This window comes from Thalassotalea sp. PLHSN55 (assembly GCF_052030545.1).
Lineage (GTDB): Bacteria > Pseudomonadota > Gammaproteobacteria > Enterobacterales > Alteromonadaceae > CANMXU01.
This window is the reverse complement of the sequence record NZ_JBPDIH010000003.1, coordinates 514,649-570,609: the sequence shown is the minus strand read 5'-3', so window position 1 is coordinate 570,609 and position 55,961 is coordinate 514,649. Positions and strand designations below refer to the sequence as shown.

62 protein-coding genes and 1 riboswitch (1 of these 63 cut by a window edge) are annotated in these 55,961 nt (G+C 41.6%); of the genes, 42 read left to right on the top strand and 20 right to left on the bottom strand.

Annotation, left to right across the window (positions count from 1 at the left end; translation table 11 throughout):
• The 5 genes in view from fliR to ACRRSQ_RS08260 are tightly spaced (at most 9 nt apart) and all read right to left on the bottom strand, a layout consistent with a single transcriptional unit that may run on beyond the window.
• A protein-coding gene (gene fliR, locus ACRRSQ_RS08280) for a flagellar biosynthetic protein FliR (protein ID WP_440875246.1) crosses the window boundary here: on the bottom strand, window positions 1-663 show its 5' portion. It extends 108 nt beyond the left edge of the window; the window shows 663 of its 771 coding nt (coding positions 1-663); the start codon lies at window positions 661-663; its stop codon lies beyond the left edge, outside the window.
• 2 nt (window positions 664-665) lie between these two features.
• Entirely contained in the window at window positions 666-935 is a 270-nt protein-coding gene (fliQ, locus tag ACRRSQ_RS08275; protein ID WP_440875245.1) for a flagellar biosynthesis protein FliQ, read from the bottom strand.
• Window positions 935-1,672, bottom strand: a complete 738-nt coding sequence (gene fliP / locus ACRRSQ_RS08270) for a flagellar type III secretion system pore protein FliP (RefSeq protein ID WP_440875244.1) — start codon at window positions 1,670-1,672, stop codon at window positions 935-937. Before fliP ends, fliQ begins: the two co-directional genes overlap by 1 nt.
• Window positions 1,669-2,025, bottom strand: coding sequence for a flagellar motor switch protein FliN (gene fliN, locus ACRRSQ_RS08265; protein WP_440875243.1), 357 nt, complete (start codon window positions 2,023-2,025; stop codon window positions 1,669-1,671). Before fliN ends, fliP begins: the two co-directional genes overlap by 4 nt.
• 9 nt (window positions 2,026-2,034) lie before the next feature.
• Entirely contained in the window at window positions 2,035-2,970 is a 936-nt protein-coding gene (locus tag ACRRSQ_RS08260; protein WP_440875242.1) for a FliM/FliN family flagellar motor C-terminal domain-containing protein, read from the bottom strand.
• Window positions 2,971-3,487: 517 nt separating this feature from the next.
• A riboswitch (cyclic di-GMP riboswitch) is annotated at window positions 3,488-3,564 on the top strand.
• 305 nt (window positions 3,565-3,869) lie between these two features.
• Between ACRRSQ_RS08260 and ACRRSQ_RS08255 the strand changes: the two genes are divergently transcribed.
• From ACRRSQ_RS08255 to ACRRSQ_RS08220, 8 genes are read left to right on the top strand one after another with little or no spacing between them, the layout of a single operon-like run.
• Window positions 3,870-4,730, top strand: coding sequence for an OmpA family protein (locus tag ACRRSQ_RS08255; protein WP_440875241.1), 861 nt, complete (start codon window positions 3,870-3,872; stop codon window positions 4,728-4,730).
• Window positions 4,731-4,732: 2 nt separating this feature from the next.
• Window positions 4,733-6,118 carry a sigma-54-dependent transcriptional regulator gene (locus ACRRSQ_RS08250; protein WP_440875240.1) on the top strand — a complete coding sequence of 462 codons (1,386 nt, stop codon included), beginning with the start codon at window positions 4,733-4,735 and terminating at the stop codon, window positions 6,116-6,118.
• Between the two features lie 18 nt (window positions 6,119-6,136).
• Window positions 6,137-6,466: a flagellar hook-basal body complex protein FliE gene (locus ACRRSQ_RS08245; protein WP_440875239.1), complete on the top strand. Its 330-nt coding sequence runs from the start codon at window positions 6,137-6,139 to the stop codon at window positions 6,464-6,466.
• Window positions 6,467-6,476: 10 nt separating this feature from the next.
• Complete coding sequence (fliF, locus tag ACRRSQ_RS08240; protein WP_440875238.1) at window positions 6,477-8,231, top strand: flagellar basal-body MS-ring/collar protein FliF; 1,755 nt, start codon at window positions 6,477-6,479, stop codon at window positions 8,229-8,231.
• Window positions 8,228-9,271: a FliG C-terminal domain-containing protein gene (locus tag ACRRSQ_RS08235; RefSeq protein WP_440875237.1), complete on the top strand. Its 1,044-nt coding sequence runs from the start codon at window positions 8,228-8,230 to the stop codon at window positions 9,269-9,271. Before fliF ends, ACRRSQ_RS08235 begins: the two co-directional genes overlap by 4 nt.
• Window positions 9,271-10,089 carry a FliH/SctL family protein gene (locus tag ACRRSQ_RS08230; RefSeq protein ID WP_440875236.1) on the top strand — a complete coding sequence of 273 codons (819 nt, stop codon included), beginning with the start codon at window positions 9,271-9,273 and terminating at the stop codon, window positions 10,087-10,089. Before ACRRSQ_RS08235 ends, ACRRSQ_RS08230 begins: the two co-directional genes overlap by 1 nt.
• 9 nt (window positions 10,090-10,098) lie before the next feature.
• Complete coding sequence (locus tag ACRRSQ_RS08225) at window positions 10,099-11,475, top strand: FliI/YscN family ATPase (protein ID WP_440875235.1); 1,377 nt, start codon at window positions 10,099-10,101, stop codon at window positions 11,473-11,475.
• A 17-nt stretch (window positions 11,476-11,492) separates the two neighbouring features.
• A complete protein-coding gene (locus ACRRSQ_RS08220) occupies window positions 11,493-11,906 on the top strand; it encodes a flagellar FliJ family protein (protein WP_440875234.1) in 414 nt (137 codons plus the stop codon).
• A 106-nt stretch (window positions 11,907-12,012) separates the two neighbouring features.
• Here ACRRSQ_RS08220 and flgN read toward each other — a convergent pair whose 3' ends face one another.
• The 3 genes from flgN to flgA all read right to left on the bottom strand — a co-directional run bounded on the left by flgN (window position 12,013) and on the right by flgA (window position 13,521).
• Window positions 12,013-12,450, bottom strand: coding sequence for a flagellar export chaperone FlgN (flgN, locus tag ACRRSQ_RS08215; RefSeq protein WP_440875233.1), 438 nt, complete (start codon window positions 12,448-12,450; stop codon window positions 12,013-12,015).
• Complete coding sequence (gene flgM, locus ACRRSQ_RS08210) at window positions 12,447-12,713, bottom strand: flagellar biosynthesis anti-sigma factor FlgM (RefSeq protein WP_440875232.1); 267 nt, start codon at window positions 12,711-12,713, stop codon at window positions 12,447-12,449. The genes flgN and flgM overlap by 4 nt, the downstream gene beginning before the upstream one ends.
• Window positions 12,714-12,819: 106 nt before the next feature.
• Entirely contained in the window at window positions 12,820-13,521 is a 702-nt protein-coding gene (gene flgA, locus ACRRSQ_RS08205) for a flagellar basal body P-ring formation chaperone FlgA (protein ID WP_440875231.1), read from the bottom strand.
• A 155-nt stretch (window positions 13,522-13,676) separates the two neighbouring features.
• Between flgA and flgB the strand changes: the two genes are divergently transcribed.
• The 25 genes from flgB (at window position 13,677) to ACRRSQ_RS08080 (ending at window position 35,697) form a co-directional block, all read left to right on the top strand.
• Window positions 13,677-14,048, top strand: coding sequence for a flagellar basal body rod protein FlgB (gene flgB, locus ACRRSQ_RS08200; RefSeq protein WP_440875230.1), 372 nt, complete (start codon window positions 13,677-13,679; stop codon window positions 14,046-14,048).
• A 3-nt stretch (window positions 14,049-14,051) separates the two neighbouring features.
• Window positions 14,052-14,474, top strand: a complete 423-nt coding sequence (gene flgC, locus ACRRSQ_RS08195; RefSeq protein WP_440875229.1) for a flagellar basal body rod protein FlgC — start codon at window positions 14,052-14,054, stop codon at window positions 14,472-14,474.
• A 2-nt stretch (window positions 14,475-14,476) separates the two neighbouring features.
• Window positions 14,477-15,148 carry a flagellar hook assembly protein FlgD gene (locus ACRRSQ_RS08190; RefSeq protein ID WP_440875228.1) on the top strand — a complete coding sequence of 224 codons (672 nt, stop codon included), beginning with the start codon at window positions 14,477-14,479 and terminating at the stop codon, window positions 15,146-15,148.
• A gap of 9 nt (window positions 15,149-15,157) precedes the next feature.
• Window positions 15,158-16,354, top strand: coding sequence for a flagellar hook protein FlgE (gene flgE / locus ACRRSQ_RS08185; RefSeq protein WP_440875227.1), 1,197 nt, complete (start codon window positions 15,158-15,160; stop codon window positions 16,352-16,354).
• A gap of 63 nt (window positions 16,355-16,417) precedes the next feature.
• Window positions 16,418-17,146, top strand: a complete 729-nt coding sequence (flgF, locus tag ACRRSQ_RS08180; protein WP_440875226.1) for a flagellar basal-body rod protein FlgF — start codon at window positions 16,418-16,420, stop codon at window positions 17,144-17,146.
• A gap of 71 nt (window positions 17,147-17,217) precedes the next feature.
• Window positions 17,218-18,003 (top strand): flagellar basal-body rod protein FlgG, encoded by a 786-nt coding sequence (flgG, locus tag ACRRSQ_RS08175; RefSeq protein WP_440875225.1) that lies wholly within the window; start codon window positions 17,218-17,220, stop codon window positions 18,001-18,003.
• Between the two features lie 23 nt (window positions 18,004-18,026).
• Window positions 18,027-18,713 carry a flagellar basal body L-ring protein FlgH gene (gene flgH / locus ACRRSQ_RS08170; protein ID WP_440875224.1) on the top strand — a complete coding sequence of 229 codons (687 nt, stop codon included), beginning with the start codon at window positions 18,027-18,029 and terminating at the stop codon, window positions 18,711-18,713.
• Between the two features lie 20 nt (window positions 18,714-18,733).
• On the top strand, window positions 18,734-19,864 hold the full coding sequence (locus tag ACRRSQ_RS08165) for a flagellar basal body P-ring protein FlgI (RefSeq protein ID WP_440875223.1): 1,131 nt from the start codon (window positions 18,734-18,736) through the stop codon (window positions 19,862-19,864).
• 120 nt (window positions 19,865-19,984) lie between these two features.
• Complete coding sequence (locus ACRRSQ_RS08160; RefSeq protein WP_440875222.1) at window positions 19,985-20,527, top strand: rod-binding protein; 543 nt, start codon at window positions 19,985-19,987, stop codon at window positions 20,525-20,527.
• A 93-nt stretch (window positions 20,528-20,620) separates the two neighbouring features.
• Window positions 20,621-21,952, top strand: a complete 1,332-nt coding sequence (flgK, locus tag ACRRSQ_RS08155; protein ID WP_440875221.1) for a flagellar hook-associated protein FlgK — start codon at window positions 20,621-20,623, stop codon at window positions 21,950-21,952.
• 23 nt (window positions 21,953-21,975) lie between these two features.
• Entirely contained in the window at window positions 21,976-22,860 is an 885-nt protein-coding gene (flgL, locus tag ACRRSQ_RS08150; protein ID WP_440875220.1) for a flagellar hook-associated protein FlgL, read from the top strand.
• Between the two features lie 9 nt (window positions 22,861-22,869).
• Window positions 22,870-23,874, top strand: coding sequence for a hypothetical protein (locus ACRRSQ_RS08145; protein WP_440875219.1), 1,005 nt, complete (start codon window positions 22,870-22,872; stop codon window positions 23,872-23,874).
• A gap of 314 nt (window positions 23,875-24,188) precedes the next feature.
• Complete coding sequence (lafA, locus tag ACRRSQ_RS08140; protein ID WP_440875218.1) at window positions 24,189-25,028, top strand: lateral flagellin LafA; 840 nt, start codon at window positions 24,189-24,191, stop codon at window positions 25,026-25,028.
• 147 nt (window positions 25,029-25,175) lie between these two features.
• Window positions 25,176-26,477, top strand: a complete 1,302-nt coding sequence (fliD, locus tag ACRRSQ_RS08135) for a flagellar filament capping protein FliD (protein ID WP_440875217.1) — start codon at window positions 25,176-25,178, stop codon at window positions 26,475-26,477.
• A gap of 99 nt (window positions 26,478-26,576) precedes the next feature.
• Window positions 26,577-26,969: a flagellar export chaperone FliS gene (fliS, locus tag ACRRSQ_RS08130; protein WP_440875216.1), complete on the top strand. Its 393-nt coding sequence runs from the start codon at window positions 26,577-26,579 to the stop codon at window positions 26,967-26,969.
• Window positions 26,970-27,353: 384 nt separating this feature from the next.
• Window positions 27,354-27,680, top strand: a complete 327-nt coding sequence (locus tag ACRRSQ_RS08125) for a hypothetical protein (protein WP_440875215.1) — start codon at window positions 27,354-27,356, stop codon at window positions 27,678-27,680.
• On the top strand, window positions 27,680-28,816 hold the full coding sequence (locus ACRRSQ_RS08120; RefSeq protein WP_440875214.1) for a flagellar hook-length control protein FliK: 1,137 nt from the start codon (window positions 27,680-27,682) through the stop codon (window positions 28,814-28,816). Before ACRRSQ_RS08125 ends, ACRRSQ_RS08120 begins: the two co-directional genes overlap by 1 nt.
• Before the next feature lie 17 nt (window positions 28,817-28,833).
• Window positions 28,834-29,337: a flagellar basal body-associated FliL family protein gene (locus ACRRSQ_RS08115; protein ID WP_440875213.1), complete on the top strand. Its 504-nt coding sequence runs from the start codon at window positions 28,834-28,836 to the stop codon at window positions 29,335-29,337.
• Between the two features lie 9 nt (window positions 29,338-29,346).
• On the top strand, window positions 29,347-30,096 hold the full coding sequence (gene fliA, locus ACRRSQ_RS08110; RefSeq protein ID WP_440875212.1) for an RNA polymerase sigma factor FliA: 750 nt from the start codon (window positions 29,347-29,349) through the stop codon (window positions 30,094-30,096).
• Window positions 30,097-30,106: 10 nt separating this feature from the next.
• Complete coding sequence (motA, locus tag ACRRSQ_RS08105) at window positions 30,107-30,964, top strand: flagellar motor stator protein MotA (RefSeq protein WP_440875211.1); 858 nt, start codon at window positions 30,107-30,109, stop codon at window positions 30,962-30,964.
• The gene (locus ACRRSQ_RS08100; protein ID WP_440875210.1) at window positions 30,964-31,965 is read left to right on the top strand and encodes a flagellar motor protein MotB; all 1,002 of its coding nucleotides are present in this window, start codon (window positions 30,964-30,966) and stop codon (window positions 31,963-31,965) included. The genes motA and ACRRSQ_RS08100 overlap by 1 nt, the downstream gene beginning before the upstream one ends.
• A 1-nt stretch (window position 31,966) precedes the next feature.
• Window positions 31,967-32,380 (top strand): hypothetical protein, encoded by a 414-nt coding sequence (locus tag ACRRSQ_RS08095; RefSeq protein WP_440875209.1) that lies wholly within the window; start codon window positions 31,967-31,969, stop codon window positions 32,378-32,380.
• 189 nt (window positions 32,381-32,569) lie between these two features.
• Window positions 32,570-34,030, top strand: coding sequence for an aminoacyl-histidine dipeptidase (locus ACRRSQ_RS08090; protein ID WP_440875208.1), 1,461 nt, complete (start codon window positions 32,570-32,572; stop codon window positions 34,028-34,030).
• A 197-nt stretch (window positions 34,031-34,227) separates the two neighbouring features.
• The gene (locus tag ACRRSQ_RS08085; protein ID WP_440875317.1) at window positions 34,228-34,887 is read left to right on the top strand and encodes a response regulator; all 660 of its coding nucleotides are present in this window, start codon (window positions 34,228-34,230) and stop codon (window positions 34,885-34,887) included.
• 318 nt (window positions 34,888-35,205) lie between these two features.
• Entirely contained in the window at window positions 35,206-35,697 is a 492-nt protein-coding gene (locus tag ACRRSQ_RS08080) for a hypothetical protein (RefSeq protein ID WP_440875207.1), read from the top strand.
• Window positions 35,698-35,788: 91 nt separating this feature from the next.
• Here ACRRSQ_RS08080 and ACRRSQ_RS08075 read toward each other — a convergent pair whose 3' ends face one another.
• Together ACRRSQ_RS08075 and ACRRSQ_RS08070 are read right to left on the bottom strand one after the other, a co-directional pair.
• Window positions 35,789-36,079 (bottom strand): putative quinol monooxygenase, encoded by a 291-nt coding sequence (locus ACRRSQ_RS08075; RefSeq protein WP_440875206.1) that lies wholly within the window; start codon window positions 36,077-36,079, stop codon window positions 35,789-35,791.
• A gap of 83 nt (window positions 36,080-36,162) precedes the next feature.
• The gene (locus tag ACRRSQ_RS08070) at window positions 36,163-37,188 is read right to left on the bottom strand and encodes a zinc-binding alcohol dehydrogenase family protein (RefSeq protein ID WP_440875205.1); all 1,026 of its coding nucleotides are present in this window, start codon (window positions 37,186-37,188) and stop codon (window positions 36,163-36,165) included.
• A 128-nt stretch (window positions 37,189-37,316) separates the two neighbouring features.
• Here ACRRSQ_RS08070 and ACRRSQ_RS08065 point away from each other — a divergent pair, with 128 nt between their 5' ends.
• The gene (locus tag ACRRSQ_RS08065) at window positions 37,317-38,252 is read left to right on the top strand and encodes a LysR family transcriptional regulator (protein ID WP_440875204.1); all 936 of its coding nucleotides are present in this window, start codon (window positions 37,317-37,319) and stop codon (window positions 38,250-38,252) included.
• Window positions 38,253-38,406: 154 nt separating this feature from the next.
• Here ACRRSQ_RS08065 and ACRRSQ_RS08060 read toward each other — a convergent pair whose 3' ends face one another.
• Both ACRRSQ_RS08060 and ACRRSQ_RS08055 read right to left on the bottom strand, forming a co-directional pair.
• Window positions 38,407-39,516: an NADH:flavin oxidoreductase gene (locus tag ACRRSQ_RS08060; RefSeq protein ID WP_440875203.1), complete on the bottom strand. Its 1,110-nt coding sequence runs from the start codon at window positions 39,514-39,516 to the stop codon at window positions 38,407-38,409.
• Window positions 39,517-39,628: 112 nt separating this feature from the next.
• Window positions 39,629-40,210, bottom strand: a complete 582-nt coding sequence (locus ACRRSQ_RS08055; RefSeq protein WP_440875202.1) for a TetR/AcrR family transcriptional regulator — start codon at window positions 40,208-40,210, stop codon at window positions 39,629-39,631.
• A 314-nt stretch (window positions 40,211-40,524) separates the two neighbouring features.
• On the opposite strand from ACRRSQ_RS08055, the gene ACRRSQ_RS08050 reads away from it, so the two are divergent.
• Window positions 40,525-41,019, top strand: coding sequence for a protein disulfide oxidoreductase (locus ACRRSQ_RS08050; RefSeq protein ID WP_440875201.1), 495 nt, complete (start codon window positions 40,525-40,527; stop codon window positions 41,017-41,019).
• 65 nt (window positions 41,020-41,084) lie between these two features.
• Window positions 41,085-41,483 (top strand): rhodanese-like domain-containing protein, encoded by a 399-nt coding sequence (locus ACRRSQ_RS08045; protein WP_440875200.1) that lies wholly within the window; start codon window positions 41,085-41,087, stop codon window positions 41,481-41,483.
• An 86-nt stretch (window positions 41,484-41,569) separates the two neighbouring features.
• On the opposite strand, the gene ACRRSQ_RS08040 is transcribed toward ACRRSQ_RS08045, so the two are convergent.
• From ACRRSQ_RS08040 to ACRRSQ_RS08025, 4 genes are all read right to left on the bottom strand, one after another.
• Window positions 41,570-42,199, bottom strand: coding sequence for a PEP-CTERM sorting domain-containing protein (locus ACRRSQ_RS08040; RefSeq protein ID WP_440875199.1), 630 nt, complete (start codon window positions 42,197-42,199; stop codon window positions 41,570-41,572).
• A 210-nt stretch (window positions 42,200-42,409) separates the two neighbouring features.
• Window positions 42,410-43,681 carry a diguanylate cyclase domain-containing protein gene (locus ACRRSQ_RS08035; RefSeq protein ID WP_440875198.1) on the bottom strand — a complete coding sequence of 424 codons (1,272 nt, stop codon included), beginning with the start codon at window positions 43,679-43,681 and terminating at the stop codon, window positions 42,410-42,412.
• A gap of 318 nt (window positions 43,682-43,999) precedes the next feature.
• Window positions 44,000-44,344: a hypothetical protein gene (locus ACRRSQ_RS08030; protein WP_440875197.1), complete on the bottom strand. Its 345-nt coding sequence runs from the start codon at window positions 44,342-44,344 to the stop codon at window positions 44,000-44,002.
• Window positions 44,345-44,479: 135 nt separating this feature from the next.
• Window positions 44,480-44,770, bottom strand: coding sequence for a hypothetical protein (locus tag ACRRSQ_RS08025; RefSeq protein WP_440875196.1), 291 nt, complete (start codon window positions 44,768-44,770; stop codon window positions 44,480-44,482).
• Window positions 44,771-45,411: 641 nt separating this feature from the next.
• On the opposite strand from ACRRSQ_RS08025, the gene ACRRSQ_RS08020 reads away from it, so the two are divergent.
• The 5 genes from ACRRSQ_RS08020 (at window position 45,412) to ACRRSQ_RS08000 (ending at window position 49,392) form a co-directional block, all read left to right on the top strand.
• Complete coding sequence (locus tag ACRRSQ_RS08020; protein WP_440875195.1) at window positions 45,412-46,899, top strand: sensor histidine kinase; 1,488 nt, start codon at window positions 45,412-45,414, stop codon at window positions 46,897-46,899.
• Window positions 46,896-47,435, top strand: coding sequence for a hypothetical protein (locus ACRRSQ_RS08015; protein ID WP_440875194.1), 540 nt, complete (start codon window positions 46,896-46,898; stop codon window positions 47,433-47,435). Before ACRRSQ_RS08020 ends, ACRRSQ_RS08015 begins: the two co-directional genes overlap by 4 nt.
• Before the next feature lie 3 nt (window positions 47,436-47,438).
• On the top strand, window positions 47,439-48,797 hold the full coding sequence (locus ACRRSQ_RS08010; protein WP_440875193.1) for a sigma 54-interacting transcriptional regulator: 1,359 nt from the start codon (window positions 47,439-47,441) through the stop codon (window positions 48,795-48,797).
• 157 nt (window positions 48,798-48,954) lie between these two features.
• A complete protein-coding gene (locus ACRRSQ_RS08005; protein ID WP_440875192.1) occupies window positions 48,955-49,122 on the top strand; it encodes a hypothetical protein in 168 nt (55 codons plus the stop codon).
• 24 nt (window positions 49,123-49,146) lie between these two features.
• On the top strand, window positions 49,147-49,392 hold the full coding sequence (locus ACRRSQ_RS08000) for a DUF6868 family protein (protein WP_440875191.1): 246 nt from the start codon (window positions 49,147-49,149) through the stop codon (window positions 49,390-49,392).
• Between the two features lie 56 nt (window positions 49,393-49,448).
• Here ACRRSQ_RS08000 and ACRRSQ_RS07995 read toward each other — a convergent pair whose 3' ends face one another.
• The 4 genes from ACRRSQ_RS07995 to yihA form a co-directional block, all read right to left on the bottom strand.
• Complete coding sequence (locus tag ACRRSQ_RS07995) at window positions 49,449-50,015, bottom strand: peroxiredoxin family protein (RefSeq protein ID WP_440875190.1); 567 nt, start codon at window positions 50,013-50,015, stop codon at window positions 49,449-49,451.
• Between the two features lie 228 nt (window positions 50,016-50,243).
• Complete coding sequence (locus ACRRSQ_RS07990) at window positions 50,244-52,232, bottom strand: methyl-accepting chemotaxis protein (RefSeq protein ID WP_440875189.1); 1,989 nt, start codon at window positions 52,230-52,232, stop codon at window positions 50,244-50,246.
• A 335-nt stretch (window positions 52,233-52,567) separates the two neighbouring features.
• Entirely contained in the window at window positions 52,568-53,272 is a 705-nt protein-coding gene (locus ACRRSQ_RS07985) for a PEP-CTERM sorting domain-containing protein (protein ID WP_440875188.1), read from the bottom strand.
• A 486-nt stretch (window positions 53,273-53,758) separates the two neighbouring features.
• The gene (gene yihA, locus ACRRSQ_RS07980) at window positions 53,759-54,400 is read right to left on the bottom strand and encodes a ribosome biogenesis GTP-binding protein YihA/YsxC (protein WP_440875187.1); all 642 of its coding nucleotides are present in this window, start codon (window positions 54,398-54,400) and stop codon (window positions 53,759-53,761) included.
• 280 nt (window positions 54,401-54,680) lie between these two features.
• Between yihA and ACRRSQ_RS07975 the strand changes: the two genes are divergently transcribed.
• A complete protein-coding gene (locus ACRRSQ_RS07975) occupies window positions 54,681-55,586 on the top strand; it encodes a c-type cytochrome (RefSeq protein ID WP_440875186.1) in 906 nt (301 codons plus the stop codon).
• The last annotated feature ends 375 nt before the right edge of the window (window positions 55,587-55,961 follow it).

The following is a 55,961-nucleotide window of genomic DNA, read 5'->3' as shown; positions in this document are numbered from 1 at the left end:
CATGCCCATTGGAAAGCCTAACGAAAAAACATTCAGCGATGGCGCACTGCGGTTCATAACACCAAAAGTAATATTAACGAGTAACATGGCAATAATGGCTGGCATCGACAACATTAACGCCGCGCCAAACATCCAACCATAAAGCATAATGGCTTTGTGTAAATCTAATTGAAAAACACTGCTGCCAACCGGCCAAGTGCGAAAGCTTTCAATAATAATATCGATGGCGATCAGATGACCGTTTAACGCCAAAAACAGCAAGGTGGCAAATATCATCATGATCTGAGAAATAATCGGTGCGCTTCCGCCATTGGCGGGGTCGTTCATAATCGCCATGGAAAGTCCCATTTGCATTGAAACAAATTGCCCCACCATGATCATCACAGTAAACAGCATGTTCAGGCTTAGCCCTAATACAACACCAAAGACAATTTGTTCAACCGCCAAGGTAACGCTCGCGAGTGAAAAGGGGTCCACTGCGGGCATCGCTGGCATGATTGGCGCAATAATAATGGCAATAATTAAGGCAAATAAAATACGTACGGTTGGCGTAATTCGCGGGTCGCCAAAAAAAGGCATTAACCAGAGTACGGCGGCAATGCGAATAAATGGCCACCATAGTTTGCCCATTATCATCATCAACTCAGGTGTGCTAATGGTCATCGCTAGCCAATGAGGTTAGGAATGTTATGAAAGAGCTCATTAAACAAATCTTGCAGTTGTTTCAACAGCCAATGCCCTGAGAAAATAAGCATAAATAAGGTGACAATTAAGCGCGGTAAAAAGCTTAACGTTTGCTCTTGAATTTGGGTGGCTGCTTGAAAAATACTGACAATTAAACCAACGATAAGGCCAGGAATAATAAGCACTGCCACCATAACGATAATGGTATTAATACCTTGGCTCATAATGGTGACAATTTGCTCTGGCGACATCAGACTCCTCCAAAACTGGCGGTTAGCGTGCCTACGGTCATTGCCCAGCCGTCTACCAACACAAACACCATCAGTTTAAACGGTAAGGAAATGATGAGCGGCGACAACATCATCATACCCATCGCCATTAACACGCTGGCAACGACAAGGTCGATCACTAAAAATGGAATAAATAACATAAAGCCAATTTGAAAGGCGGTTTTTAGCTCGCTTAAAACAAATGCCGGCATTAACACTACAAACGGAATTTCTTGACCGGGCGCTAGTGCAGGTTCGTTGGCAATTTTAAGCATTTGCTCAAGATCGGTTTCGCGTGTTTGTGCCAACATGAAATTTTGCAGAGGTACTTTTGCAATATTAACCGCTTGATTTAAGCTGATCTCTTCATTGTCGTATGGGATAAATGCATTTTGATGAATATCGGTCCACACCGGTTTCATGATCAAAATGGTTAAGGTTAACGCTATGCCAATAAGGACTTTATTTGGCGGTGTTTGTTGTAAACCTAAGGCTTGTCTTAATATGGCTAATACCACAATGATACGGGTAAAACTGGTGAGCATTAGCAGCATTGCTGGCAATAAACTGAGGGCAGTCATCATCAGCAATATTTGCAGCTTTACACTGTACTCTTGTTTTACCCCACCTTCGCTCATCGAGAACAAGGTTAAGTCTGCATAGGCAGGCGCGGTAAAACCAATCAGTAAAGTGACTAGCAACAATAACTTGCTTTTCATTGAGTAAAACCTGTTAGCACATCATCAACAATATCGATTAACTTAATACCGTATTTACCGTTAACCACAACAACTTCGGCGCTTGCTAACAGCTGGCCATTCACTTTTACATCTAGTGCTTCATCGGCGAGTTTGTCTAATTCAATCACTGCGCCTGAGGTTAGCTCCATTAAATCGCCGAGCACTAATTTAGTGCTAGCCACTTCCAAGGTAACATCGACAGGAATGTTGTGAAAAAAACTTAAATCTCTTTTGGGCGCTGGTTTTTCTTGTGGCTCGGTTACCTCGATATCGTCTAGGCCGTCGAGTTCATCAACATTTAAATCGAGGTTATCTACATTAAAATCGTTCATTTTTATTCCTTAGACATTAAGCGGTTGAACTTGGGTAACTTGCATCACTAAATTGCCGTTGCGATCGACAATTTTGCCTTGTGCAATGGCTTGTTCGCCAGCATAGGCGTCAACAATTTCGGGCAGCTCTATTGGTAATAAATCCCCTTCAATTAGCTCAGTTAACTGGGCGAGGGATACTTGGGTTTTGGCTAACACCACATTCAGCTTTGTTGGAATACATTGCGCAGCGGTGGCGAGTTTTTCAGAAAGATTGACGGGTTCGGCTAATTTTGCGGTAATTTTTGCGGGAATAGTGACCAGATCATGCGGTAACCAAAGTTGCCACAGCGCCTGAAATTCCGCGACGCTAAAGCAGGCGCAAGTACTCAGTTGCGCAGGCATTGCCTTTGGCGGGTCGATAATGCGTGTTTGCCATGCATTGGTCATGGTAAAGCAATTATCTAACGCGTTTAAGTGAATGAAAAGTATGCGTTCGAGCAAGCGTAATTCTGACTCGCTAATGTCACTCACTGGCGTGTGTTTAACGACATTGGATTGCTGACCGCCCAAATAGAGCTCGGTTAAACTGTACAGTGTGGAATAGCTAACCGCTAAAAAAACCTTTTGTTTTAATTGGTTACTCGCTTGAATCCAAATCAACTTATTGTTGTTAGTACTGTTTTGTTGTTCTGATTGTTCTTGAGTATCTGTTGATAGGTCGATGTCAGTGACCAGTTCTTGCTCGCTAAATTTACTGAGCTCAAGCTTACAATCGTGATCATTGAAAATACGAATGCACTCAAATGCGACGCCTTTTAAAATGGCTTTTTGCTGGCGGTTAAGGCTTGCTAAATGTTCAAGCTGTTGGCGCTTTTCACCAAACAAATCATAAGCTTGAATGTTTTTACTGGCGTCCGCACTATAAATCTTCGATTGACTAGGCGAACGTTTGAAGGTGGACATGACAACTTCTCCAAAAAATACGTTATTTGCGACATTAACTCACTAAGCTGTTGGCTTGCGTTGAGGCGTTGCGCAGATAAAAAATGCTAATAACAAATAAAGCGACCGATACAAATAGAAACTAAAATACTGAGGGAAATGACTAAGTATTTTGAGCTTTCTTGGCTCACTTTTGTATTTTTTGGGGGTAATTGCTTATTAGTTTAAACCTAGTAATCTTTCAAAAGCAACAAGTTTTATACGGGCTTACAAACATTCTTGGTGTAAATCGGCGCATTGATAAAGTTGCTTAAATGTTCAACAAAAAATAAGCATAGCTAAAAAGTAAAATGTTACAGATTTGTAATCTCTTTTTTTGATGTAGGAAAGTTTCAGCAAACACTTATCGCAGCGAATTATCCGCGATAAATGTCGTGAAGTTATCTTGAAGCGAAAGGGGAGTTTTTGTAATTAAACTACGGCACTGCCAAGTGAGAACTATTGTTATTTAATGTAATTTGATGTTAAATCCGCTGCAACAAGTTAAAGGCAAACTGATCGTGAGGTCAGGACGCAAAGCCACCAGTCTGAACGCCAGATAGTGGGGTTACCAAGGTTAATTGTGCTTGAGTTCACACTCACTGCACTTCACGGGGGTGATCTGCCCTGGTATCTCCTATCTCATTTTTTACTGCGCTTTTTTTCTTGTTTTATTTCATTTTTGTAACTTTTTGGTCGCTATTAGCTTTTTAAGCTGACGTTATGTCGCTGCGTCACTGGCTTAGTGAGTCTTTGTTGATCATGAAGTTGCAAAATGAATGCGTCACTTGCTGGTAATGGCTTATGGGTTTGAATGCCCATAAGCCTTATATCTCGCGGGTTTTAGTAGATGTTGGTAATCACCAATGAGAGGACTGCTTTTGAAAACTGCTTTTTTCAACATCAGGAAATTAACGACGACTACGTTAGTATTTTTTTCAGTATTTAGTCAGGCAATGCCATTAATGACGCCACTAGACCAAGTCACGTGGCAGCAACAGGGCAGTTCATTTTCTTGTAAATTAACGACAAATGTTAGTGATTTTGGTGAAGTTAGTTTAATTAAAAATGCCGGTTATGCTATGGAAATAGTATTTGATTCAGTGCTTTATAGCCAAGCTATTGACCAAGTGGCTGTTGGGTTTTCTCCGGCGCCGTGGAGCCAAAAGCAACTTCCTCAACCAACTTGGTATTCTGTCTCACAACAAAATAATGTCGAGCAGTTATTGCAGCAACTACAACGCGGTAACTGGGGGCGAATTCAACTTAATTATCAGCCCAATAACAGCCACGAAACTCTGGTGCAGCTGGTCTTGCCAACAGTGCAGCGCGGTGAAAATTTTCAGCAGTACTTTCAATGTTTAAGTGAGCTGTCGCCACTGTCGTATGACCAAGTACGTGACCGTAACTTCTATTTTGCGGTCAATGAATTATTGTTAAATCAACAGCAACAACAACAACTTACAGATATTGTTCGCTTCATTGAACTTGAGCCTAAGGTTAGCCGAATATTGGTTGACGGCCATGCTGATAGTTCCGGCCATGCCAGCGAGAATTTACGTTTATCCCAATTACGAGCTGATGATGTATACGCTTATTTATTAGAAGCAGGTGTTGACCCAGCCATTATTGAAGTGCGCTCCCACGGCGATAGATACCCAGTTAACAATAATGCCGATGCAGCGCAGCGCGAAAAAAACAGACGCGTGAATTTGCGCATCATTTTGAACAAGGGCAGCTGATCGTGACTTCACCAATCACTCATAGCCGTCAAAAGACATCAGATGCGGTTTCGCTACTTATTGTTGAATCGCCTAGCGTTACTCGTGCCAATGACCAGATAATGACGGCAAATAATGTTGTTGTGCATCGCTGTTTTTCCGCCGAAAGTGCCTTTGATATGGCGTCAACGTTAGCGCCAACCGTGGTGCTTGTTTCAGCTAGTCTTGCGGGCATGACGTTACTCGATTTTGTCAAATGTTTTGCGCGTCAATATCCGCAAAGCATTATTTTGGTGATGGTCGAAAGCCAGCAATGCCAATTAGCGGGTGATGCTATTCGTTTAGGCGCCGCCGATTATTTACTAAAACCTTTTACTGAACAGCAATTATTGGCAGCGATGGATCAAGCGATATGTTTACGTAAACCATTGGCCAATATTGTCGCTTGTTCCGCCAATTCTCGCCAAGTGATCCAACTGGCCCATCGCGCAGCACAAACCGATGCGACCGTTTTGATCAGCGGCGAGTCAGGCACAGGTAAAGAATGCTTAGCGCAATATATTCATGATAATTCACCGCGTCGCAATGGGCCTTTTGTTGCCATTAATTGTGCCGCTATTCCTGAAAATATGATCGAAGCGGTATTATTTGGTCATAGCAAAGGTGCCTTTACTGGCGCAACCGCTAGTCAAGTGGGTAAATTTGAATTGGCTAACGGTGGCACTTTATTGCTCGACGAAATTTCAGAAATGCCACTGGTGTTACAAACGAAATTATTGCGAGTTTTACAAGAGCGCGAAGTAGAAGCACTTGGCAGTCACAAACGGGTAAAACTTGATATACGTGTTATTGCCGCCAGTAATAAAAACTTACCCGAGCAAGTCGCACAAGGGCTATTTCGCCAAGATTTATATTACCGCCTCGACGTATTGCCACTCAGTTGGCCAGCGCTGCAAGCGCGTAAAGACGACATTATTCCACTGACCGAACATTTTCTCAAAAAATATCAGAGCAGTGCCGAATACAGCATTAGTGTTAGCGCAAAGTATGCACTGCAGAATTATTCATGGCCGGGCAATGTGCGCGAACTTGAAAATGTGATTCAACGGGCGCTTATTTTAGCGCGCGGTACGGAATTGCAAATAGACGACTTAATGCTTCCCGTGCAAGTGCCAGCAGCTAAAGCCACCATTAGCGCTACGCCTTTAGTTAATGCGCACCCTGCTGATGATATGCCAACGGCAAGCGGCTTAGAAATCAGCAAAAAACAAGCGGAATATCAATATGTACTTGATGCACTAGCACAGTTTAATGGACACAAAGCAAAAACAGCAGCAGCGCTTGGCGTTACACCACGAGCACTAAGATACAAAATGGCAGCAATGCGCGAACAGGGCATTCAAGTTTAACGAATCTTGAGAATACTTATGAAAATTGACACAAATATTCAGGCGATTGCCCTGCAAAATAAAATGGAATTAATGAAGTTACAAGCCAGTAGCGACATTAAAAGTAATCCGATCATCAATACACAAGCGGTATCGTTTAGCGACACCATGAACAACATGGTTAATGGCATTAATCAGCAACAACTTGCTGCTGGCGCGAAAATGGCGGCGGTAGATGCCGGTCGTAGTGATGATTTAGTTGGCGCTATGGTGATGAGCCAAAAAGCAGGATTAAGTTTTTCAGTGTTAATGCAAGTGCGCAATAAATTAATGTCGGGTTTTGATGACATTATGCGCATGCCATTGTAAGGAGTAAATTGTGGAACTTGTTTCTCAACCGGATGTTCAGCCAGGGTCAGTGTCGAAAGTTGACAATGCGAAAGTTAAAGCGCAATCAATTTTTAGCCAGTGGCGTTCAATGTCGTCTGACAATCGTTCAGTGCTACAAATTGCTTTATTAGCGGGCATTATTGCTACCATCATTGTTGTTATTTTGTGGACCTCAAGCCAAAACTTTGTCCCGCTTTATGGTAACCAAGAGCTTTATGACAAAGCCAACATTCTTGAATTGCTCGAACAAGAAGAAACCGTTTATAAATTAGATGCTAGCTCTGGCCAAATTTTAGTACCCGAAAATAGCTTAGCCGCCGTGCGCATGGCATTAGCGGCACGTGGCGTAAAAGTTAACTTACCAACGGGTATGGAAAACCTCAACGCTAATTCAGGTTTAGGCACCAGTCAGTTTATGGAATCAATGCGCTATCGCCATGCGCTTGAAGGGGAGCTTGCCCGTTCGATTATTACCATGCAAAGTATCCGTAGTGCGCGAGTTCATTTAGCGATTCCTAAACGCACGTTATTTATTGGTCGCAATGAAGAAAAGCCAACGGCGTCGGTGATGTTAGATCTTAAAGCCGGACAAAGCCTAGAAGACGGTCAAGTGGAAGCGATTGTTAATCTTGTCGCGGGCAGTTTATCAGGCATGAAACCTGAAAACGTTACTGTGGTTGATCAATCAGGCCGCTTGCTCAGTTTAAGTATTAGTGATGCCAGCAATGGCGCACGTATGTCGATGCAACAAGCTGACTATCGAAAAGCGGTGGAAGAGCGCATTCGAGAACGCGCCAGCGATATTATTTATCCGCTCGTTGGCATGGACAACTTCCGTATTCAAGTTACTGCAGATTTAGATTTTAACGAAGTAGAAGAAACGTTAGAAAACTTTAATCCTAATACCGTTATCGCCAAAGAAAATGGTCAAGAACAAACCTCGAGTGACTTTATGGCGCTAGGCGTGCCAGGCTCATTAACCAATCAACCGCCAGTAAAACCAGCGCTAGGGGATGAAGAAGAAGCAGCGGCAGCTGCTCAAGACAATAAAACCTTATCTAAGCGTAATCAATTTAATCGTGAATATTCGGTGGGTCGTTCAATTATTCATAAAAAATATCAGCAAGGGCGCATTAGCCAGCTGAGTGTCTCGGTCATTCTTAACAACAAGGCGGCCAGTGGCGAAAATGGTTGGAGCCAAACAGAGCTTGCGCAAATTGGTGCCAGTATTAAAAATGCAGTTGGCATTAAAGAGCAACGTGGCGACGCGTTTAATATCAGTGGTTTCAACTTTATTGTAGCGCCTCAGGTGATCAACGCACCTGAAGTAAAATGGTGGCAAGAACCAGTTTGGCAAGAATACTTACGTTACATTGTTGGCGCGTTACTGGGTCTTGCGTTAATTCTGTTTGGTGTGCGCCCATTGGTGAAACATTTGATCAGCTTGCAAAGCCATAACAGCAATGATGAGCAGCTTAATATTGCGCATGACCCAATTGCTGAAAACTCTGCAACAGAAGCTGCGCTAGCCCATGAAAATACCGTGTTAAGCGAGGCTGAAATTGCGGCTGAAGAATTAGCCGCTAAGCAAAAAGCCGCCAGTAAAATTCCTGATTTACCGGCACCGGGCAGCGAATTTAGTGTTCAGTTAACACATCTACAATTATTAGCCGACAAAGAAACCGTGCGTGTTGCACAAGTACTGAAAAACTGGGTTAACAATAGCGAGCGGAGCAAACGATGAGCGAACCATTAGTGAAAACGATTAATCCTGAACCCGTTAATGCCTTAAGTTCATTTTCAGACTGTGACAAAGCGGCGGTATTGCTGTTAAGCATGGGTGAAGACTTTGCCGCGAAAATTTTGCAGCGCATGGATCGCACCGAAGTGCAAAAAATTTCAGATGCTATGGCGCATTTATCAAGTGTTGCCACTAATGAAGCAGAAATTATCCTTGAGCAGTTTTTTGAGCAATACACCCAGCAAAGTGGCATTAGTGGCGCATCGCGTGACTACTTAGAAAATTCATTGGAAAAAGCACTCGGCAATAAGCTTGCCAGAGGCATGTTAGATTCAATTTATGGCGATGTTGTCTCGAAAGAAATTCAACGCCTGCAATGGTTGCCACCGGAAATTCTTGCCCGTTTTTTCCGCCATGAACATCAGCAAATGCAGGCGGTTATGTTGGCGTTTTTGCCGCCAGACACCGCCAATGCGGTATTAATGCATTTGCCTGAAGACAGTCATGATGAACTATTGTATCGCATCGCTAACTTGCAAGAGATCAGCGAAGCAGTGATCAACGATTTGAAGGTGACTTTAGAGCGTTGTATTGAATTTGTTGCCCAACAGTCAGGTGCTCGCGTTGATGGCACACGCCAAGCGGCAGACATTTTAAATCGTTACAGTGGCGATAAAGTTAACATCATGGAAATGGTGAAATTGCACAGTGAAGATACCGCTGAAGCGATAAAAGACAACATGTTCGACTTTATGATTTTAGCCAGACAGTCGCTCGAAGTATTACAAGATTTCTTAGCCGATGTACCTGAAGACTTGTTAGCGGTTGCACTAAAAGGTGCCGATCACAGTGTTAAATCGGCATTATTTGCTGCGCTGCCAAAACGCATGGTGCAATCATTAGAAGACCAAATTACCGACTTAGGTCCACAGCCGTTAAGCCAAATTGAAAAAGCACGTGCTGAAGTTATGCAAATTGCCCGCAAGCAATATGAAGCCGGCGAGCTTGCATTGCAATTGTTTGAAGAGCAGGTAGTAAATTAATGACCAAGGCAAGCGTGAATCAAACGACAACACAATGGCGACGCCATCGTTTTCCTCCCTTTCGTGAATACAACGAGTTTGCGCTAGAGGATAGTATTGATAGCCAAGCTGAGCACAATGCAAAATTTGAAGATGGCTTTCAACAAGGGGTGGAACTTGGTCACCAAGAAGGCTTAAAGCAAGGTTATCAACAAGGGTTAGCCCAAGGTGAAGAAGACGGACGACAGCAAGGCTTTAGCCAAGGAAAAGTGCAAGGGCAACAGCTCTTTAATAACAGCTTAGCTTTACTTGCTAAGAGCCAAGAAAAAGTTGAGCAATTATCTCATCATAAATTAGTTGAGCAGCAAAAATTGATTGCCGACATTGTTGCCCAAGTTGCCCAACGGGTAGTGCGCGCCGAGCTCACCTTAAACCCACGACAAGTGTTGTCTTTGGTTGAAGAAGCAATGCAATCATTGACCGACGAAGTGGATAAAGTGCGTATTTTTCTTAATCACGAAGATAAAAAGCGCTTAAACGAACTTGGCATTGAAACCCTGCAAGGTTGGCCGTTAGAAGAAGATAGTGAACTCGCTGTTGGCGACTGTTTTATTCGTTCGAAACAAATGGAAATCGCCGTTGATACCCAAGACAGATTTGCCGAATGCATGGCAAATGTTGAGCAAAGTTTGCTGGCGAACAATCACTCACTCGCAGCTGATGTTGTCACTGACGAAACTGCTAGCGACGAGGCTGTTAGCGATGATGCTGTTAGCGATGATGCTGCAAAAGATACTGACGCTGAATCGACACGCTCATCAGATCCCGTCGACAACTAGGTCATGCACATGAAACAAGCCCTGCAAGATAAGCTACAGCTATTATTGGCAGAGTTTATCGACGACAAAGTCGATTCTTTGGCGGATTCAGAGCCGCTGCAAACCAATAAACTTGGCGCAGTCGCCAAAGTTTATGGTCGTTTAGTACGTTTAAACGGCTTAGCCCTTGAGGTGACCGGTTGTCGATTGATCATGGGGCAGCGCTGTTTAGTCGATTGCGCGGCAGGTAAACCTATCCCTGCGGAAGTGATAGGCTTTAATCGCGACATCACTTATTTAATGCCGTTGCAACCCCCTTCGGGTTTGTATGCCGGCGCTCGGGTAACCCCACAAAAAGGCATTGAAAAAATTGTCGTTGGCGAGCAATTATTGGGTCGTGTGCTTGATGGTTTATTGCAGCCGCTTGACAATTTAGGGCCGATCACCGGCAGTGAAATTCCACTTTTTTCCTTGCCGCCCAACCCGTTATCTCGTCATCCTATTCAAGCCACTATTGATGTTGGTGTACGCGCGATTAATGCCGTATTAACCCCAGGTAAAGGCCAACGATTAGGATTGTTTGCCGGCTCTGGGGTGGGGAAAAGTGTCTTGCTCGGCATGATGACGCGTCATACCGAAGCCGATGTCGTTATTGTTGGTTTAATTGGCGAACGTGGTCGAGAAGTATTGGAATTTATTCAGCACAGCTTAGGTGAAAAAGGTCGTCAACGCGCAGTTGTAATTGCAGCGCCCGCCGATGCTACGCCGCTAATGCGTTTACGTGCGGCTCAGGTGTGTCATCGTCTGGCGGAATATTATCGCGACCAAGGTAAACATGTTTTGCTGTTAATGGACTCATTAACGCGTTACGCGCAAGCGCAACGAGAAATTGGCTTAGCGACTGGCGAGCTGCCTGCTACTAAAGGTTATCCGCCGTCCGTATTTAGTATGTTAACGCGCTTAGTCGAAAGTGCCGGTAATGGCGAAAGCAAACAAGGCAGCATGACGGCAATTTACACGGTATTGGTTGAAGGCGACAACCAACAAGAGCCGATTGCAGATGCGGTGCGCGCGATATTAGACGGTCATATCGTGTTAAGCCGTGATATTGCAGAAGAAGGTCATTATCCTGCGATCGACATTAGCGCCTCTGTCAGCCGTGTTATGCCGCAAGTGGTAGATAAAAAACATTTAAACAAAGCGAAAAATTTAAAGAAATTTTACAGTAAATATCAACACATCAAAGAGCTTATTCCCTTAGGTGGTTATCAACCGGGTAAAGATCATGAAATGGACTTTGCTGTGCAAATTTATCCTCAAATTGCAGCGTTTTTACAGCAAGATATGGATGAAAAAAGCGACATCAACGCAAGCGTTGAACAGTTATTTCAATTGATGCCAGACTAAGCTCGCACGCTCACTTTATGTTATCTCAATACCACACTATTGAAGAGCAGAAGCTCACTGAACTTGTTCGTGTGCGCGATGAACTCAATGCTAAATTAACGCAAGCTCAGCAACAGCAGCAACAATTAAAGCACTATCAACATCAGCTTATTAGTGAAGCAAATGCCTGTGGTGCACTTGGTATGGCGAATAATTTAGCAATGCGTGCTCAAATTAGCACGATGTGCGAAACACTAGAGCAGCAAATTATTTTACAGCAATTGGAGCTCACTAATGCTGGTCAACAATTACAACAGCAGCTAGCAAAAGTTAAAGGTATTGAAAGACTTAAGAGGAAAGAAACACTAGCGCAGCGTTGGCAACAAGATGTTGAAGAACAAGCGCAATTAGACGATTTAGCCGCGCAATCGCATGCCTATAAATCGATTTGAGCGCACTGAATTTAACATTACTAAATTTAACAGTACTGAGTTGAAAAGCACTTAAGGTGTGGCGGGGAATGAGAAAAGGCTAAGCCGATTAAGTCGGATAAGCAGGCTAGGCGAGGTTAGGGCAATATTCGTTTTGGCTATCTGGGCGCAGCATTTTATTTAATAGCTGCTGCTGGCTGGCTAACAGTTCACCATTACGCTGATTTTGTTGCTGACATTGTGCAACCAAGTTTTTTAATGCATGCCACATTTGCTGAACTTGCGCTGCAGGTTTTGCGCTTAATGCACTGATCACCGCGTCCATACCCGCATCATCAGCTGACAAACCTAATTCGAGTAATAGCTTTTTGCGTTTATTGCTTTGTTGCAATAAAGCGTGATGGTATTTCTCATGGCGCTTATTCAGTAGCATCAGCTGTTCACTGTTGTGCTGCTGCATCAGTGATTGTTGTTCAATTAACAATTGATGATAGCGCTGAAAATGAGTGAGATCTTCCTTGATCCCCGCAACTAGCAACTGAATGGTTTGCTTAATTTGGCTCATCGGCGATGCATCGCCAAAATTGCATCGCTTAACTTATCGATATCAAGTGTTAATGTACCGGCTTTAAGCTGATCACGTATTTCATTAACCTTTGCTAAATCAACATCTGAGGTTGCGGCAAGTTTACTGTTTATATCTATATAATTATCAACCATAACATCTTTTTTTGTGCTGATTTGCGCTTCACTTTTACTGACCGGTGCTTGGGCAGTAGCGGTAATTTTGGGTGTCGGTGTATAACCGACGCTATTGGTTATTTTCATTTTGGGGGCTCTGATTTTTTAATTAGCTAAGGAGATAAGTGACACTCCTTAATGGCTTGTAATTAATAAGCGACCATGGAAATTATAAACTTTAATGGTGTTGAGTTTAAAAAATTGTTTCAACCACGCCCGATTCAGTAACAATGGCTTGAATACGTTTGTTTGATGATAAGTTTTCCACTTGAATTTTATCGCCACGTTGACCACTTTGCAGTGCCTTGCCTTTCATCGTCGCGCTAAAGTTATCTACCTTGGCGCGAATTATCACAGTATCACCAGCACTCACTAAATAGGCTGCCTGTAACTGGTATGGCGAAATAGCTTTGCCTGCGCGAATACGTTTTTTACTAATCACTTGCTGCCAAAGGCGAGGTAAAAAATGCTCGCTGTTGTTTGGCTTAGCGATAAAACCTTGGCTAAGGCGACTGACATCAACGGTTTTATAAAAACTATTACTGGCTGACAACGTTTGCTGGCGTGCGATCTCCGTTTTGGCATGTAAAACCGGCAGATACACTTTTACTTTAGCAACGGCTCTTAATTGCCATTTAGGTTGCGGGCATTGAATTAAATAATTGACCCGTCCGAGCGGTGCTTTACTTGGGTTACTGCGACTAATGGAATGGGTGTTGTCACACGCTGGCAAGTCAGTGGCTTTATTAGGCAACCAGAGTTCAATGTCGTGCTTAAATGCTGGCCACTGCATATCGAAAGCGTGGCTTGTTAGATCTTGTTCAACTTGCGCTAAAAAAGGCTCGGCAAAGCTTGGCGACGAAATAATAAAACTTATCAGTAGTAATTGCCTCAAGCGTTTCCTTAAGGGAAATTCCGCTTCCGTTTGTACTTTCCTTTTGAACATCTGTTTTTTGTAAGTCATTGAATAATATAGATTGTTACTAGTGGCACAGCTTTTGTTTAACTGTACATGGATTCTTAACACAACACCATAGGACAAGTGAGCAAATGGCGATAAATTTTGACAAAGCGCTTGGTATTCATCCTTATGCATTACAGGCACGTGTTCAGCGCAGTGAAATATTAGCCAGTAATTTGGCAAATGTTGATACACCGGGTTATTTAGCACGTGATTATGACTTTCAAGCGGCAATGACCGAAGTAGAAAGCCATTTTTCACAAGCGAACAATTACCACTTTTCACAAAACGCGATGGAAAGCTTATACCGCGTGCCTTATCAACCGGCTAAAGATGGCAATACTGCTGAACTTGGTGTTGAACAAGCGCACTTTAACAACAACGCCATGGACTTTCAAAGCAGCTTAACGTTTCTGAATATGAAGATCAGTGGCTTACAAAAAGTAATTGATGGAAGGTAATGAATGTCTTTTAGTAATATTTATGAAATTGCCGGCAGCGCCATGCGCAGCCAAACATTACGCTTGAACACGGTTGCTTCTAACCTTGCCAATGCCGACTCTGCAGCGAGTACGGAGAAAGACGCCTATAAAGCGTTAAAACCCGTATTTTCAACAATTTATCAAACCAACCAAGAAACCATGCAAGTCACGGGTGCTAATGTCAACATGCTGGGCGTTACCCAGTCTCAACAAGCGGTTGAACGTCGCTACGAGCCGCAAAACCCATTGGCGAATCAAGACGGGTTTGTTTTTTATTCCAATGTAAATGCTGTTGATGAAATGGCTGACATGATGTCGGCATCGCGCAGTTTTGAAAGCTCGGTTGAAGTGATGCGCCGCGTCAATAGCATGCAGCAAAGCTTATTACGTTTAGGACAAGGTTAATTATGTCGATTGCAATCACAAATCAAACTACACAAGCAAACACTGCATTAGCAAACGCTGGACAAGTTAGCGCCAATAGCTCGGCGTTTGGGTTAAAAAATGAATTTTTAACCATGATGGTCGCGCAAATTCAAAACCAAGATCCGTTAGAACCACTCGACGGAACTGAATATGTGGGTCAATTAGCGCAATTTTCTATGGTGGAAGGCCAAGAATATATTCGTGCGGGTCAAGCGGAAAATGCTGAACTTTTGTATACCCAGCAAGTCCTGCAAAGTACCTCGTTGATCGGTAAAAGTGTGCTTGTTCCTGCTGACAGTTTAGCCATTAGCGAAGGAGAAATCGCCGCGGGTGTTATTCCTATGGGCGCAAGTGCAGACTCGGTTGAACTAGCCGTTAAAGATTTACAAGGCAATGTGGTGAGTACGCAAAATTGGAGCAATGTTAACAGTGACGACATTCGCTTTGAATTAGATGAATTACCGCAAGGTAGCTATACCTTTGAAGTTAACGTCGTGCGTGATGAAAATGTTTTCACTACCACGCCATTGTTATCACGCGATGTCGAACGTGTCATGTTGCCAGCCAGTGGCGGCGATATCCAACTTAAATTAGCCGGTATGGGAAGTGTTTCCTTGTTCTCGGTAAGCGAATTTAGCCAAAATAACAGCTAAGGAAAAAAGATGTCTTATAGTATTGGTTTATCAGGTTTACGCGCCACAAATGAACAGTTAGGCGTAATTTCACAAAATATTGCCAACGTAAATACCGCAGGTTTTAAATCAGGACGTGCTGAATTTGCGGCCATTTACAGTGGCGGTGCACCAGGTGGTGTTGAAGTAGGTTCAGTATCAAGTAATTTTGAGCGCAACGGTGATGTTGTTAATACTGGTCGTTCGATGGATCTGGCTATTTCTGGTCGTGGTTTTTTTGTTTTAGAAGATAATGGCGAAACCGCTTATACCCGCGCCGGTACGTTTAATCGCGACGCACAAAATTATATTGTCACTAACAGTGGTGCAAATTTACAAGGTTACCCGGTTGATGCCAATGGCGTTTTACTTGGTGGTGTGGTGCAAAACTTACAAGTGGCAACGGGTAATTTACCGGCTAATGCATCGACTATGGTCAATTTTGCCGCCAATTTAAAAGCCGATGCGTCAGTGCCAACCAATACCCCGTTTGACCCGGCTAATATTCAAGCCGATATGTATAACTATTCTCAGTCAGGCACTGTGTTTGATTCACTTGGCAGTGAACACGTGCTAACGCAATATTTTGTTAAAACTTCAACACCAAACGAGTGGCAGGCGCATTATTTTATCGATGGTGCTTCGGTAGGTCCTACGCCGCAAACAATCACCTTTGATACCAACGGTAATTTAACTGCGCCAACGGCTGCAATTAACTTGGCGTATACACCAACGGGTGCAACACCTATGTCGGTTGACTTAAATATTGCCGATATGAGCCAAAACGCGGCGGCATTTAGTTTAAGTAAAAATGAAACAGACGGTTACGGTGCAGGTGAGTTAAAAACGATCCGCATCGATGACGATGGCTCACTTTATGGCGTATATACCAATGGCTTAGATAAGTTACAAGGCAAGGTAGTGCTGGCTGATTTTAATAACCCCGACGGTTTACGCAAAGGCAACAATACCACGTGGAGCCAAAGTTATGCCTCTGGTACACCAATGATTGGTGCGCCTGATAGCGGCACCTTAGGTGTGCTAAGTGCTGGTGCTTATGAAGGCTCTAATGTCGACTTAACAGGCGAACTGGTTAATTTGATGACAGCACAACGAAATTATCAAGCTAATGCCAAAACAATTAGCGCCGCCGAGCAAATGACCAAGGTGTTATTTAGCTCGTTCTAAGCGCTATTTATGCTCACCGCACGTTCGGTGAGCATGTTTTTTTATTCGATCACGAGAACTTCAATGCAATTATTATATACCGCGCTCTCTGGTGCCAAACAAAATCAAAACGCGATGCAAATTCGCGCCAATAATTTAGCCAACGTCAGTACCACTGGCTTTAAAGCCGATTTAGAGCGCACGGTAGCGTTTCAGTTAGAAGGTTATGGTTTTGAAACGCGTCAAATGAGTCAATCGCAAAAAGCCGGTACTAATTTTGAACAAGGTCAATTGCAAGCGACCGGTCGCAGTTTAGATGTTGCGATTAATGGCGCTGGCTTTTTAACGGTAGCAGCGCCAGACGGACAGCCAGCATATACTCGCTCGGGTAATTTAATGGTTGGCGCCGAAGGTGAAGTTACCATTAATGGCAATCCAGTGCTAACCACTGCTGGCCCTTTAGTATTGCCTGAATATCAACACGTTGAATTTGGTCAAGACGGCACTGTCAATATCATCCCACAAGGGGGAGGCGGACAAGTCGAAGTGGCGCAATTGCAATTAGTCTCGCCAGAAATTGCCAATTTAAGCAAAGGTCAGGACGGACTGTTTCGTTTAGCGGATAACGCTATTGCCGCGCAAGACGAGCAAGTTCAGCTGGTATCAGGATTTTTAGAAAGCTCTAACGTCAATGCTGTGCATGAATTGGTTTCGTCGATGGCGGTTAATCGCCAATTTGAATTGCAAATAAAAATGATGAAAACCGCCGATAACCTAGCTCAAGTCGGCAATAAATTGGTCAGTGGTTCATAACGAATTAGCCCCAACACCGTTAACAGATAAATAACGCGCATTATAAAAAGCATTAATAAAGGAAAATCACCATGAGTTCAGCATTGTGGGTAAGTAAAACAGGTTTAGCAGCACAAGATGTAAAAATGACGGCAATTGCTAACAACTTAGCAAACGTTAATACCACCGGGTTTAAACGTGACCGCGTCGCCTTTTCTGACTTGTTTTATGATATTCAACGTCAACCAGGCGCTCAAGCCGATCAGCAAAACGAAGTACCCAGCGGTATTCAATTAGGTAATGGTGTACGTGTTTTAGGTACGCAAAAAGTCTTTACTACAGGTAATTTTGCTAATACCGGACAAGAGTTAGATATTGCAATTGTTGGTAAAGGTTTTTTTCAAGTTGAGCAGCCAACCGGTGAAATTGCCTATACCCGAAATGGTCAGTTTTCACTAAATTCCAATGCCGAAATTGTTAATGGCGACGGTTTACCGTTAGTGCCAAATATGCAGTTACCTGAAAATACCTTAAGTTTAACTGTCGGCTCAGACGGGGTGGTCAGCGTGACTTTAGCTGGCGATGCAAACCCAGTCGAAATTGGTCAAATCTCTTTGGTCAATTTTGCCAACCCAGCGGGGCTTGAAGCAAAAGGCGGTAACTTGTATTTAGCGACAGGTTCATCTGGTGAGCCGTTAGAAGGTGTCGCCGGTGAAGACTCGTTAGGCGTTTTAAAACAAGGTACGTTAGAAGGTTCTAATGTCAGTGTGGTTGAAGAAATGGTTGATATGATCTCAACTCAGCGCGCCTATGAAATGAACGCGAAAGTGGTTTCAGCGTCAGATCAAATGCTGAAGTTTATCAGCCAATCGTTATAACTTGCGATTATTGGAGAACAACCATGTTGGCTAAATACCTCGTCACTTTGCAAGCGTTATTATTACTCAGTGCTTGTTCATCAACCTATCAACCGTTTGAGGCTGAACCTGGCGAAGATGAATGGGCGCCAACGGTGACAAATCAACCGGTTATGTTACCGCAAACAACCGCGGCACAAGATGGTAGTTTATTGCAAAAGGCGGAACTGTTGACCTTGTTTCAAGACCGCCGCGCATACGATGTTGGTGATATTTTAACGGTGATCTTAGAAGAAGAAACACAGTCAAATAAACGTGCCAATACTGGGGTAAAAAAACAAAGTGATTTTGCCGCCAATTACAATGGTAATTTCACCAACAGCACGCTAAATGGCAGCTTAGGCATAGGCGGCGATCGTAATTTTTCTGGCAGTGCAAATTCTAGCCAACAAAATACCTTAACCGGTGCAATTACCGTCACTGTTGCTGAAGTTTTGCCAACAGGTGCACTAAGGGTAAAAGGTGAAAAGTGGATCAAGCTTAATCAAGGCGATGAATATGTGCGTTTAACTGGCTTAATTCGTGTTGAAGATGTTGACCAAGCTAACCGTATTAGTTCACGCCGAATCGCCGATGCCCGCATAGCGTATGCCGGTCGAGGTGTCTTGGCACAGTCGAACGAACAAGGCTGGTTGTCAAACTTTTTTAATAGCTCGTGGTTTCCATTTTAATAATGCAAGAGAGAACTTTAATGACTTGGATTAAAAAACACGCATTAAGCATTACCATTGTCACCTTAGTATTAATGCAAGTGATCAGCGATGCCGCCTTTGCTAGTGGTCAGCGTATGTTGCTTGATATTGCCGACGTGCAGGGCTTACGTAAAAATCAGCTAGTCGGTTATGGTTTAGTGGTTGGCTTAGATGGCTCAGGCGATAAACGCCAAGTGCTATTTACCAATCAATCGATGGTGAATATGTTGCAGCAATTTGGTGTGCAGCTTGGTGAACGTGCCAATCCAAATTTAAAAAACGTCGCTGCGGTCACAGTAACAGCCGATATTTTGCCGCAAGCGGGTAAAGGCCAGTTAATTAACGTGACGGTTTCGTCTATTGGCGACGCCAAAAGTTTGCGCGGCGGCACACTATTGTTGACGCCGTTAAAAGGCATGGATGGTCAGGTGTATGCAACGGCACAAGGCAATGTGGTTGTTGGCGGCATGAAAGCGACGGGCGCAACGGGTTCATCAGTAACGGTTAATACACCAACGGCGGGTAACATTCCTAACGGCGGTATCGTTGAACGGGAAATCAGTTCAGACTTTCTTGAGCAAGACAACATTATTCTTAACCTTAAAAAACCTAATTTTAAAACCGCGCGCAATATCGAAGTGGCGATTAATCGTTTATTTGGCTCAGACGTTGCCTTTGCTAAAGGTCAACACCGAGTAGAGGTTGCCGCCCCTTTAGACGTGCGCCAACGCGTAACGTTTATGTCGATGCTCGAAGAAATTAGCATTGAAATGGGACGAGAGCGACCACGCATTGTCTTTAATAGTCGTACTGGCACTGTGGTGATGGGCGCAAATATTAAAGTGCATAAAGCGGCGGTAAGCCATGGCAATTTAACCATTACCATTAATGAAAATTTCCAAGTGAGCCAACCCGGCGCCTTTGCTAATGGCGAGACGGTGGTGACACCAGAAAGTGATATTTATGTTGAACAAGCGACTAACCCGATGTTTGTTTGGCCACCGGGCACGACATTGGATGTGATCGTAAAAGCCGTCAACAGTTTGGGCGCAAGTCCTGATGATTTAATGGCAATTTTACAAGCGTTGGATGAAGCGGGTTCGTTAGAAGCTGAATTGGTGGTGATTTAATCACTTAACTGACGCTTTGCTCGCGCTGCTGAGCGTTTTTCCTGAATTTTTGGCTAGAAAAAATGGGCAGAAAATACAGCAATACACCCTTTAAGATAGTAAATAAATTGGCTAGTAATAATGACAAATTCACTGACTAACAAGATAAATTCGATGGTTGAACAAGGGCTAGTGACCGACCCTAAAAATGTTGACGCCATCAAGCAAAACACCAACAAAATGGAAGGCTTACAACAGGCATCACAGCAATTTGAGACTTTGTTTTTGCAAATGGTGTTGAAAAGCATGCGCTCAGCGAGTGATGCCATGGCCGATGAAGACTCGTTAGTCTCGAGTAATCAAACTCGCATGTACCGTGATATGCACGATAGTCAGCTGACCATGGCAATGGCTAACAAAGGTAATTTAGGCATTGCCGATGCTATGGTTAAGCAGCTTTCGCCATTAGTGAGTCCAGCTGAACTTTCATCTTCAGCTGTTAGTTCATCAGCGCCAGCTCAGCCAATTTCGAGTAATGAGACAACTGCCGTTGATGAAAAGCCGATAAATACTAACGAGCCATTAAAGTCTGCCACGGATTTGGTCGCTGATAAAAACATGAGCCAGTCTGCATTTAGTCAGTCGTTATTGTCGGTATCGTCATTAAAGATAAATCGCAACTAATACCGCAACTAATACCGTAATAATCTAGGTTCATTAACAATATTTTTTATCTGTGCATCTTCACAGCCACCACGTTTTTTGGAGTAGAAATAAATGAGTATGTTAAGTAATGGCTTATCTGGGCTAAATGCTTCACAAATTGCCTTAAACGTGGTCAGTAATAACGTTGCCAATAGCAATGTTGCCGGTTTTACTCGCCTTGAAGCCTCGTTTAGTTCACGCATCGACAATGGCAGTGGTTGGTTAAATGCTGGCAACGGCGCGCAAGTCGATTCGGTTAGGCGTATTACCGATGACTATTTAAATAACAGCTTATGGCGTAGTACTTCTTCTTATGGCTATAACAGCGCTTACAGTGAATATTTGATGACCACAGAGCAGTTGGTCGCCAATGAAAACTTAAGTATTTCCGCAGGCCTTGACGGCTTATTTAGTGCCTTTAATTCGGCAGCCGTAGAGCCAAGTTCGATTGCACCGCGTCAGCTGGTTATTTCGTCTTCTCAAGCACTTGCTGATCGCTTCAATGCACTGTCGGCTAATTTAGATATTCAACGTACCCAAATTGGCGAACAAGTTGATGGCATGATAGCTAACGCCAATACCTTGTTTGCCGAAGTTTCAAATCTTAACGGCAAAATTGTTGAAGGCATCGCCAATGGCGGCAATGTCTCAGCGCTACAAGATCAACGTGACGAAACCGTTAAACAGTTATCACAGCTAATGGAAGTAGATGTGACTCGTCAGCAAGACGGTTCAATGACCATTTCAATGAGTGGCGGTCAGCCATTAGTGCTTGGCACCAGTCATGCCACTTTGTCGAGTTCAGGTGGTAGTTATCAAGTGAATATTGCCGGTCAGTCGTTTGATTTTAATGGCAACATTGGCGGTAAAATGGGTGGTATTTTATCTTACAGCGCTAATGTTTTAGATGTTACCGAAGCTAGTTTAAATACCATAGCACAGCAGTTTGCTGACGATATTAATAACCAATTGGCCGCCGGGCAAGACATTAACAATCCGCCGGGTGCTGGTCAGCCATTGTTTAGTTACGACCCATTAGATCCTGCCGGTTCAATTCGTGTTGCCGCAGGTTTTGAACCAGAAGATCTCGCCTTTGGTGCGATGGGGGCAGGCCCGGGTGATAACAGTAATCTTAATGCCGTGATCGCACTGAAAAATGTGCATTATGATGATTACAACGCGATGACCGGAAAATTGGCGATTGAAAGTAGCCAAGCGATCGCAGAAATGAACGCAAGTAAAAGCATTAGCGATAACGCACTGGCGCAGCGTGATTCAGTCAGCGCAGTAAACTTAGACGAAGAAGCGATGTCGTTGATGAAATACCAGCAATCGTATCAAGCCAATGCCAAAGTCGTTACCGCCGCGGATCAGTTGTTTGATACCTTGTTATCAATGTTTTAAGCCGCGCAAACCAAGGATTTATGATGAGAGTAAGTACTAGCCAATTACAGCAGTTAATGATGAACAGTTTGCAGCGCGGTGCGGTTGATTTTTCGACCATCAGTCAGCAAATGGCGACTGGCAAGCGCATTTTAAAACCGTCAGACGATGCCATGGGCACTGTGCAACTAATGGCGCTGAAAAAAGAGCAGGCCAATTTATCGCAATATAACGCCAATATTGGTAATGCGCGTAGCCATTTAGGCAGTGCTGAAACCTATATGACCAGCTTTTCAGATACCTTATTGCAATTGCGTGATCTCACCTTAAAAGCGGGTAATGCAAGTTATGGTTTGGCAGAGCGCCAAGCACTCGCAAGCGAAATTAGTGCGCTAAAAGAAGCATTAGTTGATACCGCCAATGCCAAAGGCAGCGATGGTAAATATTTGTTTTCAGGTTCACACGTTGATACGCCACCGGTATCAGCCGCCAATAGTTTTCAAGGTGACAATCTTAACCGAGAAGTGAATATTTCTGCTGGCGTGCAAGTCGCAACCAATGTTGATATTGAAAATGTACTCTTTGGCAGTAATAACTTACTCGATGATTTAGACACTTTTGTTAATGTACTCAATACTAACTCTGGTGATGTTGGCACAGAGGTGACTGCTATGCTCGACAGTGTTGATGTTAGTTTAGACGCTAACTTAGAGCTGATAACTGAAATTGGCGCACGTATCAATGTGCTCGACAATGTTTTGGCGACAAACGACGATATTAGCTTGTATAGTAAAACCTTACAGTTAAAATTAGAGTCGCTTGATTATGCACAAGCGTCGATGGAATTAAGCCAAGCGGAATTAGCATTGCAAACCACGCAACTGGTGTATACCAAAGTTAATCAAATCAATTTATTTGGCCACATGTAAGCTGTTTTTATGATCAAAGTTAGCAATCCCAATCTTGATAGTGTCAGTAAAAGCAATAACTCGAACAAGGTTATCGCCACTGATGTTAATCAACTCAGTGCTGCTGGTGGTAATGAGAAAAAAGTCGCCAATTATTCAAGTGCTCAGGTAAATGCTGCGCGGTTTGAGCGTTGGGCGAATTGGGGTGTGGTTCAGCAAAAAAATGCCCAAGCGCAAAGTGCTGAACGCAGTTTAACCAATGTTTATCGAGAGCTAGTAAGTATAGAGCGTTCACTTAACCTGCACGTTAAACAACCACAAAAAACTGTCGATAGTCTAAAACAATTGCAACATAAGGTTAGCGACGATTTAAGCAGTAATTTACAGCCGAAAGTATTATCGAAACATGCTCAGCAAAGTCAGTTTGTTTTAAACAGTGTTGATTTATTTTCGGTTAAGCCTGCTGAAACCATCAACATGGTCTTGCCAACGGCAGGTAAGTCAGTGAGTTTTCATTTACCTGAAGGCGCCGGCAATAATGAAGTGGTTGGTTTAGTGGCTAAAGCACTGGCACCACTTAATATTGGTGTTGCTAAGCATGGCGATAAGCAACTGAGTTTTAGTATCAATCAAGGGCAAAGCCGACAGCTTGCAGAACCGGTACTATTTTCCGGTGAAGGTATTCGCATTCCCGCGGGCAACCCAGTTCCAGTGCAGCTTCAAGAGCAAAAACCGCAACTAGAACAATTAGCTAAAAGCATTGAACAAGATCCTGTTACTGAGATCAAAGCAAAAATCACCGCCATGCAAAATGACGTAAAACGTAGCATTGCCGCATTACGTTATATTATGAGCCAAATTCAGCAAGAAACTGCACAAGTTGCTTACAGCGGAAATATTGAAGAAGTGCAAACAGAATTGAGCCAATTGTTACGCCAAGGTGATTTTGGCAGCCGTTTAACTGGCTTATTGGCACAAGCGAATATTTCACGCGATACCGCAGTATCACTGCTGCAAAATAATAACGCACGCTAAGCGTGTTTTAACCGTAAGCGGATATCATTTTTCCTTTCCAGCTTCTCTTCCTCGCTATTCATCTTTTAATCCTATTCAACACATTGCAGATGTAATTTGTGCGCCATTTGGCAACTAGGGTTTGATGCGAAGTGAATTGTCATTACTGCGTAGTTTTCGCAAAAAAATCAAAATTTATTAAAAAGATATTTAAGTTATTTTCAAACCTGGTCGCTTATTTAAAGGGCAACACAAATCAATGATACATATTCAACTATTTGAATCTATTGCTGATTTGATAATTAAAAGTACTTAGGTACAGTAGGAGAATAACAATGTCTTTATCAATTCATACTAACTATTCATCACTAGTTACACAAAACCAACTAGGTAAAACTAACAGCATGCTTTCAAGTGCTATGGAACGCCTAGGTACTGGTCTACGCATTAACTCAGCAGCAGATGATGCAGCGGGTTTACAAATTGCAGTACGTTTACAATCGCAATCAAACGGTTTAAAAACAGCACAACGTAATGCTCAAGACGGTATTTCAATGTTACAAACGGCTGAAGGTGCGTTTGATGAAATTACTAACATTGGCCACCGTATGAAAGACCTTGCAACGCAAGCGGCTAACGACACGAACGGTGTTGATGAGCGTGCTGCAATGCAGTCAGAGTTTGACGAATTAGCTAAAGAATTAACTAGCATTATGAGCAATACTGAGTACGGTTCAGGCAACAAGCTATTAACGGGTGGTAAATTTGCTAGTGCGGTAACTTTGCAAATTGGTGCTTCAGCAGCAGAGAAGCTTACTGTTGATGTTTCGACAAATATTACAGCGGTTGAAGGTGCAATTACTGCTATTACAGCGGGTACGTTAGATACTTCAGCAAATGCCACTGCAGCAATGGGGTTAGCAGACGCATTGACTGGTGAGGTTGGTACTATTCGTGGTCAATTTGGTGCTAACATCAACCGTTTAGATCACACTATCAACAACCTTGGCAATATGGACCAAAACGTTGAATTGTCTAAAGGTCGCATTATGGATGCAGATTTTGCTTCTGAGTCGTCAAACATGACGAAGAACCAAATGTTAATGCAATCAGGTATGTCGGTACTTAGCAACGCAAACCAAATTAGCGGCATGGTAACTAGCTTACTTCGTTAATCTTAACTTGGTATAGCTTCAGTGTTGATGGGTATCCCCTTACCTATCAGCACTTTTTTCATTAGCGCTTATTCTTACGTGATAAACGTTAATGAAAGAAGTGTTGTTAATGCAACGTGATTATTTAGTAACTTCAAAGGTGATGCAATGATAGATCCGGCTACGTTTGCTGCTCAATTAGTTTCTGCAGAGCGCTCAGGGTTAGACTACCAATTAAATCTACAAAGCAGGTTAGCACAAGCTAAAATCGACGCGTATCAAGCGATTGATGGTAAAGCTCAAGCGTTGTCTGATGTACTTGATGGCCTGTTAGATAGCAGCAGTTTAAATGCTACTGAGCCAAGTTTTTCGCAAGAAGGCTTTGTGCAAGTGACGAGTAGTGCAGGCGCTGCCGAAGGTGATTACACCATTGAAGTAGACCAACTTGCTCAAGCCCATCGTGTTGGTTTGAGTTTTAATGATGCAAATTGGCAAGCGCCAACCAGTGGTATTTTAGATGTTGGCGTTAATGGCACTACTATGTCGCTCGATTTAAGCACGCTACCTGCGGGTGCTTCGTTAAATGATCTGCGAGATGCCATTAATGGCGCGGCCGATAACCCAGGCGTGAATGCGATTATTTTACAAACCGGCAGTGATGTTAAATTGGTACTGACCAGTGAAGAAACCGGCGCAGCGAACACCGTTTCGATGAATTTAATGGCCGGTGCTGGCGCGGCATATGATGAATTAACAGCCGCGATTGGCGCTCAAACTGAACTCACCACAGCACAAGATGCCGAGTTTACCTTCAGTGGTGTTGATATTACGTCGAGCAGCAATGCTATTGATAATATTATTGGCGGCTTAAGTATTGAACTTAGCCAAGTTAACAGTGGCAATCCGACGACATTAAGTATTGCCCGTGACGATGAAAGCATTAGCGACAGTTTGTCGAGTTTAGTCGATGGCTACAACGCTCTTCATCAACAGATTAAGTCGTCTTCGTTTGGTGAAAATGGTGAGCGAGCGATCCTTTCAGGCGATGGCACTGCGCGCAGTTTAAGTAGTGCGATGCGCAGCGTTTTTAATCAATTACCCGCGGGCACGTATTTAGGTGATTTAGGTTTATCTTTTGACCGTGACGGCAAGCTCTCGCTTGATAAAACCGAACTGGCAGATTCACTTAATGCCAACAGCAATATTTTGAATGAAGTGCTGCTTGGCGATAATGGCATTGTTGCCTCACTTGCCAATGTGATTGAACCATTTTCTGAGTCAAAAGGTTTTCTTGCTAATCGCATCGACAGCTTAAATGGTCAGGTTGATCGGGTAAATGACAAAGTTGAGCAACTTGATAAGCGCATGGAAAATACTTACCAACGTTATTTAGCGCAATTTACGCAAATGAACCAATTACAAGCACAAATGGAACAAACGGCAAGCTTGTTTATGTTCCCAACAAGCTAAGCGATTATCTACACTAATTTACATTTTTCGTTACCTATTCGCGGCATGATAAAACGATAGCAAGCGCAAACTTAACACCGAATAATGGGAGAAAGACAGATGCAGGAATTTGATGTTGGCCTAGCAGCCTATCAACAAACAACAACGCACGCACAAGCAGCAACGGCAGATCCACATAAATTAGTGGTTATGCTAATCGATGGTTTTTTAGATGAAATGGCGCGTGTTGAAGGCCATATGAAAGCTGAGCGTTATATGCATAAAGGCAAGTCTATTAGCAAGTGCATTGAAATACTGTCGGGCTTAGACTCTGCGCTTGATTTACAACAAGGTGGTCAGGTTGCTGATAACCTTCATAATCTTTACGACTATTGTGCACAAACTTTATTTCAAGCCAGTGTCGATAACGACCCGAGCCAATTACCTGCAATAACCAACGTGATGGAAAACTTGCGTGAAGGTTGGTTAATGATTGGCAGCAAAGCCAGTTAATTCTTTAATAGTTCACCGAGCTTAATTTAGCTTAGCTTGGCTTAACTGGGCATAATTGCTCGGTGTTTTTCCTCACTTCTCTCGCTATTTTTAGCAGTTCTTCTTCGATCTTGTATGCTCGTTTTTTGCCAGTCATACGGCAGCACATGGATGTGCACTTTTTTATTTTTTCGTTCTTGATGTCCTGATCACACGCCAATATTAACGGTTATTTTTGTCACAAATTTAACGCGAATAATGCATCCTGTTTTCTTTTCCGCTTAAGGGGAAGTGCGATTTCCTTTATATCTGCAGAGTGTTGTTATCTTATTGTTTTTAATCGCTTTTATAGTTGGCGCGCGCATTGCAATTAGCTAGTCGACACACACAACAAAAAGAAAAAATGTGATGAGAACGCCCGTTAATTATTTATCTGCTTATCGAAAAAAAATAGCGCAACTCAATATTGCCATACAAATGGCCGATGAAAATTTTCATTTAGGCACGGTGACCGAGCTCAATAATCGGCTAACCGAGCTGCTGATAAAAATTAATGCTGATGAGGCCTTGTTGGCTGAGTTAGCACCAGAGCTAAGAACCTTGTACATCTCCCATCAAACATTAATGAAACAGTGTCAGGCGGTGAATGAGGATCTTAAAGAAAAAATGACCAATACCCAGCAAAACAAGGAAGGCTTACTTGCCTACCAAAGCGCAGGAGCACAAAGCTAATGTTAATTACCGCGTTGCCAAAACAAGCAAACGATAATGCCACGAACACTAAAGAGGCGGTCGCTACGCAACCAGATACTGAGACCGCTGAACAATTCGCCTCATCAAGTGATTATCAGCAAGTGCTTGCAGAAGTTAAGCAACAAGCAGATACGCCAATGGCTAGCGTTTTAGCAGCGCCAGTAAACGGGTTAGTGGCTAATGAGCACCTGGCTAATCAAGCCCCAACAGCACAGGAGCCAACCGTGCAAGGCAACACGGCAATAACCGAACAAATGGCGATTGTGGCGAATAGTGCCAACAATTCAACTGCAGTTGCTAGCGAGCAAAATTTATCGATGAAAGGCAATGTTAAACAAGCCCAGCAAGTTGGCGCCATTGGCGTTGAACGCGCAAATGTTAGCTTAGCTACTGTAAACTTATCGGTAAATTTGGCGGCGCTAAGTACAAGTTCTGCGCACAGCTATAATGCGGTACAAGCGCAAGTTAGCTCACAAAAAAGTGCCATTGGCGCAAATGTTCAGTCATCGCTAAATTTGCCTGAACAAGTATTACTAAAAAACGGTTTTGCTAACCCAGGTTTAAAAGCAGCGGATATCGCTCAGCTAAGTACGCACAGCAGAACCTTTATTGAACCGGTTACCAGTCGCAGCGAACATGCATTAACAGACTTTAGCTTTAGCGAGCGGGTGCAAACACATACTGGACGTTATGAATGGTCAGCGGTGAAATTAGAAGCACAGCAACAAAACTGGTCAAAGCAATTAGTGACGGTGCTGCAAGATCGCATTCAAATGCAAGCGAGCCAGCAAATTAAACAAGTCAATATTCGTTTAGATCCCCCTGATTTAGGTCGTTTAGAAGTGAATATTAGAACGGAGGGTGATCGCATGCTGGTCAACCTATCCGCCAATAATAGCGCAGTAAGAGATGCCTTGTTAGACAGTAGCTCGCGCTTAGGTGCCGGCCTTGAACAACAGTTTAGCGGCGGTGTCGATGTTAATGTTTCTGACGATTCTTTGCCTGAACAATTAAAGGAAAGCGAAGAAGAGGTCGCTTTATCTAATTATCAAGAAAGTCATCACCAATCAGCCGAATCGTCAACGTCGACCGGCTGGCTAAATACCTTTGCTTAAAAAGGAGTTATCCAAATTTGAAAACTGCGACCAACCACTATCCTCAGAGCCACAATTTCCGTTACATCAATGGTTCAAGCAAAGTTGTGTTTCTTACGTTTATTGCGACATTAGCGCTTATCGCTTCTGCGGCGATATATGGAAAAAAACATATTCAGGCGTTTTTATTAACTGATACTCCGCAGGCAACAGAGGTTAACCAAGCACCTAAGTACTTATCACTAGAAAAGTTTGTCATTAGCGTCGAAAGCGACACCGTGATTTATTACATGATGATTGAAATGTCATTAGTCACCTCAAGCGATAAAAACTTAACTGACCTTAATTATTATCTGCCCGCGATTCGAAACGCGGTAGTGAAAAATTTAAGCCAGCGCGACTTTGACAGCATGCGCGTCTATTTAAAAGATTTAACGTCACTGCAAACGCAATTGCACGCTGACGTAAAAGCGAGCTTAGCGCAATACGATGTTGCCGAGGCAATAGACAATGTTTTGATTACTAAACTTGTGATCCAATAGGAGTTATAAGTGGCGCAACCTTTAGCAATATCTCAACCTTTTTCTCAAGATGCTGAAACGACTGCTAAGTTTCAGCATTCAGGCAATAACGCAGCGAATAATGAACAACAATATTTGCTGCAATATTTATATTTAGTTAAGCGAGTTGTTACGCATTTACGTAGCCAACTTAGCAGCATACATGCCTATGAAGATTTAATTCAAATTGGTTCGCTTGGTTTATTAGAAGCGATTCGTCGCTACGGTGCTGCGCCTGATGATGCCTTTGAAGGCTACGCGTTTCAGCGTATCAGAGGCGCTATTTTAGATGAGCTGAGACGACTCGATTGGCGACCACGTCAAGCAAGACAACAAGGCAATAAACTGAACCAACATCGCCGCGCGCTAACCAAAAAATTGGGTCGTGATGTTTCAAATTCCGAACTGGCTGCTGCGATGGAAATTTCAATAGAGCAACTTTTAGAAATGCAGTTAGACAGTGTTGCCGAAGAAATGTATAGCATGGACGAAATGCTCGAAAACGGCAGCAGTTTTGATGGTGAAAGCGGTAACGGTGAGTACGCAGATCTAAAACAAAGTGTCATGCAGGCACTAAGCCAGCTGCCCGAGCGCGAACAATTACTGCTCACCCTTTACTACCAACACGAATTGAATATGAAAGAAATAGCATTGACCTTAGATGTTACCGAGTCGAGAGTTTGTCAATTACATAAGTTAGCGGTGAAGCAATTAAAAGATCAGTTAGCTGATTTATTGTAAGGAAAGAATTATGCAGAAATTTTTAGGCTTAGGTATTGTATTCTTGTGCGTTTTTGGTGGCTTTGTTATGGCCAATGGTCGATTATTATCGCTGTGGCAACCGGCCGAATTAGTGATTATTCTTGGCGCGGGCCTTGGTTCTATGGTGATAGCTAATTCTCGCCAAGTACTGGTTGCCATTAAAAGCCAAGTGGTTGCCTTGTTTGGCGCTCAGCCCGACCATAGTCAAACTGCGCAAGAGCTATTGTGTGTGATGCATGCCTTATTAGAAAGTGTTCGCCAAAAGGGCTTAAAATCACTTGATGAGCATATTGAATTTTGGCAGGAAAGCTCGCTGTTTCTGCAATACCCAAAAATCCACTCTGACCCAATTCTAATGCAATTTATTACCGACAATTTCAGAATGTTGTCGATGGGAAAAATGACCGCGCACGAGCTTGAGTCGTTACTAGAACAAGAAATTGCCGCCATTGAAGAAGACATGTTAAAACCGTCGAGCGCGCTGCACACCACAGGTGAAGCTATGCCTGGCTTTGGTATTTTGGCTGCGGTGATGGGCATTATTATTACCATGTCGAAACTCGATGGTCCGTTATTGTCGATAGGCTTGCATGTTGGTGCAGCATTGGTCGGCACCTTTATTGGTATTTTCATGTGTTACTGTATTTTTGAGCCGTTAAGTCACGCCTTAGCCACACGGGTCGATAAAAAAATTGGTTTGCTTGAATGTATTAAGTCGATTTTAGTGTCGCACAATACCGGAAAAACCCCTTTACTGGCAGTTGATGCCGGACGAAAACTTATTGATAAAGACGCAAAACCTAGCTTTATCCAAATGGAAGAGTGGCTAAATAAGAAGGCGGCTTAATGAGCGGAAATATTATTGTAAAGCGCCATAAACAGCGACGCAGTCGTCCAAAGTCTAGTGGTGCTTGGAAAGTGGCGTTTGCCGACTTTACCTTAGCCATGATGGCGTTTTTCATGGTGTTATGGATATTAGCCGTTTCGAACGTTGAAGAGCGTAAACAATTTTCTGAAAACTTGCGCACTTATTCAGTATTCGACGGTGAAAATAATCCCTTTGATTTAAGTAATAGTCCGCACCCCGTTGATTTTGGCCAAGACTTTTCGGTGCTCGACAGTAAAAACCGATTAGACCCAGAAGCGATTAGAAAATCTCATAAAACCGCGCGTTCGTTAAATCAACGTACTGCCGATGAAGAAGGTGAGAATGGTTATAGTGATAAGCCGCAATTAACCTCGCGTTTGAAAGGGCGCTTAAATACCGTTGAAGAGCTTGCTTTATTAGCTGCTGAAATGGAGGCAGTTGCTGATGCCGTTGGCGCAGACAAAAATATTGCCGTCGAAATTGTGCCGCAGGGTTTGCGCATTATCATTAAAGATAACGACAATACCAGTATGTTCAAACGAGGTAGCCCACAAATGACGTACTTTTTTCAAGACGTTTTACGCTCGCTTGCGCCGGTATTTACGCGCATTGATAATCGCTTAATGATTTCAGGTCATACTGATGCTGCGCAATTTCACAATGCCGCATTTACCAATTGGGAGCTTTCTAGCCAACGTGCGTTGCAAGCAAGGCAAATGTTAGAAATTGGTGGCATGCCTAAGAATCGTGTTGCCCAAGTGGTTGCTATGTCTGATACGGCATTACTTGATCCGCTTAAACCTAAATCGAGCAGTAATCGACGCATTGAATTGTTGCTATTAACCGAAAAAGCAGAAGCTGAGTTAACCGAGTTATTTGGCCAACAGCCTAATAATGAAATGGAAAAAGCGGTGACGAAAGCAAAAGCTAATAATCCGATGATGCGCTCTGCAGTGATGTTAGAGCAAATGACAGATTAAGATGTTAGAGAAAAAACCAACACCTGATCAAGACAAAGGCATGGAGCGTAAGTTTCATCGCTGGCAATTTCAGTCAAATGACATTCCGTTGTTTTTGCAAAGCCGCGGTGTGCCGATAAAAATTTATCGCTCGTGGCTGTTTTATCATCACGGCTTAGGCAATGGCGTGATCAAAGATATTAGCCTTGCCGGCGCGGGCTTTTTAAGCAGCCGACGATTACCAGATAAACTGGTGATTGAACTACCCAATGGCAAGCGCATTAAATGCACAAAGCAACACCATTTTGCCGTTAATGAGCAGCTGATTTTTTATGGTGTAAGTTGGGGAGAAGAAGTGTATCAGCAAGTTTTGCCTTACTTAAAAAGCTACAGCCGAAAAGCCTATCGCGGGCGTGAGAAAAAAATTGGCAAATAGTGTTAAATAAAATATCAGCATATATGGTTCGTGCTTATAATTTCAAAAAGTCCGCTTGCCAGTAAACCTAAATTTACATACATCTGTCGTAAAAAAGCGCTAGGGTTATAGCAATAAAGCGCATAACCCCTTCTAATACCCTCATTAATGCAACACCACGTTCGCTGTTTGTTCGTTTGAGGAAAAATTATGAGCCAATTATCACAACTTCAACCTAATCTTTTGTGGCAGTTATTCGAAAAGATTTGCAGTATTCCACACCCTTCAAAACACGAGCAGAAAATATCTGCTTGGATCCAATCGTGGGCAACAGAGCAAGGCTTGTCGGTGAAAGAAGACAAGGTCGGCAATTTATTTATTAAAAAGCCAGCAACTGCGGGCATGGAAAATCGCCCTGGTGTTATCTTGCAAGCGCATATGGACATGGTGCCGCAAAAAAATGCCGAAACCCAGCATGACTTTTTAACTGACCCAATTCAGCCTTACATTGTGACTGAAGCTGATGGTGACTGGGTTACCGCCAAAGATACTACGCTAGGCGCTGATAATGGCATTGGTTTATGTTCAGCATTAGCGGTTTTAGCTAGCGATGACATAGCTCATGGTCCACTTGAAGTTTTAGTGACGATAGATGAAGAAGCGGGCATGACAGGCGCATTTGGCTTAGAAGCCGGTTGGTTAGATGGTGATATTTTAATTAATACCGACTCTGAGCAAGAAGGCGAAGTGTACATGGGTTGTGCCGGCGGTATTGATGGTCAAGCAACTTTTGCGTTAGCGTTTGAAGACGTCGCTAGCGGTGCACAATCATTTAATTTATCAATTTCTGGCTTAAAAGGTGGTCACTCAGGCGTTGATATTCACACTGGTCGTGCTAATGCCAATAAATTATTAGTGCGCTTTTTATTAATGGCTAGCGAGCAATTTGGTATTCGTTTAACTGAATTAAATGGTGGCAGTTTACGTAATGCCATTCCACGTGAAGCGGATGCCAGCTTTGTGATTGCTGCTGAGCAAGTCGACGACTTTAAAGCAGCATTAGCGACGTACTTAAAAACGATTCAAACTAACCTTGGTAGCATTGAAACCGACATCGATATGTTGTTGATTTCACCAGAAACCTTTGACCAGCAATGGACTGAGCAAAGCCAAAATAGCATTTTAAAAGCACTAAATGCTTGCCCTAACGGGGTAATGCGTATGAGCGATGATATTGAAGGCATCGTCGAAAGCTCGCTTAATTTAGGCGTAATGCGCACTAAAGGGAACAAGTTTGTCGCTATGACGTTAATTCGTAGCTTACATGACGATGGTCGCTTAGAAACGCAAACTACGGTGCAGTCAGTTTTTGAACTAGCAGGTGCCAATATTGAATTCTCGGGTGCCTACCCTGGTTGGAAACCTGACACCAGTTCAGCGGTAATGAAAACCGTGCGCGACACCTATCATCAGTTGTTTGATAAAACGCCAGAAATCATGGTAATTCATGCAGGTCTTGAGTGCGGCTTGTTTAAAACAGCCTATCCGCACTGGGATATGGTCTCGTTTGGACCAACAATTAAGTTCCCGCATTCGCCGGATGAAAAGGTCAATATCGCCACTGTTGAGCAATATTGGCAGTTGTTAGTGGCGGTACTGAAAAACATTTAATTACCGATACCTTTGATTTATCACGATAAACTAGCTGTGAGGTTGCGCAAGGCAGTGACTAATACTTGCTCAACCGTAACAGCTATGTAATATTACATAGGTTAAACTGTTACAGAAAAGTTACCGTTAAATGATTAATTTAAGCTAACTTTTCTGCGTTTTAAACTTATTTAATACCGTGATACGTTAAGGGTTACATTATGATTCAGCCAGACAAAATAATAATAGCTGATGACCATCCTTTATTTAGACAAGCCTTATTGGGCACATTAACGTCTAAATTTACCGAAACTACTTGGTTAGAAGCACAAACTATCGCCGAGCTAGAAACGCAATTAAGCGGGCATAGCGACAGTGATTTAGTCTTGCTTGATCTTAATATTCCAGGTGCTCATGGTTTTAATACCCTCATTCATATTCGTAATCATTACCCACAAATACCCGTAGTGATTGTTTCTGCTCATGAAGATACCGATACCATTGCTAAAGCGATGGAATATGGCGCTGCCGGATTTATTCCTAAATCAACCCCAGTTGACCTGATTGTTGAAGGCATTGGCCAAGTATTAATGGGCAATGTTTGGGTGCCTGCGTCTTTTCAAGCATTTGAAGCAGATAATGATAATTCTGATATTGCCGAGCGTGTTGCCAGTTTAACGCAGCAACAATACAAAATTTTGATGATGTTTGCCCAAGGCATGTTGAACAAACAAATTGCCTATGATTTGCATGTATCAGAAGCAACCATTAAAGCGCATGCAACGGCAATTTTTCGCAAACTTAATGTTCGCAATCGTACCCAAGCGGTGATCGCTATTTCACAACTTGATGTTTCAGAGCCTGATCTACAGGAATAAGCTTGGTTTATTTATCGTTTTATCATTTAAATCTGTATTGTCTATAAAGAGTTGTACGCTAGTCTAAACTTATATTAGCGCAATGTCGCAGAGCAATGTGTCGCGCTATTTTCTAAAAAGTTAAACCGCCTTTATTTTCTTTAGTATTCTCTTTGGTAAGTACGCTTTACTCAGTAAGTTTTACTGACCTTAACTGTTTTACTCTCAATTGTGCAACTGAAAAAAATTAACCTATCGACTGATTTTATATCGTTTGCTGGCCGCGATTAAACTATTTAAATTAGCTCCGAATTTGTTGAAAAACCATAGGAGCACATCATGAAACGCATCATTAATACCTTAGCAAAAGTTGCTATCTTTACTCTTTTTTGTAGCCATGCAGCGCATGCTGAAACAACAGAGAAAAAATTCAAAATAGCTAAAATTGATAATTATCAATTAGCGAGTATGTTAGAAAACGATCGCTTAAAAAGCTTAATTGTCTCGTTTGAGCAGCATAATAATTTATGCATTGAAAATTTAGTCAATGGAGAGTTTGCTTTAGCTAAGCCTGACTGTAACTTAGCAATCAAAAACATTGAAAGTATGCCGCTACATGATCAGCATTATAAGTATTTAAAAGCGCTCGCTTATAGTAATCGCGCCATTGTTAACTACTTTATGAATGAAATGACGTTAGCTCAAGCTGACTTTACCAAAGCCAAGCGTTTAAAAAATAATAGCGTGATTCGTCACAACAGAGCGTACTTTTATTCGTTGGCTAATCGTGAAGCTGAGCAGCAGGAAACAATAGCTATGTTGGCGGACTAATATTTATGGTGAAAAAAATAAAAGTTAAACAGAGAAAACACGCCAACGTTAGACTAACGATGGCGTGTATCTCATTAACCAAATAGTTGCTTTAAGCAATTTGAGTCATTTCATTTAATACAAATGATGCCACGGCTCCTTCGGTTGCCTGCATATAATCTTTTAAATGTTGGTTGTTCATATGGGTTTGCCATAACTCACGGGATTGCCAGTTTTCATAAAAAACAAAATGAGCAGGATTCTCGTTATCTTGGTGTAAGTCATAGTTAATACAACCCGCTTCTGAGCGCGTGATATCAATAAGCTTTAATAATTCACTTTTTACTAAGTCAACTTTATCGCTTTCAGCGATAATATTGGCAACAATCGTTAAGGTAGTCATATTCATTCTCTCTTATGTTGATTAAATTTTCATGGTTTCTTGCTTAGCCGTAAGGTGGCTAGCATAGGTGACAAAATGTGCGCTTAAAACCCTTCTAACACGATTTTGCCGATTGAACTTCCAGACTCGAGCGCTTGATGTGCAGCTTTTAAGTTACTGGCATTGATAGTACCTAAGTGTTGACCCACCGTTGTTTTGATATAGCCTTGGTCAATAAGCTTAGCGACTTGATTAAGTAATTTGCCTTGCTCATCCATGTCGTCAGCTTGATGCATTGCACGGGCAAACATAAACTCCCAATGTACCGACAAGCTTTTCGGCTTAATCTTGTTCATGTCAAAATTATCTAACTCATCGATCACTGCGATTTTGCCAAATGGGCGTAATAAATCGACATAGCTGTCTAGATATGAAGAACTACTATTTAAACTGGCAACATGGCTTATTTGACCAATATTAAGCGCGTCAATTTGCGCTTTAAGTGGCTTGCTGTGATCAACAACATAATCAGCGCCTAATTGTTTTACCCAAGCTTTTGAGCTTTCACGTGAGGCTGTGGCAATCACTGTTGCGCCGGTAATGGCTTTAACTAATTGGATCAAAATTGAACCAACGCCACCAGCCGCGCCGGTGACTAAAATAATCTCGTTTGACTTAGCGGGTGATTCAGGCGCTTGCTGCTTTATGGCAAGGTGCTCAAAAAGTAATTCCCACGCGGTGATCGCCGTTAAAGGTAAAGCTGCTGCTTCAGCATTCGATAAGCTTGTGGGTTTTGCGCCTACAATGCGCTCGTCGACTAATTGAAACTGGGCATTGCTACCACTGCGGGTGATATCACCGGCATAAAAGACTTTATCGCCAGGTTTAAATTGACTGGTTTTGTCGCCACAGGCAACTACTTCGCCAACCGCATCATAGCCAATAACTTTATATTCACCGTCGGTTGGCGCGGCGTTTAATCGCACTTTATAGTCAACTGGGTTTACGGCGATAGCGGCTACTTTTACTAATAAATCATGGCCGCTGGCAATAGGTTGGTTAATTTCAATATCAACTAATGAATGTTCATTTTCGATAGGTAAACTTTTTAAATAACCGATAGCTTTCATTTTATTTTCCCTTGTTATTACTGGTTTGAATATGGCGTTATCTTGTTTCGTGGTGTAAATAATAGCCCTTGCTTTGGTTGTGATAAACAGGGTAATGTTTGAATCATTATCAAAAATAAATTGAAAATATGCTGATTGAAGATTTAAATATTATTGTAAAAGTTGCCGAATTTCGCAGTATTACTGCCGCGGCGGCAAGCTTAGATATGCGCACAGCAACCGCTAGCGCAGCGATTAAACGCGTCGAAGCCGCTTTAGGTATGCCACTGTTTATTCGCACTACACGCCAACTTAGACTGTCGAGCGAAGGCGAACGTTATATCCCTAATTTAGAAAAAGCGTTATTGATGCTTGAATTAGCAAAGCAAAATGTTAAAGACGATTTAGATGTGGTTGACGGTGAAATGCGTTTGGGCATTTCGTCTGATTTAGGGCGAAATGTTGTTATTCCTTGGTTAGATGAGTTAATGGCAGCTCACCAAAAATTAACGCTAAAAGTGCATTTAACTGACAGTAATATTGATTTTTATCGAGACCCTGTTGATATAGCTCTTCGTTATGGTTCGCCGGCAGACAGCAACTTTTATGGCTTTAAAATCTGTAACGTGCCAAGAATATTATGCGCATCACCTGAGTATATTGACCGAGTCGGTAAACCTGAGCATCCGCAAGAACTTGCCACCCATAATGGCTTATTTTATCAATTACATGATTTAGTGCACGATGTCTGGCAATTTAGTGCTGGTGAACATAACGTTAAAATAAAAATGACGGGTGACCGCGTATCAAATGATGGTGAGTTAGTGCGGCGTTGGTGTGTTGCTGGCCATGGCGTGGCAACCAAGTCGAGCTTAGATGTTTGTGATGACTTATTGTCAGGTCGTTTGTTATCGCTAATGCCTGAGTTTACACCTACTGCGACCGAACTTTGGTTAATTTGCCCAAGCAGGCAGTTAATTACGCCAGCTGTGCGTTTGTTGCGAGATAGCCTACAAGCAAAGTGTAATCAGCGATTAAGGAAATTAGTCGATGCTGGTCTATTAACAGAGGATGTTTTGAAATAACAAACGTTTGCATCGCAACTTTTTTGGGAGCCACTTGTCATGAGCACGCCATATGATAGCGACTCATGGCAAGCGCTTAGGATAAATACTTAAGATAAGTTTTAAGATAAGCGCTTACGATTAAAAAATGAAAGTTACGATGCAAATTTTATAGCTAAATTAATTCACCTAGCTGTGCTTTGTCGAAAGCATTAAGTTGTTCAAACTGCCCAGCTTGCACTTTTTTGACCCAATCAGGGTTGGAAATAAGTGCTCTACCAACGGCGACTAGGTCAAATTCTTGCTGGTCGATTCGGGCAACTAAGTTATCTAAATTCACCGTTTCGGCATCTTTAAAGTTAGTAGTGCCGTCTTCAGGTAAAAAGTCTTGGTTTAAACCTACACTTCCCACGGTAATGGTTGGCTTGCCAGTCAGTTTTTTCACCCAGCCTGCTAAGTTTAAATCGCTACCTTCAAATTCAGGCTCCCAATAACGTCGTTGTGAACAATGGAAAATATCAACGCCGGCGTTAACCAGTGGCTGTAAAAAGGCGGCTAATTGCTCTGGGGTTTCAACTAATCGTGCGCTGTAGTCTTGTTGTTTCCACTGTGACCAACGGAAAATAATCGGAAATTCTTCGCCAACGGCCGCACGTACCGCGCCAATTAATTCGATGGCAAAAAGTGAACGGTTTTCAATACTGCCGCCATATTCATCGGTACGTTCGTTGGTGCCTTGCCAGAAAAACTGATCAATTAAATAACCATGAGCGCCATGAATTTCAATCGCGTCAAAACCTATGTTTTTCGCATCAATGGCGGCTTGTACAAAGGCTTGAATAACGTCATCAATATCGGCTTTGCTCATGGTGTGACCGGTGACATGTCCTGGCATTGCCATGCCTGATGGGCCGTAACCTGGCGTGTCGCCACCGGGTTCAACTCCAGGTTTACGGATCGCGCCAACATGCCATAATTGTGGTGCAATTTTTCCACCAGCTGCATGTACGGCATCAACCACTTTTTTCCAACCGGCTAAGGGTTTTTCTCCGGCAATAAAAGGTACATTTTCGTATCCTGAGGCAGCTTTATGACCAACACAAGTGCCTTCGGTGATAATTAAACCAACACCACCTTCAGCGCGACGCTGATAGTATTGAACGACAAGATCGTTAGGCACATTGCCCGGTGAAAATGTTCGGGTCATTGGTGCCATCGCAATGCGATTATTTAAGGAAAGTTTACCTAATGAAATCGGCGTAAAAAGGTTGTCTGTTGTTGCCATCTTGCTCACCTAGTTGTTAATAATTTTTTTGTTTTACTAACTTACTAATAGGTAAGTTAGCGGGGTAAAATTTTTTATCGTTTGTTAATTTTGAAACTCTGTCATTAGTTGTTTAGTTGTTGGCTAATAATAACGCTTTGCTTTGTTCAATCGCGCTGTCAATAATATTGCCGCCATGAACGCGTGAATATTGCAATGCGCCTTTACAGGATAAGACAAAAATTAACGCTTGATCCTCAGCACTGCCGACAAAGTTCAACTCATTATTGTCGCGCCCTTGTTGTAAAATAGTGGCGATAAATTTCAGCTCGTGCTCGTCTAAACGTTTTAGCGAGCGTTTCATTGCCTCAGGCAATAAAGTAATATCGGCTTGTAAGCTACTTAGTGGGCATATTTTTGTATTGCCGCATGAAAAGCTCATCATGCCATTAATGTACATATCAAGCTTTTCCATCGCAGATACTGGCGTTGCCAATACCTTGGCAAATTCGTGATTGTGCCAGTCTTGAATGGCATGACACAACGCCACACCTAAATCTGCTTTTTTAGGAAAATGGTGATGAATACTCGCTTTTGTGATCTCGAGCTGTTTTGCTATGTCTTGATAACTAAAATTTTCAAAGCCTTTGGTCTTTAAAAACTCTAGCGCCAAGCGAACAATTTGCTCTTTTCTATTTTTAAGTCGTGTTTGCATGACAAAAATAGTAACTTACTACTAGGTAAGTTAGCAAGTGGTGCAACGACCTTTTAGCCAAATTAGCTGTAAAGCAGCAATGTTTTGCGATTGATTGAGCCATATATTGCTAAGGTTATTAAGCGAATGTAGTGCAGTTGTTCTGATAGCTAATATCAATTTGAATTAATGTTATAACCTTATGAGCACAAAGTTTCACTGATAAAGCGCTGTTTAAATGGTTTATATACCATTAAAAATAGTGTCAATATTGTAAGAGGAATGGCTGTGATCTGGTCTTGTCAATAAATAGAGAATGAAGTGGCTAATTACGCATGATTAAAAACTTTTTAAAACAGCTACTCCAACTTTTTGTCATCGTGGCGATTGTTTCCGTTGCGGCTGATATTTGGCGTGGGCAGAGCTTAGAAGAAAAACATATCCCGCAATTACAAGGGCTTAATTTATCTAACGAGTTGGTCGATATTAACCAATTAAGTCAGCAACAGCCGGTGCTTGTTTATTTTTGGGGCTCTTGGTGTGTTGTTTGTAATGTCGTGAGCCCGTCGGTAAATACCATCTCGAATTATTACCCTGTCGTAAGTATTGCCATGAATTCAGGGAATAATGACGACGTACGTCAATATTTAAGCAAAAATGCACTTAATTTTGAGGTGATTAATGATCCAGAAAGTCAATTAAGCGCTACACTGGGCGTACAGGTTACCCCATTAGTGATGATTGTTGACCAAGGCAAGTTAACTAGTTATACCACAGGTTATGTTAGCTTATTTGGGTTGTGGTGGCGTATGGTAAAAGCGCAATGGTAAATAGCTTTTATCACGTTATTTAAATTGAATGATGTTTTATTTTTCAACCGTTAGAGAGTACTGAAATGGCGTTAATTAAAAGTGCAAAACAATTAGTGGATGAAGCGAACGAAAAAATTACGACAGTTAGTGTTGAACAAGCACAGCAGCAACTCGGACAAGACGACGTTGTCTTTGTTGATATTCGAGATATCCGAGAGCTTGAACGTGAGGGCACTATTCCAGGCGCTGTACATGCGCCAAGAGGCATGCTTGAATTTTGGGTTGATCCGGCAAGCCCTTACTTTAAGCCAGTATTTGGCGAGAACAAGCAGTTTGTCTTATATTGTCAGTCGGCATGGCGCTCAGCATTAGCAACAGCTGCGTTACAAGACATGGGTTTAGCTGGGGTTTGTCATCTTGAAGGTGGTTTTGGCAATTGGAAAAAATCGGGTGGAGAAACGGTTTCCGTCGTAGGTAATTAATCGTTTATTCTGCTTTCAATAAAAAGTCAGCGATAAAAAAAGCATCAATTAGATGCTTTTATTATTACTGAATTTTGGTATTCGTATTAACGCTTAGCAAAACGACGCGAGGCTAAACCGATAATACCTAGTGCAAAAATAAGTAAGCTTGAAGGCTCTGGCACGCTTGACGCATTTGTTGTTAATAGTACGCGTGTAAAGCTAGAGTCTAAATAATTGAACGAACCGTTATTGAATGCCCAGCCACCAGAAACAGCATTTACACCTGTATGCCAACACATACCTAAGTTGTTATTAAATAATAAATTAACATCACAATTGTTACGATTTGTCGTTGCACCAACTTCTGTAAAGCCCCAAGACCATGGGAAACTGTCAGCATTGAAATACCATTGTACACCGTTTGCGACATGGCTACCGGCATCGGTTTCTAATAGCACGTCGTTGTACGCCGCACCGGCAAAAATGGCGTAGTCATCGCTACCGTCTTGATAAATCGCCATTGCTAAATGGTCGCCGCTACAACCTGCAATGGTAGAAGTAAAATCAACGGTCATAAACGATGGAAAGCTGGCACATTCGCTCCAGTTCCATGTGTTGTTTACGGTGTTTTTGTCAACATTGGTTTGAATGCCACTTGGGATTAAACCTGCATTAGCTTGTAAGCCAATAAAACTTAATACTAGAAATAGACTGCTTTTAATAATGTTTTTCATATTACTTATCTCTATCGTTTTTACTAAACTTTGTGAATTAACTACGTTCTATAAAACTATATAAACATAATAAGCATACTTTATGCCATAAATCATATCCATTATAAAAACAGTGGCTTATGCTGGATTTGTTACAGTATTGTTAAAGCCTGGAGTGCGGCTTTGTAAAAAAAACTGACATTATAAAAGCTAAGCTGTGTGATTGTTTTTTCAGCAGATATTATCAATAACCACAATATTACGACCATGTTGTTTAGCTTGATATAAATTATTATCTGCGCGATTAACAATGCTTTGCACGTTGTCATCAGGTTTGGCAATTGCAATACCAAAACTCGCTGTAACAGATCCCGCAACAGGGTGTTTAATTGCCGCAATAGCTTCACGCATGGTATCAGCTTTTTGTTTGGCATAAATGGCATGGGTATTTGACCAAATCAATAAAAACTCTTCGCCGCCCCATCGACTAATGAAATCACCTGTTTCAGCGCGACTTTTTAGCTCATTTGCAAAAAGCTGCAGTACTTCATCTCCTACCAAATGTCCGTATTTATCATTCACATTTTTAAAGTGATCGATATCAATAACCACCACCAACATGCATTGCTGACTTTCTTTCGCCTTCGCAAGTGCTTGTGGCAGGTATTGATCGGTTCGATTGCGATTATTTAATTGGGTTAGCTTGTCGGTAATGCTAATTTCTTTTAAGGTTAAATAATCTGCCTCCAACTTGTCGTAAAGCTTATTAAACCAATGCACCAAATCCCCTAGCTCATCTTTATTTTTCCGCTCAATGCGTTGACCAAAATCGGTACATCCGTTTGCTAACTTTTTTGTTCGTTGCACAATGTCGAACATGTCCAAGCGAAATGAATATGAAATAAAAATAGTCACGACGATAAGTAAGATCATGGAGGTCGCTGAAATGGCTAAACCCCAAAATAACACGCTGTCTTTTAATGAATGCGTTTTGTCGATGGCGGTAAGCAAGCCTTGCTGAATATTGTGCCTATTTTCCATTAAAACCTGTTGAGTCGCGTTTTGAGATGCCTCTATTCGGCGAATAATCTCTTCGTTGCCATGCCATTTTGGTTGCTTGGCAAGTAAGTGACTTGCCAGTTCATATGCATCGGCGAAATATTGGTTAAAGTTATCACCAATATGCTTAATGCTTTGTGGGTCAACTATGGCGGGATAATGACTAAGCAAGGACAGATTTTTGTTGAACTTTTTTTGGGTACTAATTGTGTCTTTAAGCCAAGACCTTTCTTTGGCAAGTACAGCGTCTTTAAACGTCGTTTGAATTTTTTCAAATAAGAAGATGTTATGATTGATAAGCTCTGAGGCAGGTACATAACTTTCACGCAATTGATCGATTTTGGCTGTGCTGAGGTTGTGCTCAAAATAGCTATAAGCGATAAAGCCAAAATACATCAACAAGCTTAAACTCGGCACCAAGATCATTTTTTGAAAGATTGTCATTTGTTATTAACTCCCCGTTAATCACACCTGCCACTACTTCCTTATTTAGCTCGGTTACATTTATGATGAGATGGTGCTAAGCACATGTTAATTATCGTGCTTTATAGAGTTTAGTCGCAGCAGCGTAATTTAGCGACATTCAAATAATAGGATGGTGTAAAGAGAAATATAGTAGAGCGGGAAAATAGCGAACAGTTGTGGTGGTTAAAAATAAATCATCGGGAAACGCAGCTAACGTTAGCATACCGTTATTGGCACACCGTTGCAGGTTTGATTGCCAGCATGTTACTGCTACTGGCGTTGATTTATATATGGTTATTAACGTACCAGTTTAAGTTGAGGCTTAGCTTTTGATTCGTTTTTAGCTTCAGTGGTTAAATCTATGGTATTTACTTGTGGCTTGTTATTTTTAAAGCGATCAAATTGAATTTGCTTCATGCCTAATGTTCTACACATGCGACAAAACACTTCATAATCTTCACGACTAAAGTCATCACTTTCTCGGGTGATTAAGCCATCTAAAAAAGCGGTTTCGCCATTAAACTGAATATTGGCGATTGCATCGTAAGGTTGTCCATAATCTTCAACTCGAATAGCGCGAACTGATTTTATTTCGAAAATCCAATTTTCGAGTTTGATAAAGCGAGAGGTTAAATCTGTCATGGAATTACCTTAAACTAGCCGGCCAAAATTGGTTGGGAGTAGCCGGCTATGCTTTGTCAGCATAAATGAGGGAGCCATTCTATATAAATATAAAAGGCTGCGTCACCTATAATTTTGTTTTATTTTAAATATCGTTTAATTTGAATTGGTTATAAAGTCGGCAAATTCCTCTCGGTTAAGTGTCGCGTCACCATTTGTATCTGCTTTGGCGAATGCATCGTAAAGCTGTTTGCTCTTTTGGGCTTCAACTTGGCTAATTTTTCCATCTTGGTTACTGTCTAAAACAGTAAACTCTAATTGATGCTCTGTAGTCGACTCAACACTGATCAAAGTATTTTTAACCACATCATCAGCGCTTACATAAGTCGATAGTAGCGCTGTGGTGACAACAGCAAATGTAATGTGTTTTAAGCTAATATTTTTCATAATATTTCCTATAATTTTATTTAAAAGAAAAAGACGTTTTTGTTAGTTCGAAACAGGCATTGCATGCGCTGTGCCATGTTTTTAAGTATTTGTTTTGTATGGTTATATTTTATTTTTGTCTCGGTAGGTTGTTGCCATTTGACGACAGTGAAATTTGTCGGAAAAAATTTCACCAAGAATATGTGGTAAAAGTTGGAACTAACTTAATGAAAATCAGCAAGTAAGCGGTAAGTATGAAGAATTTAACTGCTGTCTCAATTTGCAGACAGTGTTGTTTTATCTGTTATGATCGCTTACAAAGAGCAGGTTTTACATTGATACTTTTAAATGACAGGCAATTAGGGTCTGTTGATCTTTCGTGTTTATTTTTGCAGCAGTTTATCGGTATTTAGACAAAGCATTGTGATTGCTATGTGGTTATTCCACATGAAAGTGCAATAATGAGGTATAAATGCCTAGAAACGCTGCCCTTTGGGTTCAACTAAATGCTATTTCTTCATCGTTGTTGACAACTTACATGGAACAACCATGCTGTGTTGTTCACGCCTTGAACAAAAAGCGTTTGATTTGAACAAAATTTAACGTCGAAAGTTCAATAATCCCTAATACTGATCAACTTTATATAACTGCGGATTTTTCTAATGCTTGCTAAACTTTTTTCTTATTTCAGTCGCCGCAGTCGCACCTTGTCACTTAAGAAACTGACCTTTCTAGGTTTTTCCTTGGTTTCCTTGCCGTTAGTCTTTGCATTGATTTATAGCGCATTGCAAGTGAACAAGCTTTCAAGTCAAGGTGTGCAAGCAATATTTTCGGTAACCGAGCTGACTCGAGTTAACCAAGAGCTTAATGAGCGTCGTGCTAATTTAGAACGTTTTTCTAGCCAATACCTGGTGTTGCAAGATCTTGAATTAAAATCGAATTATTTAATTGAACAACAAAATATTTATCAGCTATTGCAGCAAAAACTTAGTCAATATCACGATGCGTCGCTAATGCAATTATCACAGCAATTGACCGGTGTTATTGCAGAGCTCGACTTATTGATAAATGATGAACCGTTTAGTGAACAAAGTTTGCCCACTTTGCAACATCATTTTCTCGACATTACTGGTATTGTTAAGGCGATAAACGCTCGAAGCGCAGTAATAATTGATCAGCAAGCGTTAACCATTAGCGCCACTGCAGAGCAGGTCAGCGCTACTATGCTCAATAGCTTACTGATTATTCCGGTAACTTTGCTTATTGCCGGGCTGTTCATCTATTTGATCAGTTCGCCGTTAAAGTTATTAATTGAAAAAATTCAACTGCTTGAAAAAGGAAATTTTGAACAAGCTGTTGTTATTGATAGTGCACCGGAAATTGGTGAAATTGCTGATGCGCTTGAAATGATGCGTTTACGTTTACAGGCATTAGAGTTGCAAAAGTCGAGTTTTATTCGCCATATTTCTCATGAATTGAAAACGCCACTGGCTGCAATTCGTGAAGGTACAGAGCTGTTGTACGACAACAGTGTTGGCGGCCTAAACGATGAGCAACAAGAAATTTGTCAGATCATTAAAACCAGTGTGCAACGTTTGCAATCACATATTGAAGAGTTGCTCGATTTTAATATCGTGCTTGATTCGACCAGTTTGCAAGACAGTGAAACAATTATTTTAGCGCCACTATTAACCGGCGTGTTAGCTGATCATCAATTTGAAATTAAACGCAAGCATTTGACCATTTTACAAAATAATCAAGATGTGTCGATTCAAAGCAATGAGAAGCAACTGCAAGTGATCTTAGATAATGTGCTGTCGAACGCCATTAAATATTCCGATGAAGGTGGCAATATTAGCGTTGACAGTTATTTGGAAAATGATCAGTTAGTACTTGCCATCAGCGACCAAGGTCCTGGAATAGATGCAGCGATCCAAGGCAAAGTGTTTGAAGCGTTTTTTCAAGGACCCGCACCAACAAGCAGCCAAATTAAAGGCAGCGGTTTGGGGTTAACTATAGTGAAAGAATTAGTCATGCGGCTTAATGGTGAAATTAACTTGCGCTCAGCTAATAGCGATGGCAGCGGCACCTTAATAGAAATTCGTTTGCCAAGAGCAAGTAAAATCAATAATATCGAGGTAAGTAAATGAATATAATAGTTAATCTGATTAGTGCGCTAATACTCGCCTTGCTGCTAAGTGCTTGCCAACACCTGCCGATAACACCACAAAGTTCGGTGGATTTTAGCCAATACTATTTATGGATTAAAACGCTAAATGAGCAAGAATTAACCGCTGAAATTTCCCGTCAACAACACAACCAAAGTGTCGGCAATTCATACGCCGATATGCAGCTTATTATGTTGTATAGTTTGCCGAAGTCGCCAATTCATAACCCCTATACGGCAAAAGCCCAGCTTAATGAATATCAATTAGAGCCATACAATACCGCGACCTTTAACCCAAAAGATTTAGCTTTTGTGGTGATGCTTAAAGATCAGCTTAATCAACAATTGTTGATTTTAAATGAAATGAATAATTATCGAAGTGCCTATCAACAAGCGAAGGTAGTCATTGATCAGCAGGATGCAAAAATTAACCAATACCAGCAAATCATCGATCAATTGAATAAAAAAATTACCCAATTGAAAAAGATAGAACAAACAATAACTGAGCGTGGGCAATAACCTATGAGTAGCAAAGCAAGCCAACAGAAAATTCTACTCGTTGATGACGACCCTAGTTTACTGCGTTTACTCGGTATTCGTCTGGCAGCGGCAGGTTATGAAATAGAATCTGCTGCGAATGCAAAAGTTGCCTTAGGTATTTTAAAAAGTTTTCAAGCCAATATGGTGATCAGTGATTTACGCATGGAAGGCATGGACGGCATGGCATTATTTGAACAAATACGCCAACAATACCCAAGCTTACCGGTCGTGATAATGACCGCCCATGGCACTATTCCTGATGCGATTAATGCCACAAAACAAGGTGTTTTTAGTTTTCTAACTAAGCCATTTGAAAGCCAAGATTTATTAGCGACGGTTGAAAAAGCCATGCAATTGCAACCAGCAACTCGCAAACTCAATAGTAAAGAAAATGCTTGGCGAGCAAGTATTATCAGTCGCAGCGCAATTATGGAGTCGCTGTTGCAACAAACTAAACAAGTCGCTAAAAGTGACTTTAGTTTATTAATACATAGTCAAAGTGGTACTGGTAAAGAACTGTTAGCGAAAGCGATTCATCAAGCCAGTCACCGCAAAAGTAAGCCTTTTACCGCCATTAACTGTGCGGCGATCCCAGAGCAGTTACTAGAATCAGAATTGTTTGGCCATGTAAAAGGCGCCTTTACTGGCGCGGAAAATAATCATGTCGGCTTATTTCAAGCCACCAATGGTGGCACGCTATTTCTTGATGAAATTGGCGATATGCCACTGAACTTTCAGGTGAAGTTGTTACGCGCATTACAAGAGAAAGAGGTTCGTCCGGTTGGTAGTACACAATCAATTAAAACGGATGTCCGTATTATTTCCGCCACTCATAAAAATCTACAACAAGCGATAGTTGAAGGTAGCTTTAGAGAAGATTTGTACTATCGACTAAACGTGGTTGAGTTAGAGCTGCCGCCTTTATCAGAGCGCAGAGAAGATATTCCGTTGCTTGCCCAGCACTTTTTTAATCAAGTCGCTCATCATTCATTTGCGAAAGTGACCGGCTTTTCGGCAGAGGCGATGGAGCTGCTGATCAGTGCGCCATGGCCCGGCAATATTCGACAATTGCAAAATGTTATTGAGCAAAGTGTAGCCTTAGCGACAGAGCCTTTAATTAATGCCAGTTTAATTACTAATGCCCTGCGGGAAAAAACACAAACGCTACCTTCTTTTCAGCAAGCACGCGATCAATTTGAACGAGATTATTTAGCGAAATTACTAAAATTAACCGCCGGCAATGTGTCGCAGGCAGCACGTATCGCCCAGCGTAATCGTACCGAGTTCTATAAATTATTAAATCGACATCACTTAACGGCTGAGGCATTTCGGGAAGAGTAGCTAGGTGAATACCTAAAATATTCATACAGGCTAGCGTTAATTTTCGTTACAAGAAAGTAGATGCTAATTTGGTAAAGTAAGCTAAGGTAGTTAGATAATGATGTTAATTTTGACCACTCATTTGGTAAAACGTCTGAGCATGTCATAGGAGGCAAAAATGGTTGTACTTATTGTTCTTAATATACTCAGTATATTTGTTTGTTTTTATTTGGCTAAATTACGCCATGCTCGCAGATACTATTGGGCATTGTTGGGCGCGCTGCTTGGCCCTTTGGCCATCCCTTTTGTCTTTTTTGCAAAACCTGTGTCTGAGCAAGAACGGTAAAAAATTATTTAATAATAGGAGCATATGATGACAGTCAGTGAATTAACGACTTTCTTTGGTTGGTGCACGGTAATCAACGTCAGTATTTTATGCATTTCAACTATCGCGCTAGTGGCATTTAAAGGCTTTATTGTCAAAGTGTACAGTAACATGTTGTCAGTTGAGCAAAGCGATTTGCCAAAATATTATTTCAACTATTTAGCCATGTTTAAGTTGGGGGTTATTTTGTTAAATATTACGCCCTACATAGCTTTAAAATTAATGGCTTAATTAAAAATAATTCAAGCTGCGTCAGCACATAACAATAGGTACTGACGCCCGTTTCATTAAAAGTGCTGTGCTAGCGCCTTATGCAAATCAGCAAACTTTACCCGTTGTTTGTAACCTTCAAAAAAGTGCTTATCAAGTACCTTACCATTCTTATCAATAACGACTACGCCAGGGTATGGGATACCGTAATGATCGTCAGCGGGTTGGTAATCGGTATTTAATACGTTAAACGCTATCATGGTTTCGACGTTTTGATCAGACAGTAACGGATAGCTGATGGCTTTTTCTTGGCTAAAGCTTTTCAGTATATCGGTATTGTCGTATGAAATTGCCGCTAAGCCAAAGCCAAGCTTTTTAAATTTATCAGCCTGCTGGTTGAGTTCGATTAAATGTTTTTTACAGAAAGGACACCAATCGGCAGAACGGAAAAATACCACAATAACGCCATTTTGACCTGAAAGTTGGTTGATGGTTGGTTGTTGATTGTTGATGTCTACAACGGAAATTTGAGGTGAAGATTGACCAACTTTGGGACCAACATCAATAGAAGGCTGGTCGGCGAAGACAATGCTTGTGCTCAACATCAGCAATAATGGTGTTAAAAAGGATAATGCTTTTTTCATAGTAAATACTCATTGATAAAAAGTGTTGTTGATTAAATGTGTTGGATTGTTGTGCGATGAATTTGAAAAATGTGTCTTAGCAGCAACAAGTGTCAATAAGACCGTGGCAACTCGCTTTTGTATTCAAATAGTTTAAAAAAGTTAATGTGAAAAAAAGGCTAGCAAACATTAGGTTTACTAGCCTGAGTTTTATTGGTTTTTGTTACGCCAAGTAATTGAACAACTTGCCTATTTAAAAGTGAAGTTTTCCATTGTTTTTTGCAGCGTATCTGAATTTAACTGCAGATCACTAAATATCTCTTGTAATGCTTGTGTCGCTTCGAGTTCATGGTTGGCTAAATCAAGCACGTTTGAAGCGTCTGATGCAATACTTTCAGCAACTGTCGATTGCTCTTCTGCAGCAGATGAAACGTTAATAGCAAGGGCTTCTAACTCCTTACTATTGTCATGCACTTTTACTGAAACCCCTTTAGCGTGTTCAAATTTTTCTAATGCCGTTTTTGATTGTGCTGAGCTGTCGGCGATTGAGCCAATAACTTGATCACTTATGCTTTGTAACTTAGCAAGCAAGCTAGCAATTTTTTCAGACGACTCCTTACTGTTTGCGGCTAAGCTACGCACTTCATCGGCGACTACGGCAAATCCTCTACCATGTTCACCCGCTCGTGCTGCTTCAATGGCGGCATTTAACGCAAGTAAGTTAGTTTGTTCCGCTATGCTGCTAATCGTATCAAGAATCGATGAAATACTGCCAACTTGTTGCTCCATTTGTGACGCTAAATTTTCGACTGCTGACATACTGTCGGTTAGCTCGGTAATGGAATCTTGGCTAGATTGGTTTTCATCAATCATGCGTTGAGCTTGTTGGTTAAGTTGGTCACTTGCATTTAACGTTTCTGAAGCCGACTGAGCGATTTCGCGACTGGTTGCTGCCATTTCTTCAATCGCACTGGCAATGCTGGTTGCCATCATTTGTGTGCTTTCAGCATCTTGCAATACAGTTTGTGTGGCGCCATTCATATTTTCGTTTAAGCGTGTACCTGATTTTACAGACTCATCTAAGCCGAGCATTAGTACTTTAAATGCATAAATCGTATTGTGAATGGCGTTAGAAATTTCACCTAATTCATCGGTTGTATTGAGTTTTAGATCGACGGTTAAATCGCCAGTTTCTGCTTGTTTCAACAGTTTCGTTAACGAATGCAATTCTCTACGTAGTGTCGAAATTAAATAGACATTGAGAATAATAATTATGGTGACCGTAACTAAAAACGCCCCTATGGTAAACATTAGTTCAAAGTTGGCTTGTGCTAATAAATGTTGGCCGTCGCTTTTAATGGTTTGCCATTGTCTATCGAGCATGCCCTTTATGCCCGCAATTTGTTTTGTTGCCATAGGAAACCAAGCGGAAGGTTCTGGTAACGCTGAAAAGTCGGGCATACTATTGGTAAGCAATACATTGGTGATTTTAGCGATGTTTGCTGAATCATTAGATTGCAACAAGGTGGTAAGCTCATTACCTTGTTGACTGTCTAAGGTAGAATGCAAATAGCTATTGAGTAGCTGCATATCTGAGTTATACATCACGATATCTTTTTGCGCAGTATTGCTTAAGCTTTTTTTAGCTAATATGCCGTTAATAATGCCGCGATTTTGCCCTAATCGTTCTTTATATTGGGCAAATAAAAATGCGGCACTTAATTCTTTGGACAATACCGGGTGTTTAATTTGGTTTTTTAAAATAACCGCTAGATCAACCGCAGTCTTATTTAGCGTGCTGTAAAAATGAAAAGCATTTGGCGCATTTTGTTGATTGACTTGTTGGCGAATTGCACCTTTCTTTTGTTCATAAGTAAATAAAATACTTAAATGATCATCAATGATGTCGTTGTCAAAGGTTAAACTTGCTTGAGCACTTTTTAGCGCTTGAATCGACTGATCGGCTTTTTCTCTTTGGGCATTTACTTTGGTGCGGGCGGCGTCGGTACCACTGCCCAAAAATCCCGCGGTTAAACCACGCTCTACCGCGTGATTATGTGCGACTTTTTCTAAAGCATCTAATAAGGTGATCAACTCAATATCTTGTTCAAGAATGGTTGACTCTTGCCACTTTTGCCCTAAATTTTGCACCAGTAATACTAAAATAAATAAGGTTAAAATTGCTGAGCTGATCAGAGAAAGTTGAATGATCGAAAATCTACTTAATAGGCGCTTCATAGGTATTCCTTCTAATTCCATGTTCCATCTTTTAAGCCAGTGCCAACTTGTGCCTAAAATACATGTGCTTAATGCCGTTTTTTAATCGTAATAGCAGTAGTAGTCAAGACGACTAATTTTAGTATAGACGGTATTTTTAAACTGGAAAGGTAAATTGAAAATAGCGGCATTTTTCACTGTTTTATCGCTATTTAGACTTGTTTTAGCGGAAGTAATGATTTTTATTAATAAAGTTAACTCTATGGAAGGGCTTATCTTATCGAAAAATAATAAGAAAAAGCACTATAACCTTGAGTATAGTGCTTCTTTTGGTCGGCTTATTTAAGCGTTAATGCTTATTTTTTAACTTTGCGAGACGCAAAACCGACTAGGCCTAAGGCTAAAATAGCAAGGGTAGAAGGCTCTGGTACGTCAACGCTACCAAACGTTAAGTTGTCATACTTCACGGTAAAGTCACTACCTTCATATTTGGCATTTAAAATCACGTCACCGAAGTATTGAATATCGCTTGTAGTGTCTGAATGTACTTTGACACCGTTAATTGAATAATCAACGCCTAAATCATTAATTTCAAAGCTGAAGGTGTTGAATTCATCAAAGTTAAACAAGGTGCTAAATTCTGCCCAACCCGAGTTGTCCCATGCGGCAACTACACCATTGTTTTGCCCTTGAAACTCTAAAATAGGGTAAGCACTAATTACATCAGCACTGTCGTACGCGACTGACCAAAAGCCGCCGTAACGTTCGTCGTTTGCCCAACTTGAATCGATAAACATATCTACTGACATGAAAGTAGACTCGCCGATATCAAGTTTCATTCCTTGTGTATTTCTAAAATCATCACTATCTGCAGGGCCAGTAATTGACATGACTAATTCATTATTGATGATTTCAAACCCTGTTGGTGCCGCTCTATCAACACCCCAATCAGCCAAAGAGTCGCCATTATTAAACTCTTGAGTGATCAGTGCTGCACTTGCGCTACAGCTTACAGTTAATACTAATGTTGCGATAAGTGATTTTATAGTTACTTTGCTCATTGTTTATCCTTTCTATTTGATATCAAACATATTTTTCAGTAATGGCTAAGCAATCTTCATTCCAAAAGTAAAATTTCATAACTTACAAATACTTGCGTTTTAACAAATTTGTACATTTATAAAAGTGTAAAGTATTTGGACATTGATACAATTACTTGCGGTAGGGTTTTGGCGACAATTGATCGTTGCGTTAATTAAGACTTAATATTTAAGTGACGTAAGTGCACATTATTTGACAAATTTGTAAAATAATTAGAGTAAGTACTTTACTTTTGTAGAGTATGTGCTCTATAATGCAGTTGTTCTCTTAACGAACGCTTGTTGTAATTATTTTATATATTTAGCTTTCCCCATAGCTATATCCGCCGAAGAAATTGTCTTCGGCTTTTTTTTTGCCTGTTTTTTACTGCGGACTAATTTTCAGGCAATAAAAAAGCCCAAGTAAAATGTTCACTTGGGCTTGCTAATGTTGATTGACTGAAAAGGTTATTCTTCAGCGTTTGCGTCAGTATCTGTTAAGTCATGTTCATTGAACCACTGACAAATAATATTGTTTGCTTGTTCTAAGCCCGTTTTCTTTAATGACGAGAATGCTTGAACTTTTAAGTCAGCGTTTAAAGAAGCTAATGCTTTTTTTACGCTTAATACTTGTGTGCTCGCTTTGCCTTGTGACAACTTATCAGACTTAGTTAATAAAACTAAGATGGGTAAGTCGCTATCGGCAGCCCAATGAATAAGGTCTAAATCAAGATCTTTTAACGGATGACGAATATCCATCAATACCACTAAGCCTTTTAAACTGTCACGTTTTTCTAGGTATTCACCTAAGGCTTTTTGCCACTTTTCTTTCATTGCCATTGGTACTTTGGCAAAGCCATAGCCTGGTAAATCGACTAAACGACGACCTTCGCTGACTTCAAAAATATTAATCAGTTGTGTGCGTCCTGGGGTTTTACTGGTTCTTGCCAAACTTTTTTGGTGAGTAAGCGTATTTAACGCACTCGACTTACCCGCATTTGAGCGACCCGCAAACGCTACTTCAACACCACCATCGGAAGGTAAATGACGAATGTCTGGGGCACTAATGGTAAATTTTGCCTGACGTAAATTGGTTTGTGGTGATGACAAGGTGCTTTCCAACTAAAAATTTTTAAAGCCATATTATACGCATGTTAGATGGAAATGCGAATTACTACGTTGGCTTGAACGCTGCTTTTTTGGTGACATTTAGCACAATGGATAAATATCTTGAAAATTTTTGCTATAAAAGTGAGAAATGTCCGCTATTTTTTTCATTCCGCTGTTACACAATCCTTATATTCGTGTAAAATGCTGTCACTTTTTGAAACAATATAATGAGATAGGCCAAACCACGGCTGTTTTTATTGGGCAAGCAGAGAGCAATTCGATGAAAAAAATACTATTTACCTTATTACTAGGTTTAGGCGTAATTAATACTGCGGCAGCTTTTGCCGGTGATGCTGCAGCAGGTAAAACTAAGTCTGCTACTTGTGCAGCTTGTCATGGTGCTAATGGTATTAGTGCTATTCCTTTATATCCAAACCTTGCGGGCCAGCCAGCAGCTTATATTGTTAAGCAATTAAAAGCGTTTAAAAACGGCGACCGCAAAGACATGATGATGGCGCCTATGGCAGTTAATCTTTCTGATGAAGATATGGCTGACTTAGCGGCTCATTTTGCAAGCTTACCTCGTAACCCTGAAGCGGCAGCTAGCGCAGGTGCTTCTTCTGCGGCGGCTCCAGCAGCTGGTGATGTAAAAATTGTTGGTAACTTTCCTGGTCAAGCAAAAGCTGCGGCATGTACTGCTTGTCACGGCGCTGACGGTAATAGCTTAGTCACTATGTATCCGAAATTAGCGGGTCAAGGTGAGCAATACTTAGTGAAGCAAATTCACGACTTTAAAGATGGTACCCGTAAAGATCCTGTTATGGCGCCAATGGTTGCTGCATTGTCTGATCAAGATATTGCTGATTTAGCTGAATTCTTTGCTGCACAAAAATCGACAGCAGGTAACGGTGAAGCAAATGAAGTTGGTAAGAAATTATACATCGGCGGTGACGCAAATCGCGGTATTACGGCATGTATTGCTTGTCATGGTGTGAAAGGTAACGGCATGGACAACGCAGCTTTCCCAGCAGTAGCTAAGCAAAATGTTGAATACCTAACAACGCAACTTGAGAAATTCCGTTCTGGCGAGCGTCAAAACGATGCCAACAATATCATGGGTGATATTGCGGCTAAGTTAACGGATGATGACATTAAAGCGTTAACGCAGTTTATGTCTTCGCTATAAGCGTTTAAGATTTTTGAAGAAGCAGCGAATTATCGCTGCTTTTTTTATCTCTAAATTTTACCGACTTTCCTTGAAGCGTCGGTGGCGAATAAAATTTCTGTTCGTGAAGAGCTTGTCGAAGCAAAGGAAATGACTAAATATTGTTGCGTTATTCTCCTAATCTATCCGAGAAGCACCCTTCGACAGGCTCAGGGCGAACGGTCGGGTGGAAATATAGCTAAATCTCCAAAATTTCCGTTTGTGCAGAGCTTGTCGAAGCAAAGGAAATGACTAAATATTACTGCGTTATTTTCCTAATCTATCCGAGAAGCACCCTTCGACAGGCTCAGGGCGAACGGCTGGGTGGAAATATAGCTAAATCTCCAAAATTTCCGT

What these genes read in the sequence shown, in the direction of transcription:
- fliQ (WP_440875245.1), bottom strand. Translation starts at nt 935, where the DNA reads ATGTCGCCAGAGCAAATTGTCACCATTATGAGCCAAGGTATTAATACC.
- fliP (WP_440875244.1), bottom strand. Translation starts at nt 1,672, where the DNA reads ATGAAAAGCAAGTTATTGTTGCTAGTCACTTTACTGATTGGTTTTACC.
- fliN (WP_440875243.1), bottom strand. Translation starts at nt 2,025, where the DNA reads ATGAACGATTTTAATGTAGATAACCTCGATTTAAATGTTGATGAACTC.
- ACRRSQ_RS08260 (WP_440875242.1), bottom strand. Translation starts at nt 2,970, where the DNA reads ATGTCCACCTTCAAACGTTCGCCTAGTCAATCGAAGATTTATAGTGCG.
- ACRRSQ_RS08245 (WP_440875239.1), top strand. Translation starts at nt 6,137, where the DNA reads ATGAAAATTGACACAAATATTCAGGCGATTGCCCTGCAAAATAAAATG.
- ACRRSQ_RS08235 (WP_440875237.1), top strand. Translation starts at nt 8,228, where the DNA reads ATGAGCGAACCATTAGTGAAAACGATTAATCCTGAACCCGTTAATGCC.
- ACRRSQ_RS08230 (WP_440875236.1), top strand. Translation starts at nt 9,271, where the DNA reads ATGACCAAGGCAAGCGTGAATCAAACGACAACACAATGGCGACGCCAT.
- ACRRSQ_RS08225 (WP_440875235.1), top strand. Translation starts at nt 10,099, where the DNA reads ATGAAACAAGCCCTGCAAGATAAGCTACAGCTATTATTGGCAGAGTTT.
- ACRRSQ_RS08220 (WP_440875234.1), top strand. Translation starts at nt 11,493, where the DNA reads ATGTTATCTCAATACCACACTATTGAAGAGCAGAAGCTCACTGAACTT.
- flgN (WP_440875233.1), bottom strand. Translation starts at nt 12,450, where the DNA reads ATGAGCCAAATTAAGCAAACCATTCAGTTGCTAGTTGCGGGGATCAAG.
- flgM (WP_440875232.1), bottom strand. Translation starts at nt 12,713, where the DNA reads ATGAAAATAACCAATAGCGTCGGTTATACACCGACACCCAAAATTACC.
- flgB (WP_440875230.1), top strand. Translation starts at nt 13,677, where the DNA reads ATGGCGATAAATTTTGACAAAGCGCTTGGTATTCATCCTTATGCATTA.
- flgC (WP_440875229.1), top strand. Translation starts at nt 14,052, where the DNA reads ATGTCTTTTAGTAATATTTATGAAATTGCCGGCAGCGCCATGCGCAGC.
- ACRRSQ_RS08190 (WP_440875228.1), top strand. Translation starts at nt 14,477, where the DNA reads ATGTCGATTGCAATCACAAATCAAACTACACAAGCAAACACTGCATTA.
- flgE (WP_440875227.1), top strand. Translation starts at nt 15,158, where the DNA reads ATGTCTTATAGTATTGGTTTATCAGGTTTACGCGCCACAAATGAACAG.
- flgF (WP_440875226.1), top strand. Translation starts at nt 16,418, where the DNA reads ATGCAATTATTATATACCGCGCTCTCTGGTGCCAAACAAAATCAAAAC.
- flgG (WP_440875225.1), top strand. Translation starts at nt 17,218, where the DNA reads ATGAGTTCAGCATTGTGGGTAAGTAAAACAGGTTTAGCAGCACAAGAT.
- flgH (WP_440875224.1), top strand. Translation starts at nt 18,027, where the DNA reads ATGTTGGCTAAATACCTCGTCACTTTGCAAGCGTTATTATTACTCAGT.
- ACRRSQ_RS08165 (WP_440875223.1), top strand. Translation starts at nt 18,734, where the DNA reads ATGACTTGGATTAAAAAACACGCATTAAGCATTACCATTGTCACCTTA.
- ACRRSQ_RS08160 (WP_440875222.1), top strand. Translation starts at nt 19,985, where the DNA reads ATGACAAATTCACTGACTAACAAGATAAATTCGATGGTTGAACAAGGG.
- flgK (WP_440875221.1), top strand. Translation starts at nt 20,621, where the DNA reads ATGAGTATGTTAAGTAATGGCTTATCTGGGCTAAATGCTTCACAAATT.
- flgL (WP_440875220.1), top strand. Translation starts at nt 21,976, where the DNA reads ATGAGAGTAAGTACTAGCCAATTACAGCAGTTAATGATGAACAGTTTG.
- ACRRSQ_RS08145 (WP_440875219.1), top strand. Translation starts at nt 22,870, where the DNA reads ATGATCAAAGTTAGCAATCCCAATCTTGATAGTGTCAGTAAAAGCAAT.
- lafA (WP_440875218.1), top strand. Translation starts at nt 24,189, where the DNA reads ATGTCTTTATCAATTCATACTAACTATTCATCACTAGTTACACAAAAC.
- fliD (WP_440875217.1), top strand. Translation starts at nt 25,176, where the DNA reads ATGATAGATCCGGCTACGTTTGCTGCTCAATTAGTTTCTGCAGAGCGC.
- fliS (WP_440875216.1), top strand. Translation starts at nt 26,577, where the DNA reads ATGCAGGAATTTGATGTTGGCCTAGCAGCCTATCAACAAACAACAACG.
- ACRRSQ_RS08120 (WP_440875214.1), top strand. Translation starts at nt 27,680, where the DNA reads ATGTTAATTACCGCGTTGCCAAAACAAGCAAACGATAATGCCACGAAC.
- motA (WP_440875211.1), top strand. Translation starts at nt 30,107, where the DNA reads ATGCAGAAATTTTTAGGCTTAGGTATTGTATTCTTGTGCGTTTTTGGT.
- ACRRSQ_RS08100 (WP_440875210.1), top strand. Translation starts at nt 30,964, where the DNA reads ATGAGCGGAAATATTATTGTAAAGCGCCATAAACAGCGACGCAGTCGT.
- ACRRSQ_RS08095 (WP_440875209.1), top strand. Translation starts at nt 31,967, where the DNA reads ATGTTAGAGAAAAAACCAACACCTGATCAAGACAAAGGCATGGAGCGT.
- ACRRSQ_RS08090 (WP_440875208.1), top strand. Translation starts at nt 32,570, where the DNA reads ATGAGCCAATTATCACAACTTCAACCTAATCTTTTGTGGCAGTTATTC.
- ACRRSQ_RS08080 (WP_440875207.1), top strand. Translation starts at nt 35,206, where the DNA reads ATGAAACGCATCATTAATACCTTAGCAAAAGTTGCTATCTTTACTCTT.
- ACRRSQ_RS08075 (WP_440875206.1), bottom strand. Translation starts at nt 36,079, where the DNA reads ATGACTACCTTAACGATTGTTGCCAATATTATCGCTGAAAGCGATAAA.
- ACRRSQ_RS08070 (WP_440875205.1), bottom strand. Translation starts at nt 37,188, where the DNA reads ATGAAAGCTATCGGTTATTTAAAAAGTTTACCTATCGAAAATGAACAT.
- ACRRSQ_RS08065 (WP_440875204.1), top strand. Translation starts at nt 37,317, where the DNA reads ATGCTGATTGAAGATTTAAATATTATTGTAAAAGTTGCCGAATTTCGC.
- ACRRSQ_RS08060 (WP_440875203.1), bottom strand. Translation starts at nt 39,516, where the DNA reads ATGGCAACAACAGACAACCTTTTTACGCCGATTTCATTAGGTAAACTT.
- ACRRSQ_RS08055 (WP_440875202.1), bottom strand. Translation starts at nt 40,210, where the DNA reads ATGCAAACACGACTTAAAAATAGAAAAGAGCAAATTGTTCGCTTGGCG.
- ACRRSQ_RS08050 (WP_440875201.1), top strand. Translation starts at nt 40,525, where the DNA reads ATGATTAAAAACTTTTTAAAACAGCTACTCCAACTTTTTGTCATCGTG.
- ACRRSQ_RS08045 (WP_440875200.1), top strand. Translation starts at nt 41,085, where the DNA reads ATGGCGTTAATTAAAAGTGCAAAACAATTAGTGGATGAAGCGAACGAA.
- ACRRSQ_RS08040 (WP_440875199.1), bottom strand. Translation starts at nt 42,199, where the DNA reads ATGAAAAACATTATTAAAAGCAGTCTATTTCTAGTATTAAGTTTTATT.
- ACRRSQ_RS08035 (WP_440875198.1), bottom strand. Translation starts at nt 43,681, where the DNA reads ATGACAATCTTTCAAAAAATGATCTTGGTGCCGAGTTTAAGCTTGTTG.
- ACRRSQ_RS08030 (WP_440875197.1), bottom strand. Translation starts at nt 44,344, where the DNA reads ATGACAGATTTAACCTCTCGCTTTATCAAACTCGAAAATTGGATTTTC.
- ACRRSQ_RS08025 (WP_440875196.1), bottom strand. Translation starts at nt 44,770, where the DNA reads ATGAAAAATATTAGCTTAAAACACATTACATTTGCTGTTGTCACCACA.
- ACRRSQ_RS08020 (WP_440875195.1), top strand. Translation starts at nt 45,412, where the DNA reads ATGCTTGCTAAACTTTTTTCTTATTTCAGTCGCCGCAGTCGCACCTTG.
- ACRRSQ_RS08015 (WP_440875194.1), top strand. Translation starts at nt 46,896, where the DNA reads ATGAATATAATAGTTAATCTGATTAGTGCGCTAATACTCGCCTTGCTG.
- ACRRSQ_RS08010 (WP_440875193.1), top strand. Translation starts at nt 47,439, where the DNA reads ATGAGTAGCAAAGCAAGCCAACAGAAAATTCTACTCGTTGATGACGAC.
- ACRRSQ_RS08005 (WP_440875192.1), top strand. Translation starts at nt 48,955, where the DNA reads ATGGTTGTACTTATTGTTCTTAATATACTCAGTATATTTGTTTGTTTT.
- ACRRSQ_RS08000 (WP_440875191.1), top strand. Translation starts at nt 49,147, where the DNA reads ATGATGACAGTCAGTGAATTAACGACTTTCTTTGGTTGGTGCACGGTA.
- ACRRSQ_RS07995 (WP_440875190.1), bottom strand. Translation starts at nt 50,015, where the DNA reads ATGAAAAAAGCATTATCCTTTTTAACACCATTATTGCTGATGTTGAGC.
- ACRRSQ_RS07990 (WP_440875189.1), bottom strand. Translation starts at nt 52,232, where the DNA reads ATGAAGCGCCTATTAAGTAGATTTTCGATCATTCAACTTTCTCTGATC.
- ACRRSQ_RS07985 (WP_440875188.1), bottom strand. Translation starts at nt 53,272, where the DNA reads ATGAGCAAAGTAACTATAAAATCACTTATCGCAACATTAGTATTAACT.
- ACRRSQ_RS07975 (WP_440875186.1), top strand. Translation starts at nt 54,681, where the DNA reads ATGAAAAAAATACTATTTACCTTATTACTAGGTTTAGGCGTAATTAAT.